Source organism: Sphingobacterium sp. GVS05A (assembly GCF_019969845.1).
In the GTDB taxonomy this organism is placed as follows: Bacteria; Bacteroidota; Bacteroidia; order Sphingobacteriales; family Sphingobacteriaceae; genus Sphingobacterium.
This window is the reverse complement of record NZ_JAHXYR010000008.1, coordinates 288,356-346,026: the sequence shown is the minus strand read 5'-3', so window position 1 is coordinate 346,026 and position 57,671 is coordinate 288,356. Positions and strand designations below refer to the sequence as shown.

52 protein-coding genes (1 of these 52 cut by a window edge) are annotated in these 57,671 nt (G+C 40.6%); 21 read left to right on the top strand and 31 right to left on the bottom strand.

Annotated elements, in window-relative coordinates:
• From LC454_RS20375 to LC454_RS20360, 4 genes are all read right to left on the bottom strand, one after another.
• Window positions 1-987: the start of a SusC/RagA family TonB-linked outer membrane protein gene (locus tag LC454_RS20375; protein WP_223584246.1), read on the bottom strand. The gene continues 2,187 nt to the left of window position 1, outside the view; the window shows 987 of its 3,174 coding nt (coding positions 1-987); the start codon lies at window positions 985-987; the stop codon falls past the left edge of the window.
• Window positions 988-1,402: 415 nt separating this feature from the next.
• Window positions 1,403-2,980 (bottom strand): signal peptidase I, encoded by a 1,578-nt coding sequence (lepB, locus tag LC454_RS20370; protein ID WP_223584245.1) that lies wholly within the window; start codon window positions 2,978-2,980, stop codon window positions 1,403-1,405.
• 35 nt (window positions 2,981-3,015) lie between these two features.
• Window positions 3,016-3,750, bottom strand: coding sequence for a hypothetical protein (locus LC454_RS20365; protein WP_223584244.1), 735 nt, complete (start codon window positions 3,748-3,750; stop codon window positions 3,016-3,018).
• A gap of 243 nt (window positions 3,751-3,993) precedes the next feature.
• A complete protein-coding gene (locus LC454_RS20360; protein ID WP_223584243.1) occupies window positions 3,994-4,467 on the bottom strand; it encodes a hypothetical protein in 474 nt (157 codons plus the stop codon).
• Window positions 4,468-4,731: 264 nt separating this feature from the next.
• Between LC454_RS20360 and LC454_RS20355 the strand changes: the two genes are divergently transcribed.
• The 3 genes from LC454_RS20355 to LC454_RS20345 all read left to right on the top strand — a co-directional run bounded on the left by LC454_RS20355 (window position 4,732) and on the right by LC454_RS20345 (window position 8,524).
• Window positions 4,732-6,921 carry a TonB-dependent receptor gene (locus LC454_RS20355; protein ID WP_223584242.1) on the top strand — a complete coding sequence of 730 codons (2,190 nt, stop codon included), beginning with the start codon at window positions 4,732-4,734 and terminating at the stop codon, window positions 6,919-6,921.
• Window positions 6,922-6,974: 53 nt separating this feature from the next.
• Window positions 6,975-7,451, top strand: coding sequence for a DUF4625 domain-containing protein (locus LC454_RS20350; protein ID WP_223584241.1), 477 nt, complete (start codon window positions 6,975-6,977; stop codon window positions 7,449-7,451).
• A 62-nt stretch (window positions 7,452-7,513) separates the two neighbouring features.
• On the top strand, window positions 7,514-8,524 hold the full coding sequence (locus tag LC454_RS20345) for a DUF4625 domain-containing protein (protein ID WP_223584240.1): 1,011 nt from the start codon (window positions 7,514-7,516) through the stop codon (window positions 8,522-8,524).
• An 82-nt stretch (window positions 8,525-8,606) separates the two neighbouring features.
• On the opposite strand, the gene LC454_RS20340 is transcribed toward LC454_RS20345, so the two are convergent.
• From LC454_RS20340 to LC454_RS20330, 3 genes are all read right to left on the bottom strand, one after another.
• Window positions 8,607-9,056 carry a PepSY-like domain-containing protein gene (locus LC454_RS20340; protein ID WP_223584239.1) on the bottom strand — a complete coding sequence of 150 codons (450 nt, stop codon included), beginning with the start codon at window positions 9,054-9,056 and terminating at the stop codon, window positions 8,607-8,609.
• Window positions 9,057-9,121: 65 nt separating this feature from the next.
• The gene (locus LC454_RS20335) at window positions 9,122-10,408 is read right to left on the bottom strand and encodes a sensor histidine kinase (RefSeq protein ID WP_223584238.1); all 1,287 of its coding nucleotides are present in this window, start codon (window positions 10,406-10,408) and stop codon (window positions 9,122-9,124) included.
• Window positions 10,405-11,082 carry a response regulator transcription factor gene (locus tag LC454_RS20330; protein ID WP_223584237.1) on the bottom strand — a complete coding sequence of 226 codons (678 nt, stop codon included), beginning with the start codon at window positions 11,080-11,082 and terminating at the stop codon, window positions 10,405-10,407. Before LC454_RS20330 ends, LC454_RS20335 begins: the two co-directional genes overlap by 4 nt.
• A 216-nt stretch (window positions 11,083-11,298) precedes the next feature.
• Here LC454_RS20330 and LC454_RS20325 point away from each other — a divergent pair, with 216 nt between their 5' ends.
• The 3 genes from LC454_RS20325 (at window position 11,299) to LC454_RS20315 (ending at window position 14,995) form a co-directional block, all read left to right on the top strand.
• Complete coding sequence (locus tag LC454_RS20325) at window positions 11,299-12,159, top strand: helix-turn-helix domain-containing protein (RefSeq protein WP_223584236.1); 861 nt, start codon at window positions 11,299-11,301, stop codon at window positions 12,157-12,159.
• Window positions 12,160-12,279: 120 nt separating this feature from the next.
• Window positions 12,280-13,629, top strand: a complete 1,350-nt coding sequence (locus tag LC454_RS20320; protein ID WP_223584235.1) for an amidohydrolase — start codon at window positions 12,280-12,282, stop codon at window positions 13,627-13,629.
• A 124-nt stretch (window positions 13,630-13,753) separates the two neighbouring features.
• Entirely contained in the window at window positions 13,754-14,995 is a 1,242-nt protein-coding gene (locus LC454_RS20315) for an amidohydrolase (RefSeq protein WP_223584234.1), read from the top strand.
• Between the two features lie 141 nt (window positions 14,996-15,136).
• On the opposite strand, the gene LC454_RS20310 is transcribed toward LC454_RS20315, so the two are convergent.
• Complete coding sequence (locus LC454_RS20310) at window positions 15,137-16,171, bottom strand: acyltransferase family protein (RefSeq protein WP_223584233.1); 1,035 nt, start codon at window positions 16,169-16,171, stop codon at window positions 15,137-15,139.
• A 201-nt stretch (window positions 16,172-16,372) separates the two neighbouring features.
• On the opposite strand from LC454_RS20310, the gene LC454_RS20305 reads away from it, so the two are divergent.
• Genes LC454_RS20305 through LC454_RS20295 form a run of 3 tightly spaced genes read left to right on the top strand, consistent with a single transcriptional unit; the run spans window position 16,373 to window position 19,111 of the window.
• Complete coding sequence (locus LC454_RS20305; RefSeq protein WP_223584232.1) at window positions 16,373-16,891, top strand: hypothetical protein; 519 nt, start codon at window positions 16,373-16,375, stop codon at window positions 16,889-16,891.
• Window positions 16,892-16,914: 23 nt separating this feature from the next.
• Complete coding sequence (locus tag LC454_RS20300; protein ID WP_223584231.1) at window positions 16,915-17,718, top strand: hypothetical protein; 804 nt, start codon at window positions 16,915-16,917, stop codon at window positions 17,716-17,718.
• Window positions 17,693-19,111 (top strand): hypothetical protein, encoded by a 1,419-nt coding sequence (locus LC454_RS20295; RefSeq protein WP_223584230.1) that lies wholly within the window; start codon window positions 17,693-17,695, stop codon window positions 19,109-19,111. The genes LC454_RS20300 and LC454_RS20295 overlap by 26 nt, the downstream gene beginning before the upstream one ends.
• On the opposite strand, the gene LC454_RS20290 is transcribed toward LC454_RS20295, so the two are convergent.
• The 8 genes from LC454_RS20290 to LC454_RS20255 all read right to left on the bottom strand — a co-directional run bounded on the left by LC454_RS20290 (window position 19,108) and on the right by LC454_RS20255 (window position 29,832).
• The gene (locus LC454_RS20290; protein WP_223584229.1) at window positions 19,108-21,942 is read right to left on the bottom strand and encodes a collagen binding domain-containing protein; all 2,835 of its coding nucleotides are present in this window, start codon (window positions 21,940-21,942) and stop codon (window positions 19,108-19,110) included. The two genes, LC454_RS20295 and LC454_RS20290, sit on opposite strands and share 4 nt — an antisense overlap.
• 85 nt (window positions 21,943-22,027) lie before the next feature.
• Window positions 22,028-22,636, bottom strand: a complete 609-nt coding sequence (locus LC454_RS20285; protein ID WP_223584228.1) for a LuxR C-terminal-related transcriptional regulator — start codon at window positions 22,634-22,636, stop codon at window positions 22,028-22,030.
• Between the two features lie 460 nt (window positions 22,637-23,096).
• On the bottom strand, window positions 23,097-23,909 hold the full coding sequence (locus tag LC454_RS20280; RefSeq protein ID WP_223584227.1) for a glycosyltransferase: 813 nt from the start codon (window positions 23,907-23,909) through the stop codon (window positions 23,097-23,099).
• 257 nt (window positions 23,910-24,166) lie between these two features.
• Window positions 24,167-25,027 (bottom strand): glucose-1-phosphate thymidylyltransferase RfbA, encoded by an 861-nt coding sequence (gene rfbA, locus LC454_RS20275; protein WP_223584226.1) that lies wholly within the window; start codon window positions 25,025-25,027, stop codon window positions 24,167-24,169.
• Window positions 25,028-25,115: 88 nt separating this feature from the next.
• Window positions 25,116-25,973: a dTDP-4-dehydrorhamnose reductase gene (gene rfbD, locus LC454_RS20270; RefSeq protein WP_223584225.1), complete on the bottom strand. Its 858-nt coding sequence runs from the start codon at window positions 25,971-25,973 to the stop codon at window positions 25,116-25,118.
• Between the two features lie 85 nt (window positions 25,974-26,058).
• Window positions 26,059-26,613: a dTDP-4-dehydrorhamnose 3,5-epimerase gene (gene rfbC / locus LC454_RS20265; RefSeq protein WP_223584224.1), complete on the bottom strand. Its 555-nt coding sequence runs from the start codon at window positions 26,611-26,613 to the stop codon at window positions 26,059-26,061.
• 2 nt (window positions 26,614-26,615) lie between these two features.
• Complete coding sequence (gene rfbB / locus LC454_RS20260; protein ID WP_223584223.1) at window positions 26,616-27,671, bottom strand: dTDP-glucose 4,6-dehydratase; 1,056 nt, start codon at window positions 27,669-27,671, stop codon at window positions 26,616-26,618.
• Window positions 27,672-27,864: 193 nt separating this feature from the next.
• The gene (locus LC454_RS20255; protein ID WP_223584222.1) at window positions 27,865-29,832 is read right to left on the bottom strand and encodes a polysaccharide biosynthesis protein; all 1,968 of its coding nucleotides are present in this window, start codon (window positions 29,830-29,832) and stop codon (window positions 27,865-27,867) included.
• A gap of 388 nt (window positions 29,833-30,220) precedes the next feature.
• Between LC454_RS20255 and LC454_RS20250 the strand changes: the two genes are divergently transcribed.
• A complete protein-coding gene (locus LC454_RS20250; RefSeq protein ID WP_223584221.1) occupies window positions 30,221-31,018 on the top strand; it encodes a tyrosine-protein phosphatase in 798 nt (265 codons plus the stop codon).
• A 171-nt stretch (window positions 31,019-31,189) separates the two neighbouring features.
• Here LC454_RS20250 and LC454_RS20245 read toward each other — a convergent pair whose 3' ends face one another.
• Window positions 31,190-32,773 (bottom strand): hypothetical protein, encoded by a 1,584-nt coding sequence (locus LC454_RS20245; RefSeq protein ID WP_223584220.1) that lies wholly within the window; start codon window positions 32,771-32,773, stop codon window positions 31,190-31,192.
• A 45-nt stretch (window positions 32,774-32,818) separates the two neighbouring features.
• Window positions 32,819-33,004, bottom strand: a complete 186-nt coding sequence (locus LC454_RS20240) for a hypothetical protein (RefSeq protein WP_223584219.1) — start codon at window positions 33,002-33,004, stop codon at window positions 32,819-32,821.
• A 1,193-nt stretch (window positions 33,005-34,197) separates the two neighbouring features.
• Here LC454_RS20240 and LC454_RS20235 point away from each other — a divergent pair.
• The 3 genes from LC454_RS20235 (at window position 34,198) to LC454_RS20225 (ending at window position 37,316) form a co-directional block, all read left to right on the top strand.
• Entirely contained in the window at window positions 34,198-34,341 is a 144-nt protein-coding gene (locus LC454_RS20235) for a hypothetical protein (protein ID WP_223584218.1), read from the top strand.
• 32 nt (window positions 34,342-34,373) lie between these two features.
• Window positions 34,374-36,176: a fimbrillin family protein gene (locus tag LC454_RS20230; RefSeq protein ID WP_223584217.1), complete on the top strand. Its 1,803-nt coding sequence runs from the start codon at window positions 34,374-34,376 to the stop codon at window positions 36,174-36,176.
• Between the two features lie 519 nt (window positions 36,177-36,695).
• Window positions 36,696-37,316 (top strand): hypothetical protein, encoded by a 621-nt coding sequence (locus LC454_RS20225; protein WP_223584216.1) that lies wholly within the window; start codon window positions 36,696-36,698, stop codon window positions 37,314-37,316.
• On the opposite strand, the gene LC454_RS20220 is transcribed toward LC454_RS20225, so the two are convergent.
• Genes LC454_RS20220 through LC454_RS20210 form a run of 3 tightly spaced genes read right to left on the bottom strand, consistent with a single transcriptional unit; the run spans window position 37,311 to window position 39,016 of the window.
• Entirely contained in the window at window positions 37,311-37,718 is a 408-nt protein-coding gene (locus LC454_RS20220) for a hypothetical protein (protein WP_223584215.1), read from the bottom strand. The two genes, LC454_RS20225 and LC454_RS20220, sit on opposite strands and share 6 nt — an antisense overlap.
• A gap of 31 nt (window positions 37,719-37,749) precedes the next feature.
• Window positions 37,750-38,586 carry a helix-turn-helix domain-containing protein gene (locus tag LC454_RS20215; protein ID WP_223584214.1) on the bottom strand — a complete coding sequence of 279 codons (837 nt, stop codon included), beginning with the start codon at window positions 38,584-38,586 and terminating at the stop codon, window positions 37,750-37,752.
• A complete protein-coding gene (locus LC454_RS20210; protein WP_223584213.1) occupies window positions 38,573-39,016 on the bottom strand; it encodes a response regulator in 444 nt (147 codons plus the stop codon). Before LC454_RS20210 ends, LC454_RS20215 begins: the two co-directional genes overlap by 14 nt.
• A 534-nt stretch (window positions 39,017-39,550) precedes the next feature.
• On the opposite strand from LC454_RS20210, the gene LC454_RS20205 reads away from it, so the two are divergent.
• Window positions 39,551-40,786 carry a tyrosine-type recombinase/integrase gene (locus LC454_RS20205; protein WP_223584212.1) on the top strand — a complete coding sequence of 412 codons (1,236 nt, stop codon included), beginning with the start codon at window positions 39,551-39,553 and terminating at the stop codon, window positions 40,784-40,786.
• Window positions 40,787-40,898: 112 nt separating this feature from the next.
• Here the strand turns inward: LC454_RS20205 and LC454_RS20200 are convergent, their stop codons facing one another.
• From LC454_RS20200 to LC454_RS20190, 3 genes are all read right to left on the bottom strand, one after another.
• Entirely contained in the window at window positions 40,899-41,690 is a 792-nt protein-coding gene (locus LC454_RS20200; protein ID WP_223584211.1) for an HAEPLYID family protein, read from the bottom strand.
• A gap of 70 nt (window positions 41,691-41,760) precedes the next feature.
• Window positions 41,761-42,948 (bottom strand): aminopeptidase C, encoded by a 1,188-nt coding sequence (locus LC454_RS20195; protein WP_223584210.1) that lies wholly within the window; start codon window positions 42,946-42,948, stop codon window positions 41,761-41,763.
• 10 nt (window positions 42,949-42,958) lie between these two features.
• Complete coding sequence (locus LC454_RS20190; RefSeq protein WP_223584209.1) at window positions 42,959-44,086, bottom strand: acyltransferase family protein; 1,128 nt, start codon at window positions 44,084-44,086, stop codon at window positions 42,959-42,961.
• A 298-nt stretch (window positions 44,087-44,384) separates the two neighbouring features.
• Here LC454_RS20190 and LC454_RS20185 point away from each other — a divergent pair, with 298 nt between their 5' ends.
• Complete coding sequence (locus tag LC454_RS20185) at window positions 44,385-46,709, top strand: carboxypeptidase-like regulatory domain-containing protein (protein ID WP_223584208.1); 2,325 nt, start codon at window positions 44,385-44,387, stop codon at window positions 46,707-46,709.
• Window positions 46,710-46,714: 5 nt separating this feature from the next.
• Entirely contained in the window at window positions 46,715-47,497 is a 783-nt protein-coding gene (locus LC454_RS20180; protein WP_223584207.1) for a DUF4249 domain-containing protein, read from the top strand.
• Between the two features lie 8 nt (window positions 47,498-47,505).
• Here LC454_RS20180 and LC454_RS20175 read toward each other — a convergent pair whose 3' ends face one another.
• On the bottom strand, window positions 47,506-48,576 hold the full coding sequence (locus LC454_RS20175; protein WP_223584206.1) for an endonuclease/exonuclease/phosphatase family protein: 1,071 nt from the start codon (window positions 48,574-48,576) through the stop codon (window positions 47,506-47,508).
• A gap of 354 nt (window positions 48,577-48,930) precedes the next feature.
• Between LC454_RS20175 and gldL the strand changes: the two genes are divergently transcribed.
• The 3 genes from gldL to LC454_RS20160 all read left to right on the top strand — a co-directional run bounded on the left by gldL (window position 48,931) and on the right by LC454_RS20160 (window position 52,212).
• Window positions 48,931-49,743, top strand: coding sequence for a gliding motility protein GldL (gene gldL, locus LC454_RS20170; RefSeq protein WP_223584205.1), 813 nt, complete (start codon window positions 48,931-48,933; stop codon window positions 49,741-49,743).
• Window positions 49,744-49,774: 31 nt separating this feature from the next.
• Window positions 49,775-51,310: a gliding motility protein GldM gene (gldM, locus tag LC454_RS20165; protein ID WP_223584204.1), complete on the top strand. Its 1,536-nt coding sequence runs from the start codon at window positions 49,775-49,777 to the stop codon at window positions 51,308-51,310.
• Between the two features lie 233 nt (window positions 51,311-51,543).
• Window positions 51,544-52,212: a helix-turn-helix domain-containing protein gene (locus LC454_RS20160; RefSeq protein WP_223584203.1), complete on the top strand. Its 669-nt coding sequence runs from the start codon at window positions 51,544-51,546 to the stop codon at window positions 52,210-52,212.
• 221 nt (window positions 52,213-52,433) lie between these two features.
• On the opposite strand, the gene LC454_RS20155 is transcribed toward LC454_RS20160, so the two are convergent.
• Complete coding sequence (locus tag LC454_RS20155; RefSeq protein ID WP_223584202.1) at window positions 52,434-52,829, bottom strand: hypothetical protein; 396 nt, start codon at window positions 52,827-52,829, stop codon at window positions 52,434-52,436.
• 232 nt (window positions 52,830-53,061) lie between these two features.
• Between LC454_RS20155 and LC454_RS20150 the strand changes: the two genes are divergently transcribed.
• Window positions 53,062-53,253, top strand: a complete 192-nt coding sequence (locus LC454_RS20150; protein ID WP_223584201.1) for a hypothetical protein — start codon at window positions 53,062-53,064, stop codon at window positions 53,251-53,253.
• Window positions 53,254-53,422: 169 nt separating this feature from the next.
• Entirely contained in the window at window positions 53,423-54,025 is a 603-nt protein-coding gene (locus tag LC454_RS20145) for a TetR/AcrR family transcriptional regulator (RefSeq protein WP_223584200.1), read from the top strand.
• A 101-nt stretch (window positions 54,026-54,126) separates the two neighbouring features.
• On the opposite strand, the gene LC454_RS20140 is transcribed toward LC454_RS20145, so the two are convergent.
• The 5 genes from LC454_RS20140 to LC454_RS20120 all read right to left on the bottom strand — a co-directional run bounded on the left by LC454_RS20140 (window position 54,127) and on the right by LC454_RS20120 (window position 57,499).
• Window positions 54,127-55,440 (bottom strand): aminotransferase class I/II-fold pyridoxal phosphate-dependent enzyme, encoded by a 1,314-nt coding sequence (locus tag LC454_RS20140; RefSeq protein ID WP_223584199.1) that lies wholly within the window; start codon window positions 55,438-55,440, stop codon window positions 54,127-54,129.
• Between the two features lie 239 nt (window positions 55,441-55,679).
• Complete coding sequence (locus LC454_RS20135) at window positions 55,680-55,865, bottom strand: CsbD family protein (RefSeq protein WP_046675215.1); 186 nt, start codon at window positions 55,863-55,865, stop codon at window positions 55,680-55,682.
• A 113-nt stretch (window positions 55,866-55,978) separates the two neighbouring features.
• The gene (locus tag LC454_RS20130; protein ID WP_223584198.1) at window positions 55,979-56,143 is read right to left on the bottom strand and encodes a hypothetical protein; all 165 of its coding nucleotides are present in this window, start codon (window positions 56,141-56,143) and stop codon (window positions 55,979-55,981) included.
• A 340-nt stretch (window positions 56,144-56,483) separates the two neighbouring features.
• Window positions 56,484-56,951, bottom strand: coding sequence for a DUF1579 family protein (locus LC454_RS20125; RefSeq protein WP_223584197.1), 468 nt, complete (start codon window positions 56,949-56,951; stop codon window positions 56,484-56,486).
• A gap of 47 nt (window positions 56,952-56,998) precedes the next feature.
• Complete coding sequence (locus tag LC454_RS20120; protein WP_223584196.1) at window positions 56,999-57,499, bottom strand: DinB family protein; 501 nt, start codon at window positions 57,497-57,499, stop codon at window positions 56,999-57,001.
• Window positions 57,500-57,671 lie beyond the last annotated feature (172 nt).

Here is a 57,671-nt window from a genome sequence, read left to right as displayed (position 1 = left end):
GTCCTGATAATCGTTGTTATTATTGAAAGCAGGATTTAAACTATCTGTCAATAGTTGAGGAATAGACTGAAGTTGTGCATCATCAGCATATTGATAAATCAACGCCATTTTTTTTCTTCGTTCAGCAGCACCAATCAATGTCGCTACCTTCGAGGGCTTTGTGACATAACCTTGATAGGTATTTAGGCTAAATTTTGGGCGACCTACCTGACCTCGTTTTGTTTTGATCAAGATAACACCATTATTGGCTCTTGCTCCATACAACGCCGCTGCTGACGCATCTTTCAATACATCGACAGACTCGATGTCATTAGGATTAAGACTGGCCAAAAAGTTTGTCCCGGTCACATTGAAACTCTTAATCTCATCCTCAGAGGTGGGAATTCCATCGATAACATATAATGGGTTACTCGTCAAATTGTCTGCATCATAGTCACCATTAGATCGAGGAATATTTGTATTTCCCCGAATGACCAATGAAGTCTTCATCCCCGGTTGTCCTGTGAAATTTTGAACGTTAACTCCGGGCAGCTTTCCTTGAAGGAGCACATCGATACTGGCGGCTGGAAGGTTTTCAATATCTTTACTAGTGACACTCGCAATAGAACCAGTACTTTTCTTACGGCTAATTGTTGTATACCCCGTTACAATAGCTTCTTCAAGATCATTACTTGATTCTACCAAGTTGACTATGACATTTTGCCTCCCACCTACGGGAACTTCCTGTGTATCAAAACCCACGCTCTTGACAATCAAAATATCATCCGATTTGGCTTGAATTTCAAATGCCCCTGTCTGGTTACTCGATGTGACTGATTTTGCGTTGTTTTTAATAAAAACCGTTACGCCGGGCAGTGGCCGGTTATTGTTTAATATCTTTCCTGTTATCTTCGATTGCGCAAAGGAAGATAGCTGGAAAAGCATTAGGCTAAACAGAAGGGGGATTGTTCTAATCCACCTCCTTTTGGTGTAGATGTCCATTTCCATAAATTGGGTCTTGGTTTATAGTGTTCTTTTCGGCACTAAAATCTCCCAATTTATTAATATATCAAAACAACGATTTACTCCAAAATAGCTTCTTTTTTTACGCAATCGATTGAATTTTGTTACGCAATCGATTTCGCTATTTTCAAAATGTTAAATAATCTTAAATTTATTTGTAACGGAGAGCCATATCTGTGTAAATACACCTCTTAAGCAGACGGTGTAAAGAATTTCAGTCCTAATCTTGGCTTTTCCCCGCATTTATAAACCACCTTTTCTAAATAAAAGGTGCTATCCAAAAGACTGAATAGCACTTTTTATATTTATTCCTCAACTCTCAGAATCTCATTTTTAGCTCTTGATGGGCCCGTTCTTAATCTTTGAACATTCACTTTTGTTCCTATTTAAAATCCATCAGCTAGTTTATACCTTTAAAAATTCGGTTCCAACGTATTTTAGAAAGCCCTTTTCCATTTGTATTCCAACTCATCCAGGTAAATAAGGCTTTACCCACAATATGATCCTCGGGAACAAAGCCCCAATCCCTTGCATCCAATGAATTATGCCGGTTGTCCCCCATCATCCAATAGTAATCCATTTTAAAAGTGTATGAATCGGTCTTGCTACCATTCAGGTATAGGCCATCAGCTTTCTTCTCCAAACTATTGTGCTCATAAACCCGAATGGCGCGCTCATAAAGAGGCAAGGTCTGTGCATTTAAAATAACTTTCATACCTTTTTTTGGAATCACAAAAGGTCCAAAATTATCATAATTCCATTTGTACTGCGGATCATTTGGAAACGTGTTGATCTGCGCTTCCCCTGGCTTAGCTATGTTCATCTGCATGGATTTGACATTCGACCATGATTTCACCATTTGAGCCTGCTCTTGGGTTAGAAAAACAATATAAGCTCCCGGTTGAAGCAACCTTATCTCGATGCCCATATCTTTCATTCGTTGTTCATCCAACTCCGTCCCATCGGTCATCACGATATAATCCATCTGACTTTCTGGTGCGACAAAACCTGGTTGGTCATTTACGTATAATACAGCCTCTTTCATACTGATCTTATCTCCGGGCATTCCAACACAGCGTTTGATCAAATGCTCTCTTTTATCCACGGGACGTGTTTTAATGGTAAATTGCTGGTGTACGGCTTCATAACCCATTGAGCGCACCAAATCATAATAAGGTTGGTCTTGATTCTCTATCGCAACAGTATCCCCTGCTGGTGCATTAAATACGATAACATCATTCCGCTTGATCTGCTGGAAACCTGGAAGCCGTTTGTATGGAAGCTCAATCAATTCAGAGAAAGCCTTCCCACCAATAACGGGCATTGTGTGATGTGCAAAAGGAAATGCAATAGGTGTATTGGGGATGCGTGGTCCATAATTCAATTTACTCACAAATAAATAGTCACCGATCAAAAGTGATTGCTGCATGGACCCCGAAGGGATCATAAAGGCTTCAAGGAGGAAACCTCGGATCAGTGTTGCTGCAACGGTTGCAAAGACGATCGCATCCGCCCATTCACGGACCATGGATTTCTTATAGGGATACTTTACTTTGAATTCATTGTAGGATTCGTGCAGCAACCCCAGCTGGATTTCCTTTGTCACTACCTTTCCTTCGCCGGATGCCATTTTAAGCTTTTTGGCATAAATTCCATTGAGAAACTGAACATTTTTATCTCTCCCCCATAGCGGTAACACGATAAAAGGTATCAATACCGCAGCGCAGTTTTCCCAAAATCTTCTTTTGCCAAAACAATGGATAAAATCGAGGTATAAATTATAAAAGACAAAGACATTCACAATGGGAACGATCAACAACACAATATACCAAACAGGTCTATTGGTGATCTGTCCTTGAATCCATTGACTGTAAACCGGAACGATACCTTCCCAACCACGACGTCCCGCCTTTTCAAATAAAAGCCAAAAACCATACGCTGCGATAATGGTCAGTACTATAAAAACAATAAGCCCCATATTTTCTTTTTTATCGAAATGTAACTAGATCAACGTTAATAAATAAACAATCTGGATGAATCCAACGGAGATTCTTTCGCGCGCTGTAACTCATTGTATCTCATAATATATTTGATAAATACATCATAATTATATTTCTGTTCTTTTTCAAATTCGGCAAATAATTCGGGTTCATCATTTATTAAACGTCCCAATGTCAGTATACGTTTCTTTTTGTTCCCACTAAATAAGCCACTCGAATTACTGTTTATTTCAATCACCTCACCTGTTGCTTTCTTGAGTGCATAAGCATATTTTGACTTCGTAAATCCGACACCAATCATTGGTGCAGCTCCACCACTACCGATCATCATTCCACCACTGCCTCCAAAATGTAATTCGGAAACAAAGTAGGCCATAATTTCGCCATCGACAAGCACTTCTGCAAAAGTCGGTTCCAGGTCTTGCGCCTTTCGGACCTGATAGGTCTGCGGAGAAGTCCCCGGCACAGGATCCAGTCCATTTTCTACATAGGATGGTGCATACACCTTCTTTTTGGATTGCCAATAAGCACGAAACACCTGATCGGGGGTAAAAGTCAACTTTTCTTTTTGTAAGTTCTCAAATTTTAGCTTACGGTCCTTGACCGAAGAGATCTTGCCATACAACGTATCCGCATTCATCAATACGAGGTAATCTACATTTTTTTCATCCTTTTGCGCTTGTACTACAGCTGAACTACATAAAAAAAATAAGAAAAAAACAATCCCAAAATTCGATATCAGTCTCATAAACCACTATTTATACCTGTAAAGCTACATAAAAATACATGATTCAGCTATAATTCTTCCAGCTTTAACCTTTCTTAAGTAAATCTGTTTCCCGGAGTGATTGCTATTTTATCCTGTCAGGATTATGCCATGGCAAAAGACAAACTTATAGCGCACATCGACAACCGATCAATATGCTGATTTATAAAAAAAAGCTGCCCAAAATATTTGGAACAGCTCATTTTATCTGCTTAAAATTAGACCTTACCCTTTATGTTTACCCTCAAATTCAGTAGAAGCTTTGTTCACTCCAGTGCTCATGTTTTCAAAGGCTTTATTTATATTATTAAGCAATGCCGATTCTGTAGTCGCGTCAGGGGTTTTGCTTTTACGCAATTCGATCAGCTTTGGATAATCCTCGGTCACAATTTTTTTGTAACCATTCAGCCCCTCGAGCACCGCTTTCTGAAAGCTGGCATCACCTTTAAAATCACCTAAATCTTCTACTTTTCTAATATCCTCGTCCAGGGATTTTCCCCAATCCGTGCGTACCTGTTCCGCCTTTGCATAATCGGCGGCATTCATGGCAGCATTCATCGCCTCAATATGCTTTTCACTTCCATTGATGACAGTGATAATTGAATTGTTATACGTCGCAGGATCCTTCACTCCTGAACCACAACTTGAGATCGTCAGCACCGCTACGGTCAAGACGCCTGTTATAAATTGTTTCATCATTGTTGTTATATTTTATGGTTTACGTGTCTTTTTGTTTATAAACGTCCCTTACCCCTTATTTCGTTTACACATTGTGCCCGCTTCTTTACAATAACCTAATCAACTTTCTCAAAGATAGTTGAGTTAAAATATTCTTTTATCACTGAATTCAGGGATTTATTCTCGCAGCTATATTGCGCAACATAGTTGCTTTTAACATTTCTTTACTTATATTTGTTGCAACTTAATTGCAATATAGAATTTACAACAAACCCAACCCAGTTAATGAACAGACGTACGATTTTCTCGCTTCTATTTACCTGTAGTATCTTACACCCTGCTTGTGCGCAGGAAAAAGCAACAAAGACAATTGGGTTAAAGGAGGTATATATTGAAGGGGGACGTTACAAAAAATCAGCAGAAGGGGCAATGTCCATAGATGTCCTAACCAGTGATTCATTACAGAAATATCAGGCTGGCAGTTTGATGCAAACTTTAAGCCGACTTCCTGGAGTGAATGCTATAGGCATCGGCGCAAGTCAATCCAAACCGCAAATCCGAGGTCTCGGCTTTAATCGGGTGGCCACTGTCGAAAACGGAATTAAGCACGAAGGACAACAATGGGGTTTGGATCACGGGCTGGAAATTGATCAATACAGCATTGGCACTGCTGAAATTATAAAAGGAGCCAGTTCATTTATGTACGGATCAGATGCTATTGGTGGCGTCATCCGCCTGTCCTCGCCAACAGAACTCCAAGAAAACGGATTGAAAGGTCATGTCAACCTATTTAACAGATCCAATAATGCCACCTATGGAGGTTCGCTACAACTACAGGGTAGAAATGGCAACTGGGTTTTCGGTGCTGGGGCTACACATTTGGGCTACGCCGACTATCGTGTACCGACCGACACGGTATATGTTTACAACTATGCTGTTCGGTTAAAAGATCGACAGGTTCGCAACACCGCAGGACAAGAGACCAGTTTTCAACTTCGAGGCGGTTATGTCTCCGATCGATTTTCGTCTATCTTTTATCTGAGCAACTACCATACTAAAATCGGATTTTTCGCCAATGCGCATGGTTTAGAGCCACGGGGTGTGGATACAGCGCTGTATGACCGTTCTGATCGCGATATCCTTTATCCAAGTCAGCATGTTAACCATTTTAAACTCATTAGCCGAAATTACATTGTACAAGACGAACATAAGATCTGGGTGGATCTCGGCTACCAAAGAAATTATCGCCAGGAATTCAACAACTACACTGCTCATGGATATATGCCCCCAGTTTACCCGCAGGACATGACCATTCCGATGAACCTCGAACGACTGTATGATAAAGAGATCTATCATATGACGCTAAAAGATGAATTTGCCTTGGCTACACATCGGCTCACTATAGGTGGTAATGTTGAATATCAACGTAACAACATCGATGGCTGGAGCTTTCTTATCCCTTCCTATAGACAAAAAGCACTAGGTTTATTTATCTACGATCAATATCCGATAAACGAGCAAACCATGCTCTATGGTGCATTACGTTATGACCACAGCAATATCCACAGTTCGCCTTATCAAGACTGGTTTGCATCCAAACTGGAAAACAATCAATCTGCTCATATCGTCCGGGCGGACGAACTTCGTCGTAGTTTCAATAGTCTCGTTTGGTCCCTTGGTGCAACGCGGCAAATGGGTTCATGGGAAGCAAAATTAAACGTCGGTAAAAGTTTCCGGGCACCTATTGCGCAGGAACTGGCTGCCAATGGTGTAAACTATCATTATTTTAGTTATGAAAAAGGGAATCCATCCCTTTCTCCCGAACAATCCTACCAAATGGACTTGTCTGTAGCTCTGCGCACTGGAAACACGTACATCGCATTCACACCCTTTTTCAATTATTTTTCCAATTACATCTACCTCAATCCCACCTCGGGTTATGATCAGTACTATGGTGCCGGCAACCAAATATTTGAATATTCCCAAAGCAAAGTACGGCGTTATGGTGCCGAGCTAAAAGTGGAATATCGTCCTTTAACCCATTGGAAAGTAGAATTACTAGGTGAATATGTTCGATCTGAACAACTTTCGGGCAGCAAGAAAGGTTATACATTACCCTTTTCTCCCGCCCCCTCACTTGTATTGGATCTCAGTTGGACACCCAAAAGTAGCACCTATTTTAAGGCGCCTTACCTCTCTTTGGATTCCAAATGGACAGCTAGCCAACAGCATATTGTCCCACCAGAAGAAAAAACAAAAGGTTATCAAGTCCTCAATTTCAGAGCGGGAACACAGGTGGTCCTGGGCAAATCAGCACTCCAATTGCGCTTACAAGTTCAGAACATTTTTGACACAAGATATATGGATCACACCAGTTTCTACCGACTGATCGCTCTCCCTGAGCAGGGACGCAATATCGTCTTATCTGTCGGGATTCCTTTCGGAAAGCAAAACGGGGACCAACAAACCCATTGATACAATAATAAAAAACAACGTGCTAACTCATCATGATAAAAATAAATATACATATGCAAACACTCAAAAAATATGCGCTCATCGCCTTCATGGCGGCCTCTACCATCGCTTGTAAGAAGGATAAGGAAAATATTGATACCGAAAAACCAACAATAGATATCAGTGCAGCGACCGCCTTTCCTAAACAATGCAGCCAAATCAGACGTGGATCAAGCTTTACGTTTCGCGCAAAATTATCCGACAATGTCGCTTTGGGCAGCTACAGCATTGACGTTCATCATAATTTTGACCATCATTCACACAGTACCGAAGTGGAGGAATGTACCTTAGAGCCGATCAAGATACCCGTCAAGCCTTTTGTTCTGGTCAAATCTGTTAATATACCGGGGCAACCACGACAGTATGATGCCCAATTTCAGATTGATGTCCCTGCAGATGTCGACCCCGGAAACTATCACTTTATGATCCAAGTGACGGATCAATCCGGCTGGAGCATCCAACGTGGAATCAGCGTACGTATCATTGAATAACAGCACCCTAACGCACAAAATACTTCAATTATTTTCTATCATAAAATTTAAACCCAATGAACATGAAAACTAGAAAAATCAACTTTTTATTACTGTTTACAGCGCTTCTCTTTGGCTTCCTGTCTTCTTGTAAGAAAGACAATACCGATATTCCTGTCACAACAAAACCTGAGATCGGGACCTTAGAAATCGGATCTGATAATAATAAAACGGTCAAGGCCGGAACAGACCTCCATCTTGAAGGTGAGATTGTGGCTGAAGCACTTATCGAAAAGATTGAGATCGAAATCCATCAGGAAGGTGGATCCTTCAAATTTGCCAAAATTTATACCGATGAGAAATATGTCGGTAAAAAAAATGTGACTTTCCATGAGCACATCGACATACCATCTGAAGTTCCGGCGGGCCAATATCATTTTCACTTTACAGTGACAGATAAGGCCGGAAATACGACAACCGTAGAATCTCCTTTGACCATTCAAGCATCAGATGTGAAGGCAAGCTATAAGCTTATTTTTACAGAAGTTAAAGGTACAGTGCATGGCAACCATTTTCATGATCTTGCCGATAAAGATAATGTAGAACCTTCTTCTATCATCTTTGATAATACCGGCAAAGCACTAGCTGGACATGCTCATCTTAAACCAGACGGAATTTATAAAATTGACTTCAAACAATTTGATGCCACTGGTCAGGAAATTCAGGGACAATATATTAAAGATAAAGCGACAGCCAATTTATACAAAGCCTTTTTGACCGGCGGTGCCTTTGTTTTAAATTCTGGCAATAGCTTAACAGGCGCTATTTTCCAACCAAAAGAAACGACTTATGGTGATGGTTCGGCAGTAACAGGTGCTATTGAGACCACCGGTATTACGACTTATTTTACCGCAGGGAAAGACAATGCTGGTGAAAAAGAGGTTGCCTTCGTTCTACGTAAATTCAAGGACTCCGCGACCAAAGCCACTGTTACTCGCGCAGATTGGAATCGTACTGATTATGTTGCCAAGTATCCCGGGGATGACATTCTCCGTCTAACTTTCGAATTACATGCCGAAGAGGGTGAAGATTAATTTAGAAGGATAGTTTAAATAAAAAACACCTGGTTAGGAATGCTAACCAGGTGTTTTTACTAAACCAAACTCATTATTCAGATTAATCTCTTATTTTACCCAATATATTCCCCTGTGTATCGACGACAAGTTTCCATTCTTCTGTCCGGCTTTTTACTTCGAAGGCATACGTAATCTTTTGTTCTTCAGTGATCTTTTTTACATCTTCTATACGATAGCCCGGAAAATCCTTTTTCACCTTTGCAATAACGGCTCTTGGTAAATCATTTTTGACAAGCTCTTCTTTGTGATGCACAATCTTACCATTACTTTGAATCCATACCTCATGATCTGTACCGAACAAACCTGTTTCGAACTCAGCTTCATACAGTCCCGCTTTCAGTTCCCAGTCTACCCCTTTGGCTTTTGGAAATTTCTGTTGAAAACTATTCACCACCACAGCAGGTACCTGACTTTGGGGAATATCCTGAGCAAAAGCTCCAATTGTTGAGAGTGCAAGAATACATGCACTTAATATCATTTTACCGTTCATGACTTTACTATTTTTAATGTAATACAAAGTAAAACCAAGATTCTGTAAAGATTTGGGAATGTTATTTATGCTGGGCGAAAATCTAGCTTAAATATATGTTGATTCTCGTCATAATGATAGGAAATAGAAAAACCATATAAATTACATATTGCCTGAACGATCGCCAGGCCCAGGCCGGTACCTTTGGACGAGGCATCCGATTTATAAAACCTTGAAAACACATGCTCCTTATCCAACGCCGTCTGTGCGCTCGTATTCGCCACTACAAGGGTATTTTCAGTAATCGCTATGTTTACCTCTCCTCCCTCCATATTATGAAACAAGGCATTACGGATCAAATTTGATACAACGATATTGGCCAAAGCGCTATCTAATCGCACATTCAGTTCATCTTGTTGTCCAACATTGATCCTAATATTTTTAAAAGCGGCAATATCTTCTAGTTCATCGGCGATATGTGTGACAAGCTGAGTGATTGAGAGGTCCTCGTTGTTCAGGAATTGTTTGTTCTCAATCTTGCTGAGCAGCAATAATGATTTATTCAATCGAACCAATCTTTCAGCAGTATTCAATACTTCGGCGATTGTATTCGACTGTTCAGGCAGTAGCCCACCAGTTTCGGCCATCATTTCCAACTTATTGATCATAATGGCCAGGGGCGTCTGCAATTCATGCGACGCATTACCAATAAACTGTTTCTGCTGTTCATACGTTTCCTCATTATGATGGATTAAAGTCGTGACAGCAAGCTGCAAATCTTTAAACTCCTGGATGTTGGTATCCATAGCTGGTTTATCGCCAGATTTTCCTAGCCGGAATTTTGTCAACTGATCTAAAAAACGATATAGGGGGCTCCATAATCGCTGTATAACGACTTTATTGATAGAGACAATACTGACGACCAAGAGGACAAATAAAATCAGGACAGAATAAAACAGGTTCTTGATTAAATCACTTTCCTCGATCATCGAATTGATAATTGATAATTTATAGTAGAGTCCCTTATGCTCAAACGCTGTTGTCAGCATACGTACGGGTTCCAATTCGGGCTCCGGATCATCATCATCCTGCATATAGAGCATGGTATCTTTATATACATTCTGCATTTTGACCGCCTGTTGCTCGGAAATTTCACGCACCTTATAATTGTTAATTCCAAATTCCAGATCCGGAGATACAATTGCCTCAGAAGCCAGTTCCTGAATAATTAAGCGTTTTTGATTCTCCAATTCCTCATCTATATTATCATGGATTACATCCAGCATAAATAAATAAAAGATGGTCGACCATACTGCAATGACGACCAGCACCGAAATAGAGAGATATTTGAGCGTTTGATTTGCTAATTTCATTTTTCAACAAGTTTATATCCTATCCCGTAGACCGCTTCAAAATCAACTTCCGCTTTTTTCGCCAAAAATTTCTTTCGCAGGTTCTTTATCTGTGAATAGATAAAATCGAGGTTATCTGCCTGATCTGTATTATCTCCCCAAACATGCTCTGCCAATGCATTCTTGCTGACAAGACGGTTTTTATTCAATAAAAAGTAATTGAGGATATCAAATTCCTTTCTATTCAGAGGGACAGACTCGCCGTTTATCGAAAGACTGCGCTCATTCAGATCAAGCACAAGATTACCCATCTCCAATGTGTTTTTGCCATCCCGTTGTTTTCTGCGCAATACTGCTTTAATTCGCGCATTTAATTCGGCAATATGAAAGGGTTTGGTCAGATAGTCATCCGCTCCGAGTTCCAGTCCCTTTAGCTTGTCATCCAACGAATCTTTTGCAGAGATAATAATAACATTATCCGACTTACCCTCCTTCTTTAGCAGATCCAATACCTGCAGTCCACTCCCCCCCGGAAGCATGATATCCAATAAAATACAATCATAGTCATAGACCGAAACCTTATCCAGCGCAGATCTAAAATCGCTAGCAGTCTCTACTATATAATCCTCTTTGACCAGCGAGTCCTTTACTATTTCTCTCAATTCCGCTTCGTCTTCAATTACAAGTACTTTCATTGGGCTATTGTTTTTTATTACCGAATTTCAATGCTACTTAACTCCAGTATATTGCTCTCATTGCTACAAATGTATTCCGAATTTAGGAAAGAATTAGGAAAATGACTACTGTTAGTTCACTACAGTAACACTGTGCAGATCGAATAGCCCGTTTATTTTTACATATTAGCGAAAAAACAAAGCGCATTTTGTATTTTAGGTCTGATACGATCTACTATGGACAAACGAAATGCTAACATCTGGGCACCTGTCATTGGACTGGACGGTTTTCGCAAAGAACAGACCGCCGGACGTGAAGAGCTTCTTTTCAATGAATTACATGGAGAAAGGCTAATAGACAAGCCCCATAAGCACGATTTTTTCATTATCAATTTATTTGACAAAGCTTCTGGTGTACATACCATTGATTCCATAGATTATCCCATTAAAGACCATCAGGTGCATGTACTGTTCCCGGGTCAGATGCACAAATGGCATGTGTATGCTGGAACTATTGGCTACCAATTAATGATTGAACGGTCGTTTTTTGAGCATTTTGCTCCTTTCTTTCGCTTTTCCTTTACCAATTACCAGAATCATCCGGTAATCGACCTGACCAAGGAGGCCTTCATTCAGCTACATTATGAATTTGAATCTGTCAAAAAAGAATTGGAACGGGAGCATTCACTGATTCCCTTGATTACGGCCCGTGCGGGTGTTATTGCCGCCATTGTCAGTAGAGAAGCAGAGCATGTCTTCACCGAATTTAAAGTCTATCAATCCGTCCCTCGGCTTGCCAAATTTAACATGCTGATAGATGAGTTTTTCAGAGCACAAAAAATGGTCGCATTCTATGCAGATAAGCTACATATTTCTCCAAACTATCTTAATATTCTGTGTAAAAAACACTTGAAAATATCTGCTACCCAGCTTATCCACCAACGGATCTGTGTGGAAGCGAAGCGTCTTCTCCAAAGTACGGAATCCTCCATTAAGGAAATTACGTTTGAATTGGGTTTTGCAGATCAAGCTTATTTTTCCAATTTCTTTAAACAGCAGACTGGCGTAAACCCCAGTGATTTTAGAGAAAAAAGATAAATCGCACAAGAAATGGCAGAAATTGCCCAGTAATACTAAAGCTTTCTGTGTATACCTTTGTAAAAGGCTGATCAATTTTATTGATCGGTCATATAGATTGTAACGTAAATAGGAAATAAAATGAAACCAATAGCTCTTACACGCAAGGAATTTATACGGAACTCTGCCCTGGCACTTGCTGGAGCAACATTGATCCCAGGTATGCTATTAGCAGAAGAAGGTGGTCAGCTCGCCCATCAGAAGGTTTTGGACGGACATCAAGGCAAAAAAAGTTATACCCTTAAGAATGTTCTGTTGGAAACAGGTTTTGAGTATGATGGAAATGGCAATGTCATCGCTACAAAAACCGGTCTTTTCTCTGTGCATATCGAAGCAGGAAAAATCAAAAAAATAAGCGCCAACAGTACTGATGCAAATGCCATAGATGCAAAGGGACGATTGATGCTTCCTTCTTTTAGAGACATGCACATTCATCTGGACAAGACATTCTATGGTGATAAATGGCAAGCTGTACGACGTGGTGCCGGTGGTGTAAAAGGAATGATTGCACTCGAACAACAAATCCTTCCTGAGCTACTGAAAAATTCAACCTATAAAGCGGAAAAACTAATTGAATTACTACAATCCAAGGGCACAGCCTTCGCACGGAGCCATGTAAACATAGAGCCTACTTCTAAGTTAGATTCTCTACGTCATCTACAGCTTGCACTGGAAAACAAAAAAAATAGTTTCGGAGCAGAGCTGGTTGCCTTTCCGCAACATGGCGTATACTACACGGATTCTGTACCATACCTCAAGGAAGCTGCAAAGACCAATATTGATTTTATCGGCGGAGTAGATCCTTTAAGTATAGACGGTGCCATTGAGAAAACAATGGATTTCACTGTTCAGCTGGCACTGGATCACAACAAAGGGATTGACATTCATTTACATGAGTCCGGAGAATCAGGGCTAAAAACAGTCGAGTATCTGATCAAAAAAGTAAATGAAAACCCGGCATTGAAAGGCAAGACCTTCCTCAGCCATTGTTTTGTATTGGGGAGATTGGAAAAAGCCAAACAACAGGAAATGGCAGAAAAGCTTGGTGCAGCACAGATCGGTATTGTTTCTACCATTCCTTTTGCTGGCCTAATTATGCCTATCCCTACACTGATGGAAAATAACGTCACCGTGATGACGGGAAATGACAGTATTGTCGATCATTGGAATACCTTTGGAACAGGAAGTGTCCTTCAAAAAGCTAATATGGCAGCACAAGTATATGGTCAGGTCACAGAGTATGGCTTGTCACGTATGCTAAAACTGGCCACAGCAGGTCCGATTCCATTGGATGACAAAGGAAAACAGCAATGGCCGAAACCCGGTGATGATGCAAACATCGTACTCATCGATGCGAGTTGTTCGGCAGAGGCTATTTCACGAATTTCGCCTGTAGGATCCCTTATCTATCAGGGCAATATTGTCTATTAGGCTTCTGACAAACGAAGCACTACACAACAGATCTTTTTAACACGATGGCGGTCAATTGCTTTTTTATAAGCTTTTGATTGCTCCATTGTGACATACTATTGCTATTAAAACAGTATTAAACATCATGACAACCCCATACACAGCCCCGCTAAAGGGCAATTATAAACTAAAAAATGTCCTTTTGGAAACTGGATATGTTTCAGATGAAAGAGGGATAAAAGCAACAAAAACGGAACTGTTCTGCATAGAAGTTAATGCCGGAAAAATTACAAAGATATTTCCGAATGATCCAAAGCTCGCTACAGCAGTTGATGCGAAAGGATACTTGATGCTGCCCGCTTTCAGCGATATGCATGTCCATCTGGACAAAACACTTTATGGACTTCCATGGCAAGCGCAATCCCCAAAGAAGAGAACGGTGCTTGAGATGATTGCTTATGAACAGGAAATTATCCCCGAATTACTTCAGACATCGACCACACGGGCAGAGCAACTTATCGACCTGCTGCAGCGCTATGGGACCACCTTTGCCCGGACACATTTTAACGTCGACACCACTTCTGGATTTCGTTCTTTGGAAAACCTCCAAAAAGCACTGGACAGCCGCAAGGAGAGTTTCAATGCAGAATTGGTAGCCTTTCCACAACACGGATTTTTTTATACCGACTCCGCTCCCTTGATGGAAGATGTGGCACAGATGGATCATGTGGCTTATATCGGTGGTGTAGATCCTTATGGGATAGATAAAAATATCGAAAAAGTACTCGATTATACCGTAAAACTCGCTCTTGACAATAACAAAGGGATTGACATCCACTTACATGACGGTGGAAAAGAAGGTATACATACCATTGAATACCTTGCCGAACAAGCGCTTCAGAATCCGAAGCTACAGGGACGCACCTTTGTGAGTCATGCTTTTGTGCTGGCTCAGTTACCACTAGCTGAGGTAGAACGCATTGCCGAAAAACTAGCGACAGCCAACGTAGGCATTGTCTCTTCCATTCCATTTGGTGACTTGGTCATGCCTATCCCAACATTATTGAAACACGGTGTCGAAGTGTTGGTGGGGAATGACAACGTACAGGACTATTGGAGCACTTTTGGTCCCGGAAACATGTTAGCAAAAGCCAATTTAATGGCCGAAATATACGGTTGGAGATCCGAGTTTGACTTATCCAGGACGCTCCGCTTTGCAACACACAATACCTTGCCACTGGATGAGAAAGGCAATATGCAATGGCCCAAAACGAATGACAGCGCTGAATTTGTCCTGATCGACGCAAGCTGTTCAGCAGAAGCCGTTTCGCGTGTATCCCCAACCATGGCCCTTGCCCATACAGGTGCACTTTATTGGAAAAAATAACCCCTACATTATACCATAAAAAACAGCAAGGCTCGGTGTTAAATAACACCGGGCCTTTTTTCTTCTGTGGCTTTCCTATTCTTCACAATCGAATCTATCGCGCTTATCCGACAACCATAACAGGGTATCAAATTGATGCTGCTATCGCTTAAAGAGCCTCATGATACGAGGCTCTACCCAATCGCTCAGGATATAGGCAACCGCCAAAATCAGGAGCGTAACCACAGAAACAAGTACATATTTATTTACGTAGTCATGAAGCTGATTGAAAATAATAAAACCAATATGCTGATGGATAAGATATAAGGGATAAGTCAGCATCCCTATTTTGACCAATTTGGGTGAATTGAAACGTTGTAGCCTTTTACAGGAAACAAGTAACATCACGATATAAAATACAGCGATGGTCCCAGCAATAATATAAGGAGAAAAATCGCTATGGAAAGTTCTTGCTAACCAATGGATTCGACCAATAGCGCCATCGATGGACAAGTACAGGCACCAGGGCAATACGATAAAATGCTTCAAGGCCGGTCCCTGTAGAAAAATTTGACAAAATACGATTCCTGCAATAAAGTAAGTGCTCCAGTCCAGAATGAAGAGGTGGTGAATGGCATCGTAAATTTCAGATGGTTCAACAAACAGACGCAAGCTTGACAGAAACAGCCAAAAGTAGACAAGATAGTCCAAACTGATCTGCTTAAATCGGTTTACGATAAGAAATACAGCAATTATAAGATAAAATTTCAATTCAACATACAAGGACCAATAAGCACCATCGATATTTCCCTGACCTAACAATTCTTGTACCATCGTGAAATTGGCCAAGAGCTGCTTGAATGTGACCAGGTAACGTGGCGCCCCAAAGAAATAAACGATCACAAATGTTATAATTAAACAGATCCAGTACATTGGATACAAACGTTTAAATCGCGAATAGCAAAATTTTGGTAGCGAACGATGTTTTATAGAAAAGGCGATCACAAAACCGCTGATGATAAAAAAAAGATCTACACCGAGATACCCATACTTGAAATATTCGCCGATCTCGTCGAACCGCAGCAACGACATATTTCCACCTTTATATCCCCGATATAAATAGTGATACAATACCACTGCGGATGCGGCGATAAAGCGAAACAGATCAATTTGATAGATTCTTTTGGACTCAGACATTTGAGCGCAAATATAGGCTGTTTGATTTATAGTTTCGGGTAATGGTTCCAAAAAACCTCATTATTTACAACTGTCAATTCGACTTGCAATCGCGCATGCATTATCGAATTTATAACATCATTATGTGACTATGGCACATTGCATTTCCATTACATCCTGGTTAACTTTACTCACATTAAATATCCGTAAAACGAGGAAATTATGAAAAAGAACCTATTAATAGTCTTTATTGCCGTCGCCGCCATATGCTTCGGTTATCAAGCAAAAGCGCAAACTGGTACGTCGGCCCCCGTCACTGTCAATATTAATCTTACCGATGCTATTTCTATTACTTTGGGCGCAGCCCCTACCGTCAATTTTGATTATACCACAGCGGCCGATTATGCGGCGTCTAAAACGGTAACGAAAGCGAATCATTTTACGGTGGTCAGCAATAAGCCTTACGATCTTACTGTTGCCGCTACAGGAGCATTTACCCCTGCAGGTGGACCTGCACTAAATATTGTTACAGTTACTGTACCGGCTGCAACTGCCAATGGTGGAACTCCAGTTGCCAATGTACCACTTAGCACTACTGCAGCTCCTTTGGTCAATGGTTCTACGGCATCCACAGGTGCAATCTATACAGTGGATTATACCATCTCAAATCCGGCATCGTTATTAAACCTTGCAGGATCGACTTATAGCACGACAGTAACTTATACGGCGACGCAACAATAAAAATCTGACTAAACATTTTATTTGTGAGATATTATTTAGCAGTATTTATTATCCTGATATGCAATACCCTGGTCCACGGACAGGGTATTTCCATTTCTCCTTCGCGCATATTTTTTACCGGTGAAGCCGGACAGACCGTCAGTCAGGCTATTACATTCAACAACACCTCCACGAGCACACTTTCCTTCATTGCGAATCTGAAAGATTGGGACCGTGACTCGTTGGGCGGCAAACGGTATTATGCCACAGGAGATAATGCCGGGTCAAATGCTTCCTGGCTTACCTTATCTGAAAATACGGTACAGCTAGCTCCCGGAGAAACAAAAGTGGTTAATCTTTCTATGACAATCCCTGATCATCTAACAACAAAGCAGCAGCGCCATAGCATGCTTTTCTTTACGCAGGTTAAAGAACAAAAAGCAGCACAGGCAAACGGATTTCATATGAACGTCCTGATCGAGGTCGGAATTCAGGTATACCATACGCCAACCGGATTAAAATCCGGCGATCTGGAATTTCTCGCTTTTGAAGATAAAGGCGCTGTTGCTGCACAGGAAGGTAAAACCGTCCGTCGGATGGATGTAAAGATTAAAAACACAGGTCAGATCAATAAGGATGCCTATGTACGTTTTGAGCTGACCAATATAGAAACCGGGGAAGAGACACCTGTGGACGCTGTGGCCATTGCAATGCTTCCCGATTCGGAACAATGGGTTCGCGTAGATCTACCCCATAAACTTGCCCCCGGCCGATACCTCGCCGTTGCGATACTCGATGCTGGTAGCCAATATGATTTAAAAATTGCGGAAAAGGAAATTACATATTAGTCTCGTCGCATTCCTGATAGGTATAAGCCACTGCATACCTCATGCTACGGCTCAGGTCACTATTAGTCTGCCAGAAGCGAACATTCAGGGACGTACCGATTACATCCAAAGTTTTACGGGCGGACAATATTCTTTTACATTACTTGCCCTGCTCCCGACAATCAGCACCAGAGCAATTAACAGCACGAGTTTTGTCAGTACAACAGGCGGGGGAACAGTGCCTTTAAATGTAGCACACCTTAAACTAGAAAAAATTAACAATCTTTCACTGCTCGGCTCAAGTAATGATGTCACGCTATCAACCGCCGATCAAGTTTTAATCAGTGCGCTGGCAACTGTAAGTCTTTCTGCGGGCCCGGTTATTATCAACTCACGTCTAGTCACATCAAATCAAACATGGGTTGCAGGCATTTATAAAACTACACTATCGCTTACTGCCTCTGGTATTTTAGGCGGCACTATTACACCCTCGAGTCAAGATTTCTCCATCAGTGTCCCCGGATTTATAAGCCCTCCGCCGAGTATCGGCACAACCAGCATTTTGGTCAATGATTTGAGCTATTATCGTACCGCCAATGGCATCAGTAGTAACAGCGTTATACCTCTATCGACCACCGTCCCCTATATACCAAGTATCAAGAGCGGAAATACACAATTTAGCTTTAGCACCACCTCAGCCTATAATACCCTACCTGTCACTTCTGTTTCGACGGTCAGCGCTACTTTAACAGGAATAGCGAATACGACCACCGCAGCTTTATCCACCACAGATCAATCTTTAACCAATACAGCCGGTATTGCTGTTCCCACAAACAATAATCAGACGTTGACCTATACCTATAACATTGGATTAAACCAGCTGAAAACAAATTTTATTCAGGCAGGCACTTATTCCGTCCCGTTGACCTACAGCTGGAACAAATTATCATCAGCCTATCCCAGCGGCAGCCTACAGGCACAAGCAAATGGAAACCTGTCTGTTGTCGTAAGCGACCTAGGCGAAATAGTTGCCAATCAACAAACCGTCAATCTTGCTTTTGCGACAGCCAATGACTATAAGAATGGTGTCAATTTAAATATGCCAGCCCATCTTAAGGTGAGTAAAACCACACCATACAACCTCTACGTGCGCGCCACGTCAACAAGTTTTACTTCAGGGGCTAACAGTATCCCTTTAAATGTATTGCGCATTGGTCCAATGGTTGGTCAAAGCGGCATGAATACTGTTACCCTATCCACCACAGCCCAGCAGCTTATCCAAAATGCCGACCCTGTGATAGACCGTGATCTCAATATTCTTTATAGTATTCCCGCAAGCGCAACCGGCATGCTTCTGAATAAACCCGCTGGCGCCTATACGGCCAATATTATTTTTAGCTTTGTCGCTCCTTAAAAGCGTTTAACACCAACTTTTCTACGCTCATCTCGATAGTTAAAATCGGGTATTACACAATCCTTATCTGCTTTAACTTCGATTTCAAAATTTTGGTTTTCGATCGAGAAGGGCATTCCCTCAGTAATAACAGCTATGCTATAGTTACCCAATGGAAGGTACAGCACATAATCGCCACTTTCTGAACTTAATGTACTGTAGGTTTTCCCTTGGCGATCTACAGCGGTTACTTTTATTCCACCAAGTTGCGGCTTTGTTTTCAGATACCTATTCTCAACGACCTTAATACGACCCTTTAATGGTCTTGTTTTTATCAATGGAATTTCCAGCCGTTGGTTTTTAGTCATCAATACATTGATCGGCCCCTGCGAAACCCAACCCTTACTATTCTCCACCTGGACCATATAAGGACCTGCCCCCATATCAACAAATTTCACACGACCTTTCTCGTCTGTTAGTGCCACTTCCTTTCCAATCCGCACCAACACGGCTCCAGCTTTGGCTTCACCAACATCATTACTACCGTTATTGTTCCCATCTTCAAAAAACGTGAGCTCCAACTTATACCCCTTCTGACCGGCACGTCGACCAAAATTCTTTTCAATTCCCAGGCGAATCTGTCTATTATCAAAAGAATAACGATTCAATGGGTTAGGGTCAGGTGGTAAATTCGGATCTACAAGAAACAACGATTTTCCGCTTACTGCCGTATAGAATATATCGGCGGTCAGATTCCAGTTGTCTTTTATCTTCCAGCGAACATTACCATTCACCGAAAGATTGTTGCTTCGGGAGAAGCCATAATAGCTATACATGGTGGATAACTGTACATGCATCTGATTATTGAAGGCGTAGAATTGCGTATTGGGACCCAAGGAGTAAATGCTGTAATTCGAATTTGCGCTAGTCGCCAAAAGATCACTTAGGTAGTAAGGGTTGATCTGAATAAATGTATTAAATCCAAAAAACGTATTCGTATAATTACCATTGATACGGACCGAATGAAATGGTGCAATAGGTCTATTGGATGTATTTCTGTAGGTATATCCATAATCCGTTTGCAGCGAAAACCGGTGGCTTGAGGTAAAAAAATTAAGATCAGCTACTGCACGAAGGGAATTCGACTTCCAGTTCACCGGATTATTTGCAATTCCCCACCAATTTTGGTAGGTACCATGCTGTGCCATAAAATAAGGCCTGAGATCAAGTTGTAGTTTTCCAAGGCCGGTATGATATCCCAACTCATAAATCTGTATCCTGGAAGCATTGTTAAAAAAATAGTTTCTGTCTCCGGCAAGGTATTTTGGATTATTATCCAAATAGCTGATCCGAGCAGAAAGATTTCGATCGTTGGCCAGCGACATCGTTATACGTGAATCTGTTTGGGTAAGCCCTCTGCGCAGTCCCACATAGTATGGCGAACTATAATAATTGACACTTGTAAGCTGGTAGTTACCAAAAGAATTATTGTAATTTATGCCTCCCGCTACCGCTAGCCTATTATTTCCACTTTCAACCTGTTCGATACTTGCTCCTCCTTCCAGGAAAAGGCTATTATTATTGCCCAAATCAATAAAACTTTTACCACTGAACAGACCACTGCGGACGCCTCGATAATCATTATTGCTATGTAAGTAGGCGATGCTGTTCTCCTGATTTTTTTCGGTTTGAATGGCATATTTAACTCCAACTATTTCCCCACCAGGAATTGGATTATCCATCTCCGTAAACAACATGTAATTGTTCTGGATTGCATACAAACTGAGGGAACGACATTTATCGAATTTGTAGGTACCTTTTATACCACGTCCATTGATGAACTGATCGAGATTCTCATAAATATTTCCCAGTTTCACGCCCCACTTTTCGGTATCATAATCCAGATAGGTATCGTATAGATTAAAGGTACGTTGATCATGATAATAATCGAGATTCATGCGATAGCTCAATTTATCTTTATTGTTCAGATCAATTTTACCATCTCCCTGTAACTGGTAAACCGAAATATCTTTACCCATATTGATATAACGTAAAGCAGCACGATTGTCAAAGGGTTGGTTTTGCAAATTCAGACTGGAAAAGAAACGCTTTATACTACCCACTGTCAGCATACGAATACGGTTGGAGGCCAACACGCTACCACCGCCCTCGACGGCCTGAATATCAACATCAAAATCCATATTTATATTTTTCTTACGCAAACGGGCTGTAAAAGTCAGCAAAGACTGTCCTCCCGCGATCAGTGTGAATGGCAGGGTCTCACCAATGATCTCTAGGTCAGGAGAAAGGTTAGGAAAACGCAACTGAACAGTCAGGGGTACCAGTCCCCGATTGACAGCCCGCACTAAAAATTGTGTCTGGCCAGTGGCCTGATCCAGGTAATATTCCGATTGTTCAGTCTGTATAAGGAAAGACTGTTCTATATCCAACTGCGTATAAAAGGACTGATGACCCTGTATTTTTACTAAGGGATCATCCGATTCCAATCCGATTGTAAAGGCCTGTGCTCCCTCAGCAATTGTCCTGCGATCAGCCATATATTTTAGCGGAAACCACTTCGTTTCTTTTGGCTTTAAAATAATCGACCCCGGCAATTTTATTAAGCCCCGGAGAGCCGCAGTGTTAGCTGCTGTAGGCTTTAATTCAATTGGTCTATCTGTGTGGTTAATGATATTTAATTTATTGGAGAATGTTTGTGAAGATGTAATCTGTATTGTATCCCGTTCAAAATAATATGCAATATCGTATTGTTGCTGACCTTTCACTTGTGACAAGAAAAGAGCAGCATAGCAGAAAAGAAACAGGAAAATCCAGCGGCTTCTTATTGGCATAGTATACGATTCAAATATCCATAAAAGTCAGGCTAAATTCCATGAGATTAAAATATACGGCGTCACATATTCATGTAACGAAATGCTAAGCCGTCAGTTGCGCGATCAGTTCTCCCTTACTATTGATCTGAAGCTTCCGATAGATACGTTTGATGTAAATGCGCACTGTATCCAACGAAATGGTATACTTTTGAGCGATCATCTTATAGCTCAACCCCTCGATAATCCCATTGGCAATCTGGAGCTCCCGTGCAGTGAGCAGGTCCTCATACTTCTTTGATTTAAAACTTTGCTCGATCAGGGCCCTACTTACACCCGGGCTCACAAAAGATCCTTCGTTTAAGGTAATCTTAATTGCCAAAAGAAGCGAATCCATACAGGTTTGTTTCAATAGATATCCGACGGCACCGTGTCTAAAGCAACTACGTACAGTCTTGACATCACATGTATTGGTTAATATCACAATTTCGGTTTTGGGAAAAAGACTTTTAACATGTTCGACGATCAGCGGTTCTTGATGTTCAATATCTAGGATCAGCACATCCGGTGCGGTCATGGCTCGGTCCACCCGACCCTTGCCGATATCAAAAATAACTTCGATCTGATTTTCCGCTGCTTTATTCTTTGTGTTAAGTATACGCTGCGTTTCTTGTCTTGCTTGTTCGTCACTATCTATGATGCCTACAGTAATCATGTGTTTGTTATTATTCCGTATTATAATCAGTCATATGCGCTCCTTTATCATGTTGTGAGCACAACTCGCGTCAATTCGAATCATGCCAACACAATCCAGATCGGGTTTTATCGTATTTGTATCTCTGTAAAAACAACTATTAGAAAAGAATTGTTTTATAAAAGAAAAATACATAAATATAGTAGAAATTTTTTTCAACATAGGTCATCCCTTATCTGAGCTTCCAGAATTGGGTTAGGAGCGATTATTCTTTGTCGTAGAGATCGGTAGAAAACTTCTCGCACGTAACGAGAATAAAAGCTTTTCATAGCGGATATTGTGTATAATAAGATGGTTTATATGCAAGATAGGCTTTTTTAGAAAGAACCAATAAAAAAGTCTGCAAAACTCAAAAATAATTTGCGTTTTGCAGACTTCTAAACCATCCTATAAAATTAGAATTCTATAGCAGATCCAATAGCTATTTAAATTGCTGTAGTGTCCTCCGATTGGCCGCGACCCTTTCCTTATCAAAAAACCAACCCCATTTTCCGAAATATGCACGAATCGACCGGATATGAACTTTGAATAAGTTAAAATTTTTACTTGAACCGGCGGCATATCCATGTATGACGGAGGTCTTCGAAAAATAAACTGTTCTATACTTCATATTCATTCTTCGGGATAAGTCCCAGTCTTCAAGGTACATAAAAAAGCGGTCGTCATATAATCCCACTTCATCTAATGTTGATATTCGTAATAATGTAAAACATCCCGAAAGAACAGGCGTATCATACACGAGCTGAGGCGAAACATTTCTTAGCTCATATTTTTCTACCGAAGACAGAAAAATATGAAACTTTCGATACAATATCCTTTTTAAAAACGACAGCGGGTTAGGCAGCAATTTGGGCAAGAACTGAATTGTTCCATCTGGATTCAAAATTTGTGGCATGGCCATCCCCACATCGGGATTATTTTCCATAAAGTCTACCATCAAGTTTATGGTATTATCCAGTAAAAGAACATCGGGATTAACAACAAAATGATATTTACTCCCCATGGCCATTGCTTTCCTTATACCGATGTTGTGTGCAGCTCCAAAACCAGGATTATTTGGTTGATGAATATATTTAAAACGAGCATGATGATCTCGAATTTCTTTTTCAATTAAGTTTAATGGAGAATTATCTATAATAAATAGGACATCAATTTCCGGCCCGTCCAACCCTTTCAATAAATCCTCAATTTCGGAATATGTCTGTTTATATAATACTATTGAAGCTGTAGTCATTGTTATTCATTTACACCATTAAGAAAGCGACTCATTTAAGCTGTCTATCATCTTTCTAATACTCCCTTGTCTTTGGCTCGTCAGTTTGTTTTCTCTTTAAAAAAATCATTTATGATCCATTCAACAGTACATTTCTTTTAGTCTGAACAAATATAATAGCTATCTATAATACGCCATTTTGAAGATAGGCTTTTAGGATCCGTCTCAGGTTGTTAAAAATTTAAATCGAAACCTTAATCTTTACAAAAATACTAAAATTACTTAATTATACGACATAAGTATTCTCCATAACCAGATTTACGCAGTGGCGTAGCAATGTCCAACAATTGTTGATCATTAATATAACCCATTCGAAAAGCGACTTCCTCAATAGCACCTATTTTCATTCCCTGACGCTCTTCAATCACCTGCACAAATTGCGCGGCCTGCATCAATGATTGTATAGTACCCGTATCCAGCCAGGCTGTTCCTCGGTCAAATATACCGACCTTTAATTTTCCCCGCTTTAAATATTCCTTATTGATATCTGTAATCTCCAATTCCCCGCGCGCTGAAGGTTTGATACTTTTTGCGATCGCAACAACATCGTTATCGTAAAAGTAAATCCCGGGGACAGCATAGTTCGATTTCGGCTGTGCTGGTTTTTCCTCAATAGAAATGACCTTTTTAGTCGCACCAAATTCTACTACCCCATAACGTTCTGGATCATTCACAGGATACGCGAATACAACACCACCATCAGGATCGGCGCAAGACTGCAATAGCTTTGACAAGCCCGAGCCATAGAAAATATTATCTCCTAGAATTAGCGCGACCTTATCATCACCAATAAATTCCTCGCCCAACAAAAATGCCTGCGCCAGGCCATCAGGACTTGGCTGCTCCTTATATTCAAACTTACAGCCCAGTTGCGAACCATCGCCCAATAGCTTTTGAAAGTTTGGCAAATCCTGTGGAGTTGAGATAATCAATATTTCGCGAATGCCGGACAACATTAGCGTAGACAAGGGATAGTATATCATTGGCTTATCGTATACCGGCATTAATTGCTTACTTACTGCAAGTGTCAATGGGTGCAAACGGGTTCCAGATCCACCGGCTAAAATAATTCCTTTCATTTTGTAGTATTGAGTAATGAGTATTGGGTATTGAGATCTTAGTATTTAGACTCTAGTTGTATAAGCCTTCAGCGTAACAATCTCTTTATTATTTTTTAATTTCCTCGGCCAGCATTCTCGCTAAGCTCTCCTTCCATTCCGGCACGACCACATCATAGGCCGCTTTAATCTTCGATTTATCAAGCAATGAGTACTTTGGTCGTTGCGCTGGTGTCGGATAGGCACTCGTCGGAATTGGTTTTACTTTACAATCAAACGAATGAAAATCACGTATTGCTACAGCAAAATCATACCAGGAGATTTCGCCTTCATTACTGTAATTATAGATACCCCCTTCCCAATTTACTGCATCAGCGATTTTCAAAATTGCTCTAGCCAAATCTTTCGCATAGGTTGGGCTACCAATTTGATCATTAATTACATGTACTTCATCCCGTTCAGCCATTAGTCGGCACATTGTCTTCACAAAATTCTTTCCATAGGAAGAATATACCCAGGAGGTCCGGATAATGATTGCTTCAGGGCACCATTTTCGAATAGCGTTCTCGCCAGCAAGTTTGGTCTTCCCATAGACATTGATCGGTGCCGTTGGTGCCTCTTCGGTTAGCGGAACAGCAGAACCACCATCAAATACATAATCCGTCGAAATCGCAATCAATTTAGTACCATGTAGATGACAGTATTGCGCAATTTCCTCACAAGCCCGATGATTGATCAAATCTGCCAGCTCAGGTTCTTCCTCGGCCTTATCAACTGCGGTATAAGCGCCCGCATGAATAATTAAATCTGGCTGATACATCGCCAAAATATCCTGAATTAAGGACACTTGATCCAGTGGCAACTGCTTTCTATCCAAAAAGTAGCATTCTTTTTCGGTATCATTTGCCAATAAATCATTTAATTCGGAACCTAACTGTCCAGAAGCGCCTGTAATGACAATTCTCATCAAAATCTTTTTTTATGGTATAAACATTCTAAACCGGCTATTTCTCCCAAACAGAAGCTTGAAAATACATAGACCCTCTATTTTGTTATTTCAATTTATTGTATAATGCTGTAAAATTTTGTGCCTCTTTGTCCTTTTGCGACAAGATCATCTGATCGACCGGAATCCACCAATCAATGGCCAATTGCGGATCTAACGGATGTACGCCATCCTCAGCTTCTTTGTGATAGGTATTGTCACATTTATAGAAGAATACCGCTTGCTCAGATAACACGGAAAATCCGTGTAGAAAGCCCTTCGGAATAAACATTTGCTTTTTATTTTCGGCTGAGAGTTCTACAGCAACATACTGTCCATAGGTGGGCGAATTGGGCCTAACATCAACTGCCACATCCAATACGCTGCCTTCTAACACACGGACCAGTTTTGCCTGTGCATGCTCCCCTGCTTGCATGTGTAACCCCCTGACCACACCAAATTGAGATTTCGATTGGTTATCCTGTACAAAATGGGGATTATGTCCCAATATTTCGGCCAATTTATTTTCATTATACGATTCAAAGAAATAACCTCTCTCATCTTCGAAAACGGCCGGCTCCAAAATAAAGCAACCCGATAGTTTAGTTTCTGTATATTTCATGTCTAAGCGCCGTGATATTGGTTGTTGTAATACTTCTGATAGTCCCCCGAAGTCACATGATCCAGCCATTCCTGATTGGACAAAAACCAATCTATTGTCAGTGATAAGCCTTGTTCAAATGTCACCGATGGACTCCAACCCAATTCCGTATTTATTTTATTTGCATCAATCGCGTAGCGCAGATCATGACCAGGTCGATCTTTCACAAAAGTAATTAGCGAAGCGGCTGTCTCCTCTTCACGGCCTAATTTGGCATCCATTTGCCGGCATAGTTCTTTGATTAGGTCTATATTCTGCCACTCATTAAAACCACCTACATTGTAAGAATCGCCATTTTTACCTTGATGAAAAACCAAGTCTATCGCTTTCGCATGGTCAATTACAAAGAGCCAGTCCCGAGTATATTTTCCATCCCCATATACGGGCAGTGGTTTGTTATTTAAGATATTATGAATACACAGTGGGATTAGCTTTTCAGGAAAATGATTGGGACCATAATTATTTGAACAATTGGTTAAGACAATCGGTAATCCATAGGTATCATGATAGGCTCGCACAAAATGGTCCGAACTTGCTTTGGAGGCAGAGTAAGGGGAATGTGGATCATATTTGGTGTCCTCCGTAAAAAAACCTGTTTCGCCCAAAGCACCAAACACCTCATCTGTCGAGACATGATGAAAACGTTTCCCCTCAAAATTATCCTTCCAGATTGCTCGAGCGGCGTTCAACAAGTTTACCGTGCCGATCACGTTGGTCATTACAAATGCTGTAGGATCTGCAATTGAACGGTCTACATGTGATTCTGCGGCCAAATGAATGACACCATCCGGCTGATATTGTTCGAAGATTGAGGTGATCGTAGTCTGATCAGTAATATCCGCTTTCACAAAAGTGTAATTCGGACGATCCTCTATATCTTTCAGATTTTCCAGGTTACCGGCATAAGTTAGCGCATCCAGGTTAATAATTTGATAATCAGGATACTTTGTAACAAACTCACGGACGACATGGGATCCAATAAATCCTGCACCTCCGGTGATTAAAATTTTTTTATTCATATACGTTGCTTATCGACGGAATACCTCTCAAGCTAATCTGTCCAAAATTATTACTCTAATTAAATTTTCACTAAAATTAGGTTGATTTTTGCGAATTGGCAAGTTTTAATCGATTGAGAACGCATAATATATACAAAAGTCCCAGTAATGGGACATTTGTATATAGATAGGTCTATATTCTTTTGTGTTACTTTTAAATCTTTTTTATAAGCGAATATACTGGAACCTCGTCTACCAGCTCATTGTTATCCAACGCCTCGTATTCGGAATTCTGAGATTTAAACTCAGGAACGATTCGTTTCATCGCTGCGACCAAGCCCATAAAGTCCGGCAAATGCTGATCCGCATCCACAATCTGCTGGCAAACAGCATTAATCCGTTCCGCTTTCAAGATCAATTCATCATGTTTTACTTTTGCAATCATAATCTTCGGATGATGGGTTTTTACCGTATTTTCATTATTAGCCAACAATTCCTCAAAGATCTTCTCTCCTGGACGCAGACCGACTATCTTAATATCAATATCTTCTGGATATCGGTACCCCTTCAGCTTGATCATCCGTTTGGCCAGATCCATTATCTTAACAGATTTACCCATATCGAAGACAAATATCTCCCCTCCTTTTCCCATTACACCGGCTTCTTGTACCAACTGGCAGGCTTCAGGAATCGTCATAAAGAAACGCGTAATTTCAGGATGTGTCAGCGTCAATGGTCCCCCGCTTGCCATTTGTTTCTCAAACAGTGGGATTACCGAACCGTTAGAACCGAGCACATTTCCAAACCGGGTGATGATAAAACTAGTTTCGGATCTACCACTACAGCTGCTCACATAGATTTCAGCCATCCGTTTGGTCGCCCCCATGACATTCGTCGGATTGACCGCCTTGTCTGTGGACACCATCACCATTTTCTTTGTCCCATACTGCATACAGAGGTCAGCAACATTCTTGCTTCCGATTACATTTGTCTGAATGGATTCATAAGGGTTGGCCTCCATCAGCGGTACATGTTTATATGCTGCTGCATGAAATACAAGATCCGGTTTGTACTGCGCAAATATATTTTGCATAAAGGCGAAGTTGCGCACATCGCCAACAATACAGTGCAGATGTTCGGGCTGTGTTGCTTTTATCGACTGCTGAATATCATACAAGGCGGACTCAGCCTGATCCAATAGAATCAATTTACTATAGTACCGTCTTGCAATCTGACGAGCCAGTTCTGAACCTATCGAACCTGCAGCGCCAGTGACCAAAATCACCTTTCCCCTCATCTCTTCTTCAATCTCCGGATGATCCAGTTTAATAGGCTTACGACCGAGCAAATCTTCGATTTTTAAAGGACGGATCTCTCGTTTTGCTCCAGAATTGAGCAGGATGCGAGCTGGAGGCATTATTTTGAGCTCAAGCCCGATATTTTGGAACCAATCTGATACATATTCCAATCGCTCCGGGTCATTGTTCTCCACCGCGATAATCACCTGCGTGATTTCATGTTTGCTGATATACTCCTTGGTAATTTCAGTAATATCTTTAATTTTCAAACCTGCAAGGCGTTTTCCGATGCGCGAGACTTTATCTTCAACAAAAGCGATTACTTGGTACTTGATTCGCGGATCCTCTTTCAAGAGAGAGAAAGATACCAGTCCTGGACGTGAAGCGCCAAAAATCAACACATTTTCACCTTTACGGGCTGGTAAGAACAAGTACTCAAAAATCGTTCTATACACCACGCGGGCACCAACCATTGTTACAATCAAAATACAAGCCTGCATAGTCAATACACCATACGATAAGCGGAAAAAATCACCAATTATTGTTCCTTTTTCAACAGTCATTTTGATACCAAAGGTTAATATCATAAGCACGAGGTAGGCTGATGCAACCGTTTTAAAAATCTTAATGGTATCCCTTATTCCTGTCTGCCGGACAATCCCTTTAAACGTGTTGTAAAATAGAAACATTAACAAGTATACTGGCAAGACCAATACTAGCTTTTTTAGCATCAAAGCGACATCAAAGACGCCCCTGAAATTGTTGACTACGTAATTTGAAAACACATAACTTGCAAATACAAACCACATATCGATAAGCAAAATGACCCATCGAGGATTATCCTTCCGCAACCGTTTTCTTAAATCCCATAGAGATCCCATCATAGCTTTCTTCCCGTTTTAGTTTATTTCTTTACCGTCGTATTCTTTAATGAAGTTGTTACAACGCATATGGCCTATTTCAATTTTGTAAAGGATGACCAAGATACTTAAAATTTAACAATCATTGGATCTTTTTACTAAAAAATCGATAATGGTAGGCGCCATAACCCCATCTTCATATCATCGTGGACTTAGCAACTATTATACCGAAAATATTACAAACAATGATAAAAGTTAAAAAATCACTAACAAAAGGTCGTTAAAATTTATTATTATTCAGCAAAACCTTTCCCTTCTTATATTTTACATCTCTTTGATAACGTTAAAACTGGCATATTGTTTGTAAAACATCCTTTAAGACAGACAAAACCATATAACTGAATTATATATTATGAATTTTTTTACCAATTTGTTTAAAAATAAAAAGCCATCATCCGTCAGACCCTTGGCGCAACTGGAGTTTTTGGAAGTGGATATGCACAACCATCTGCTACCCGGAATAGATGACGGCAGTACCTCGGTAAAAAATTCTATCGCTTATATTCAAGAGCTGCAGCGTTTGGGCTTAAAGAAATTTATCTGTACACCCCATATTATGGCTGGCGTACATCCAAATAACAAGTCAACCATCGAGGGAGCGCAGACTGCTCTCGTTCAAGGATTGAAAGAGAATGGCAATGGAGCCGATATTTTTGCTGCGGCTGAACACATGATCGATGATGGTTTGACGTCACTTATTCAACAAGATGAACTCTGTGTGATGCCCGGTGGTTATGTCCTGATCGAGATGTCCTACCTATCCGAGTCCAAAGCACTTTTTCACACTATTTTAGACATCCAGAAACTCGGTTATAAACCTATTCTGGCGCATCCTGAGCGATACAACTATTATCATGGAAATTTTAATATTTACAAACAGATCAAGGATGCAGGCTGTCTATTGCAATTGAACTTATTATCGCTCAGTCGTTATTATGGGGTAGATAGTAAAGCGATTGCCATGACATTGCTCAAGTCGGGCATGTATGATTTTGTCGGCACAGATTTGCACCATGAGCGGCATCTTGAAGCGCTCAAGAATATAGCTGAAAAATATCCCGTTCGCGACATGCTAAAAACCTCCCCAATTTTAAATCAGACCTTATTGGATCATCTGGACAGTAATAAATCCCAGGGAATAGCAGGCTAAATAATCGGACTGTCCTATTTACTATTCAAAACAGGTCAAATGATATTGCAAACAAAAAATAATACGAAATAAAGAAAATGGCATAAAAAAACGCATTCCCCGATTCGGGGAATGCGCCTCCATTAAACTTATTATCCAAATAAATTATCTTTACAATATATAGGTGAAAAACTATTTTCTTACACAACGCACTTGGTATGCATAATTTGCCTCAGCAGGTCCTACATTAATAGACCAGCCACTGTCTCCCTTTGCTCCAGTCATTTGCAGACGCTGATTACCGGCCAATAAATATAAACCTTGTGTCCCCATTCCATCGCCAGAGTTATTATCATTATAAGATCCGCCGTAAGGTAAGTAAAGGAATTTATAGCGATCAGCACCAGGATTACCCTGTTTACCAAAGAACATCCCCAAATTGGTAGCAGCAGTGCCATCGTACGTATCCACATAACGAGCCGGCGCCCAAGCGTTGACATCCTGTGGATTATCCTTACCGCCACTATTTGTGTTGTTGATCAATTGGTTAATTTCCGCTGCTGTTGGAAGTCTCCAAGTATTCGCTGGCAACACCAATGCACAAGGATCACCATCAATCCCATTGATATCTCTGCTCGGACGTTGATTATTGACATTGAAAACCTTCGGTTTTACATAACTATTGAACCAATAGTTGCCATAAGTATCATTTGTTTTGGCAAAACCGTACACTGGATTTCCATTACCATCCGTCGTATAGGTCAAGTTTCCTAAAGCCCAGACTTCCTCCCCGATATTCACTTCAATCGGTTTCTTCAAGGTAATATCCAGTTGATATTTTACCCCCGGTTTAAGATTCCAGCCCGCTTTTGTCAAGTTCTTTGCTGCACTTCCGGCGATCGAAACACCAGACAGTACAATTGTACCGTTTGCTGTAGCAGCCGTTGTGATAAAAGTAGAATCTGAATTGATTACTTTTCCGGTTGTATTTTTAAGATTGAAGGCTACCGGATTTGCAGCCCCCGTAAAGGTCAATGCACCGCTTGTCAGCGCAACATCAACAGCCGCATTGGAAGGAGCAATGGTTGCGCCCGCAATACTGCTTACTGAACCCAACTGGGAAGCATCAAATTTCAGTGTTACCTGTGTAAACAAATGCGCCAGATCAGCATTCAATAGATTCTGCCCATCTTTTACCTCAAAAGCGACCTGATCCAACATAAAGTCCTTATCAGCAGTTAGACCTGCGAAATTCACGGAATTCAACTTTGCTCCAGTGGCAATTGAAGGCAACGTCTTATTGGTACCAGACGCATAGATTACGAAAGTATATTTTCCTTTGTCAATTGCAAAATCCTGCGCGCTGTTTCCCTGCGTAAAAGTTTTTGTTTCCTTATAGTCACCTGCTGCATCAAAAATTGCAACATAATAGACAGTTCCTTGTTTCAATGCTTTCTGATCAGTACCTGTCGAAACGGTAGCCGCCCGGTTAGATGCTTTTAAGCCAGGTGCGGTTGCGGTTTCAGCTGTCAAGGTCGCCACCAATGTATATTGATTGTCAAACGGAATTTCTACTGTTTGTGTTGCCGAAGCATAGGTACGGCCAACTGAAGCCGCTTTTACCGGATCTGCTGCTGCAAAAGCTTGACCTATATTTAAACGTACGGTTGTGCCTTCAGGTACCACAACATTATTATTATCTTTACTACATGAAGAGATGAATAATGCGCATGCAAAGATAGAAGCAAAACCAAATTTTATTGTAAACTTATTCATGAAAATGATTGTTTATATCACTAATTAATTAAACTACCTTATCTATTACCAGTCGATTTCTTGAGTCTGAGTCTCAGTCTGCCAAGATTCGGTCATTGAACCATTTACAGAACCTTGTGTGGAACCAGCGGCAACACTATATTCCAATTCTACATTTTGCGCATTAACACGAGGAGCTACATAAGGAAGACGGCCATTTAGGTTAGCCAAGTTTTCTTTGTTCGTTTTCATTTCTTATATTTTTAAATGTTCTAAAGCAATTTACGTTTGTGTAATTTATACACACTAAAAAAAGCCGCTATCTAATTAATAACAAGACCTTTAATATAGAATAATATGACACTTCCAAATCAGAAAGTGCACGAAAGTAGATAATATTCGAAAGGAGCCAAAGGAATTCGGACGATGTTTGTTTTCCTGTAGCTAAAGCACTACAAGCCAACTAAAAACGAGTCATTTGCATGACATTTCCATGAGAATTAAGATTAGATTCATGAAAACTTGGCCATCAAAAAGAGTTGGGCGCTAATTTTTAGAAAGAGTTAAAGCGTGAGGTCTACTATTGAGCTAAAATTGGGAGTCAAAACCCATTGATTGCATAAACACTTTAATTATTATGAAAACAAAAGCACAGAACAGCACTAATAAACAAAAAACCTAAATAGATATATATTTTTCCAAAACAATAAATATAAAGTACAGTTACTGTTTTTCAATAATTTCTAAAAAGGATAAAATAGTAGATATTTTATTTAAAAAACATGTGAATATTATTAGGAAATTGATTATCGATATTAAAAAACATACAATATAACCCAGAAATAAAGCAAGCACCGACATATACATATAAATACAGACTATTAGGAAAGTAACTGTTCAAACACATTAATTATAAAACAAAAATTTACCGAAAAAAAATTATTCAAATTTAAAACAAAAGGCAAACAACTTTGTTCAAGCAAAGTATCACGGTCATATAATACACGAATAGAGACGTTGAAAACGCTTCAATATTACATTAAATGACAGTTGTATAAAAAAATATAAACAATAAGGCGATGAAAAGGAAACATGTTTAAATATCAAGCGAATTTTATGTTAGAAAATAATTTACAATTTTTTTTTGCACAAGTTGATATTTAGTCGTAATATTACAATCCAAAAGCATATAGTCTTTTAGCCAAACAAGGAAAAAGTAGTAGACATATATAAATTTATAATAGCATTAACAGGAATATTATAACAAAATTGACACAGCGATAACAACAATACTTGTCTGTACGCAGAGACAAGCAGCTTATCAAAATGTTAATTTTTAAATTTTTAACGATGAAGAATTAAATTGTCCATTAAATTTTAAACCCCATGCTAGCAATAGTATGGATTATCCAAATAATATTATCATGAATAAGAACGCAAAAAAAATGTACGTTGCTCCGTCCATCAAGGAGCACGTTATTGAACTTGAGCAAGGCATTGCTGCAGGTTCTCAACCTGCACAACCAGGGCAGCCAAGTGTTAACGATCCAGGAACTGGTGAAGGAGGCAGTGGATTTGGAGATTTCTAATCCAACCCTCATATCACTAAACAATTAAAATTATGAAACAGATCAATAACAATATTGCGAGCAAACTTGCTCTCGCAGCCTTCTTGGCATTGGGTACCTTAACAGCTACAACAAGCTGTAACAACAACAAAAACGAAGTGGGACAAGAGATTCCTGACGGTAAAGCACAAGTCATTGTACGCGTCGCAGGTATCAATGACAGTAACCCATCTGTAAAAGGAAAAGCTAGTACTTCTTCCTCAAAAGCTGGTAGCGCTACTGAATTGATACAGGGAAATGGTTTTGACCTCGTTACTGCTGTAAGTGACAAAATTGAAACAAATGCCGCTCTTAAAGCTTCTTCGTCAGGCACAAAAGCAGCAGTTTTACCTGCAGGATTTAAATACCGCCTATTTTTGTACAAAAAAGATGGTGCAACCTATACATTTGAAAAATCAGCATTATTTGTAGCTGGCCAAGAAACACCTGTATCAGTAACAGATGGCGCGACATACAAATGGGTGGCAATCTCCTACAACAGCGCAGAAGATGTTCCTGACCGCGTAGGTAGCGACAACTATGCTTTACCTGAAAACAAAGATGTGCTTTATGCTGCTTCCGCTTCAGACTTTACTGTAGCCGGTGCATCAGTGCCGATCAGTGTAACCTTTAATCATCATCTTTCTCGTATTGCGCTTGAGGTTAATACAAAGGGGATGTTCGCTAAGCCAAATTCTGCAACAGTGGCTGTAAATGGTCTTACAGCACAAACTGGCACAATTGACCTGACTACTGGTAGCTTTGTCGGATCACTCACGCCAGTTACTTTGACATTAAATTACGATAGTTTTACAGATGTTAACAGTTTCGGTGACCGCCGTGTCGCTTATGTTTATACAGCCGGAGAGACTACGCAAAACATTACTATCGCACTATCAAATCTTAAAATCCAATTGGATAATGGAACAGAGCGCGATTTTGGCACAACTACTCTTTCAAAGACGTTTGCCATCACTCCTGTTAGAGGAAGTAGCCACAGTCTCTTATTAGCACCTACAGAATCGCCATTGACTTACGGCGGGGTACAGTGGTCAAGATCAAACTTGTATTACAGAAATAGCGTTAATCCAGAAAACCCATATCGCTTTAATCATAGTAACACCTATAATGCAACCACTGATCCAAATGCATTTTTCTCATTTCGTGGACACCTGCCACGTAAGCTAGGTTCTGCTGTTGAAGCTAATCAAATCGATCCTTGTTCACGTGTATATCCAGCAGGTTTATGGAAAACTCCAAGCCAAACAGAGATGGCTGTAGTTACAAACAGTAGTGGCACATTGGGGAATCTTCTAGGATCTATAGGTCAATTATTGGGTCTTGGCGCTACGCCAGGTGCAGTAACAGGTCCAAATTATATTGAATATACTCCTACAGCTGGGGTGAATCCAGTTTACGGTGCAGCAACTTCTGCTGAAAATAAGCTTCGCTTCAATTACAATGGTCTTCAAACCAGTGTAGGACTTATAGAAGGACTAATTACTCTGAACTTGGGTAGTAGCAAAGGAACTTCATCGGCATTCTGGACCAATACACAAGGTTTGAATTTACTTGGTTTAGTTGGTGCAGGCTCTTGGAATTACCTTGGTTTTACAGGACGCAATCTTATCGGAGGTGCCGTCCCAAGAGGTACTGCAGCGGCAAGTCTTTTGGATATTGATTTAGTCGGATTAAATATATTGAGTTCAGCTTTGATGAATGTACGTTGTGTGCGTAATCCAAACTGGACAAATGTAAGCGCTTCACCGACTTACAATCCAAATCCTGTTTTACCTACGACTTCAGACGTTTATTAGTCAAACTATCTAAAACACATAGCAACCAATAAAAAAGGCCTTCGATACGAAGGCCTTTTTTATGAAACCTTTTTTGATATTATTTTCAGCTTATCATCAATTACTCCTTTCCACCAAATTACAGACCGCCATTATTGAATGCATCCATGTTCTGCATGACCGTTTTCCCTAATCACCTGCGATGTTTTTTCACATTTTTTAACACGATTAACGTCAATTTTCACACGAAAAGTTCCAATTATATTTTCTACTTTTGAACCATCAAGTCATTTTTTTTGCGTTCGACTTGATAATATTAATGGATAAAATGGAACGAAGGCGTTCGTTCCATTATTTTTTACACCTGACAGCCAGCTTATTAGCTCAAAACCCACATCGCCTATTGCCAGTCTCTGCAACATAAGAAGCTGACGATTTACCCCTGAAACTTCTTAACATATCGGCAGCCTGGCATTTGATCGAGGTGCCACCATGAACAATTGATCCGCTGCGCTACAGGATATTATTTCAGAAAATAAAATGGGAAAAGTTACAAACAATGCATTGGCCACATTGATTTCATCACGGATTACGGAGATTATGAATCAGACTGGACTCTCTCTCAACGGTCTCGCCTGCTTCACCGATTTAACGCCAGGACCGCTACGCAGTCATTACAATAAAACGCTCACCATCACCGTCGAACATGTCGCAAAAATATGCCGCCCGTTTTCCATTCCACTTGCAGATTTTTTCAATCCGAAAATAGCGCTGGTCATAGATACCAACAATCTTCCCGGCTTAAGCGCCTTTAAAGAAGCAGCATCCGCTCAGGAACAAAACTTCCTTCTGAAGCAGAAAATCGGACCCACAAATGAAGCGGTCAATGAGGAACTGAGACGGCAACGCGAACTGATCGCCTATGTCGTTTATGCTTCGGATTATTTTACCGAACCCCGGACACTCGAACAGATGGTCGACGATTTCCAGGAAAATTATAAAATCATTTTTAGTACCGAAAGGATCTATAGCTTGTTGCGAAAATATGTGGGTCGCGAAGTATTGCAACGAAAACCCTTGCCCAAACCCAAATGTAAAGGTAGCATCAGCAAAAGACCTTTTTTGTATCTTAAGTCCGCAGCCGAAACTCAAGGGCTATAAAGCAGTTATTGAAACACAAGTATTTGTCTGAGGTTGAAGTGGAAAAGTTATCTGCCCCTGCCCGTTTATTCCCCTAGCACCCTTATCGTGTGCTATAGGCGGTCTCATCCCGGATATAAAATTTTTATTTCCAGTTGCTTCGCGACCAATCTCCTTCCCTATATTGATGCGTTCGCTAATTACTCGCATCTCAAATGGTCCCGGAACTGTAATAACCAAAGAATCCAAAGAAATTGTTCCCCCGCCACCCGATGACAAATAAACATGATCCGGAATGCAGCTGACCGAGATAAAAGCACCCAATCGAATTGTCAATGAAGCTTGCTGCGCCAGAACGTTACTGCTATTGAACAGCTCAAAAAGTAACATAACCACAATCAAGAATAAGCGGTAAACTTTCATAAGATATCATTTGCCTTGGCTTTCATTTGAACTAACTTTCCCGCAGCGCACGCGGAATATGACCTGTCTGCTTTTTCACAAAATTCCGGAAGTTGGATTCATCATTAAACCCCATTTCATAGGATATCTGTGAAATAGACAGATTGGTATGCTTGATATACCTTACAGCCTGCTGCACCAAAACAGACAAAATCATCGATTTGGCGGTTTTTCCTGTCATCGCCAAACATATATCGGTCAGTTTGCGCGCAGTAACATGAAGCTGGTCGGCATAGAATTGTACATAGGTATATTCACGGCAATGTTTATGAATCAACATCGAAAAATGATTTACCAGCCTGATGTCGCTTGTGTTCTTTGGTTGCGGCATCTGATCGCCGGCCGACACCTCATGATACACATCCAACAAAAGCGATTCCACACAGTGATGTGCAACAAGATCAAATATATAGTCCCCCTGCATACGCGCCCTACCAAGACGGATCGTAATCTGCTGATTAAAAACATGTTCAGCAAAGCAAGAATCATGATAGAGAACCGGACGTTCCCCAAAGAACACAGGTGAATGAATAGTGGCGGTATCCTCGACCGAACGTTCATAAAATTCAGCGGTGAAACGGAGCACATAACCTCTGCCCACACGCAAATTTGACATCTCAATGAGCCTGCCCGGACCGACAAATATCATCTGGTTTGCCCTAAGATGATATTTTTCTTTCTCAACGACGATAGCAATCGGCTCGAAGGTCTTGATTATCGTAAAAAAATCCGCCCTATTTTGTTCGATGTCCCGATCGGGAATGCTCCGAAAACCAAAGAACCGGAAGCCGGCAGTCGTGATATTGTCCAATTTATCAGGAATTTTCATGCGAAATGATTGAACTATTTTTTCTAACAACTACGGGACTCTCATATCGTGCTCCCATCTTTCCATAACCGCAAATCACCTCCAACATCTGTTTGGGATTGCGTTTTGAAAAAACCTGCAGCGCTCCATTTCGTCTGAAATCACTTATTTCGATCAGACTATCTGTAGCCGTATACCCGAATACTTTAATGGAAGGGAATCGGCGGCGCATTTCTCGCACGGTGTCTATCCCATTCATAACAGGCATATGCAGATCCAAAATACATATCTGGGGCAGTGCTTTGCAAGAACCAAGATACCGTAGCAATTCACTCCCGTTATCTGCCATAAATTGCAGGTCGAACAGATCAAGCTGCGTTGTAAGCAGCTCAATAATTTTTTGTTGGAGCCTGCAATCATCTGCGAAGATCAACTTAATCTTGTTTTCCATGTGTGCTTATTTTTTGCATTAAACTATAGGACATCACCTCCAAACCATCAAAAGATTAATACGGAAGTATTTTCATTTCCACCAGTTTAACATTTGACATTTTGTTACAATTCTTCTGTCTTTTTTTTTCCGCGGTGTTTAGTAGAATTTTTATCAAAACAATTCTCCGATTCGACAAGTAATATTGAGACTTTGGGTTGGATATAATTCAGTTTGGCTTTCATTTTTTTGGTGTTTATTGATTTCTAAACGTTTTTTTAATAAGGGCTTGAGTTTACATTATTAGTCTAATTCAGACTAGAAAAAAAATATTTTCCATTGATTATGAGGTAGATAATTTTTAATAATTTTTTATTGAGCTGGATTAGGTGGGTAACTACAAACTTTTTTTAATCTCACAGTTATTTTAACGCAATCTATTGCACGTCTTTAAAATAAAATTGGTATATTTGAGTAAGTGAAATTGTAGTCTGAATTAGACTAATTCGTATATACTATTATCTTTATGCTCAGATAATAATAAAAGTGTACGCGATGATTTTCAATTTTACTCTGTTGAGTGCAGGCTCAACTTCTATAATTGCCTTAAAATTTATTGATGAACAACAAAATGAGTTCATTATAAAAACGACTTTAAAGATCAATCCTACCCGATGGAATGCGGACAAACAACGTCCGGAAAACATTTATCTAAAAATTTACAAAAAGCTTAATACAAAATTAGACACGATCAAAATCGCCGTATCCAATTACCTTAAGGAGGTCGTATCTAAACAACGCAAATTCTCGCTCAATGTTGTCACCCGCCTTATAAAAAAGTGCTGCGTTCTAAGCGAAAGTTCGTTTGCAAAAGGGAGTCTGCTGGAGGCGACCGAGAATTTTATCCAAAGCCGTTTGCACCTCATATCCGGCAATACTCATCGACGATATAAGGTCTTTTTCAGCATGCTAAAACGCTTCGAAGGGTTTCAGCAAAAACACCTGATGCTCAACGAAGTAAACAGTAATTTTGTGAAAGACTTTATTAAGTTCGGTGAACTGGAAACCTATAGTTCAAGCACCATTTATCGCACCATATATTTTGTTCGTACTGTCCTCAATTTTTTAGAAAAAAGAGGAATACGTACCTTCGTTTACGAATTGGAACTCCCAAAAATCAAAAAATACAACCGGGTCATCAGTCTCACCGAAGACGAGCTCATTCGTATCAAAGAGACTGTTGTCCCCCCAGAATTGAAGGCAGCTAAAGACTGGTTGGTCATTAGCTGTTACACGGGTCAACGCGTTTCGGATTTTATGAATTTTAACCTGGATATGATGGAAATCCTCGACGGGAAACCCTGTCTTTCCTTTACGCAGCAGAAAACACAAAAGACAATACTGTTACCGCTCCATCCGACGGCCATTCATATTATGTCCGATAATGGAAATAACTTCCCTTCAAAGCTTTCCGCTCAGAAATACAATGAACAGATTAAGGAAATCGCCCGTCTAGCTGGTATAAATGGCCTAATCAAAGTACGTACCCGCAGTGGTTTCCGGTCTACAGAAAAGCTAATACAAAAGTGGGAAGCCATTACCAGTCACATCGGCCGACGCAGCTTTGCCTCCAATTTTTACGGAAAGATACCGACACCATTGCTTATGCAAGCAACAGGGCATAGTACCGAACTGATGTTTCAGCGTTATATCAGCAATACGGACACCGAAAGAACCCGCTCATTGGGTGCTTATCTGGATGAAGTTTATAGGAGCAAATTTTTAGTCTAGGGATTGCATGTAGACCATGGGAATTTCTGGTAAAAGCAGTTCAACTACTTTCATTACACCACGATTCGACGATAATTATCGACGGCGATTGTCGCAAAGAGTTTCGGAGATCCTAAAGCTGATAGATCAACCTAAAAAATGAGCTAATTGCGTTTTCCTTTCCTCCTATCGGAAAGCCGACAGCCATACCGATGGCTATTTTGTCATTCAATCCCAATTTCACTTGCGGCCGAAGCGTCGTTTCCAAGCTACCTGCGGCAATTTCCTGATTGACTTCGATTCCAATAAAATGGTCGGTTTGTGGCAATGTATAATGAAAGGAAGTATTGATCTGCCAGTTCATTTCCGTTGTGCGTGATTTATAATGATAGGCAATTTCTGGCCCTGTATAGATCAATGTATGCCAATTGCTATACCAGCTCTTAGCGGCTACGAAAAATGGATTAAATGCAGCCCCTCCATCCACAAAATTAAAAATCTGGGTATAGCCTACGGCCAATGTTGTTGCCCGCTTCTTAGAAACATAGAAGGAATATTGTGACGACAATCTCAATCTTTCGAGTTTATTGCCTGAGGAAACATTGGTCATTTTGCTTTTAGTATAGGCAAAGTCTGTCTCTACTTCCAGCCCCAATCGATCTATCGGTGCAAATTCATATTCGGCCAAATAACCATACTCATATGCCTTACCTATTTTTTTGATATCTGCCCCAATATTAAACTCTTTCTCTCCCTTCCTTGCGCCCAAATCACGAACAAGATCATTATATAAGGGTTCGGCATGATGTACTTTATCGGGTATAGATCGGCCTTGTTGCGCTTGCGCATTCGTTGCCCCCAATAGCATCCAGGCCATTAGGAAAGCTCCAGAAAATTGTATGATCGTGTTGTTGTTGTTTTTCATACAACAAACCTCCCAATGAATTATGGAAACAATTGGGAATACAACAGCATCTACAGCTTTTTTGCAATACTTATAGTCCTGTCAAACTAATTTTAGATAACAATACAGGATTGAGCGCATTTTTATGCAACATCAGTGTAATCGTTTTATATTTCACAAATTCTTTGGTGACATACATATACCCCTTAAAATCGTTGGCCTTACCCCATGAATTCTTAACAAGATAGTATTCTTTGCCATCTTGATCTTTGGCAAGCCCGACAATATGCATGGCATGATCGTCTGTGGTACCCCAATTATCGAAAGCTTGTTGTCTCTCATCAGCCGTAATTTTTTTCTCCGCCATTGGTTTTACAAACATGTTCTTTTTTTCTTCATTAGACATGCTGTCAAATGGCTTCTCAGGAACATAGGCTATACCATACTGCCATGAGAAGCTCTTCTCCGACACATCTGTTGTCCAGGCAACCGTATAGCCTTGTTGCAGCGCCCTGTCAATAATGCCTGTCAGATCTTGCATCGGTACATTATAAAACCGATCAAAGGACCAGTTATCAGGCACCAACAGCACAAAAGGCTTGTAGTATGGATGATCTGTTACAGAAGCAAAGCCTATATAATCGTCAGGATTAATACCGATCACCTGATCTGCAAATGTACGTGCAGTATACACCTTTCCTTTATAGTCAAATTTTTCAGGTACCTCCCCAAGATGCGCGTCTAGTGTGGCGCTATAGGCTCTCTCCCAATTCGGTGTCAAGGGCCTATTCTTGATCAATACTTTGAGCATTGAATTTAATAATGGAGTCATCTCCCTGAAATCATTGTAGGTATGATTCCCACGCAGTCCAGCATAAGCCGATCTGGGAATCGCGCCATATTTGCGGAATACATTCAATACGTCATGTAATTGTCCACCTTCACCCATTGTCAAGCCACCATGGAGGCGGACAAAATTATGTGCCTTATCCAAATAGGCCTGCCGTGCGGTAAAGACCTGAGAAATTTCAACAGGCTCTTTCCCCATCCGGATCATCTCCGACTCCAAAAACGAATTGCCTGTATAGGACCAGCAGGTATTCGATGCCCCTTGCTGCTTGACCGAGGTGCACCCTAGATTGATGACATCTGTAAATACATACTCGGTTTTGATTCTTTTGTATTTATTTTTGTTGAGTATCTGACGGCCATACTTGACGGACAATGCAGCTACAAATATCACCAGTACAACAACAATTATCCTTTTATACCTCTTCATATCGATCGTATTAACGCCCACCACTTATTACCGCTGTGAATCGGGGCAACCATTGCCTAAGTAGGCTGTAGATAAGCAGCCCCAGCAGGATGACGATAGCCGGACAGGCTAAGTACAACAATAACAATACTCCATCTGACCGCGGATGGAGCCACTTAAATAAAATTTTGATCACAAATACCAATGGCAAACGATGGTAGGCATAAATAAAAAAGCTACCATTGGTTAAAAAAGGGTTCAAATGCCATTTTCCTCTTTCGATAAAATAGGTGGATACCGTTATTGCAAAAAGAAGCCCCACAATAACCCCTGCACAATAGAGGTAGGACCACCAGCCCGTACCAATGAAATAGAGCGCCATAGCGACTATCAAAATATACAAGGGGGCGAGCGCGAACAACATTGGTTTTAAGACTTCAACAAAATTCATTTTATGAATGCTAAAATATGCTCCGGCGGTGAAGAAAAAGAAAGAAACTATGCTCAGTCCCGGCAAATAAAAAAAAGGGTTAAAAATCCAGAGCAATCCCAACATAATCACCGCATAGGCCCTCAGTTTTTTGATCAGTATATAAATCAGCGGCGAAAAAAGCACCACAACCATCAAGTCACGGATAAACCAAAAGGGTGAGTTGATCGGCAAGGTTTTCTTCGTAAGAGGATTCACGTGCGAAGTATCCCAGAAGGACCAGAGCCAATCCAATAAACTATAATCTGTTATTAATTTGTTCCTACCAGAAACTAAGCTTCCCGATAAAAACGTTTGTGCGAGCATAAGGAATAGGATGATCAGCAGGTTCCAGAATATATAGGGAACCAAAAGCGAACGAATACGATTTTTTAATTTTTGAAGGTAAATCTCCCTGGAAAAACCCGCTGTTTTATAGAAGAATAAAAAACCTGAAATAAAAAAGAAAAGCGGGACACAAGCCTCGAAAATAACCTTGGAGAATAAGAAAAAGATCCGCGAAAAAATAGGATAGTTTACAAAACTGATCTGCTTTACACCCGCCATCACAATATCTGAAAAATCGGTATGGATAAATACCACCCCCACGATCAGAGGGAATCGCAAAAAATCTATGACCTTTGACTGCAGTTCTTCGGCAGACATTTTAAAATGATAATCTTTACCCATTAGTTAGATTTACGACATTGTTTAGCAGTCGTTAAATTACACATTTCTAAATAAATATCCATCATGTTGTTTTTAACCCGGTAAATCAATATGCTGCCCTCAAGTAAATCTGTCGCTTAAATAACAAGTTTAGAACAATATTCAATGTACCAAAAGCGTTACATAATAACTAAACCGAACAAAAATAGGAGACATTATGCCGTGAGATCAACTTAAACTATCAAAACAAATATTAATAAAGGGTTAATACTTCATTCGATTTTCTATTGTATACAAATCAATTCAGATAAGAGCAAAAATGCGTCCAATAATTCAGTATTTTCTTCCAATTCCTCTTGTACTATCCCCTTTTATTGTCTCAGCACAAGAAGCTGTACTAAGTGGTATTATTCGTGATGCAGACACCGGAAAGCCCCTTAACGGAGTAATTATTACCAGCGTCAATGACAGCATAGTTGCCACCTCAGACCTACTGGGACATTACAGCATAAAGCTACCTCAGCGAACCCATCGGTTTACGATCAGTTACATCGGCTACCAGCAGCTGGTAGCCACGATTGAACTATCCCAATCTCATGAAAGAAATTTTGATCTAAAGCCCACTGCTAATCGAATAGCTGAAGTTGTTGTCTCTGCAAAAGAGAAGGGTGAAGCTGTCGATGACCCGCAGATGAGTACCATTCATCTCGACATGAAAGACATTCAGCGTCTACCCGTATTATTTGGTGAAAAGGATCTATTAAAGACAATACAACTTTTACCCGGTGTACAAGGTGGTGGTGAAGGTTCAACCAGTTTCAATGTACGTGGCGGGGATGGTGGACAAAATCTCATCCTGCTCGATCAAGCTACAGTCTATAATGCTTCGCATCTGCTGGGGTTCTTTTCTACCTTCAATTCGGACGCGATCAAGGATGTTCAGCTCTACAAGGGGGGCATACCGGCCCAATTTGGAGGACGGATTTCCTCAGTCTTAGACATTTCCATGTTGGATGGCAACAAACAGCAATTCTCCGGCGAAGGTGGTCTAGGGATTATCGCTTCCCGGCTAAAATTGGAGGGGCCCATTGCACGAGACAAAAGTTCTTTTCTATTCAGTGCCCGTCGTTCCTATGCGGACTCCTTTTTAAAACTGGCCAAAAATAAAGATATGGATAATAATAATCTTTATTTTTACGATCTAAATGCCAAGCTCAGTTTTAATCTAGGGAAGAAGACCAACCTATACTTATCGGGCTATCACGGCAAAGACAAATTAAAGTACAGCGACCTCTTTAATATTGCTTGGGGGAACAGCACTGCAACAGCACGATTGAACCAGCGATTCAATGATAAAATATCCAGCAGCACTTCCCTTATTTACAGTGGCTTTAACTACCAAGCAGGTGTTTCCAGCGAGCAGATCGATTTTCAGGTAGCCTCCAAAATTCGGAATATTAATGCAAAGCAGGATTTTTCCTATTATGCGAATATCAATAATACCATCCGGCTTGGGGTAGCTGCATTGGCCCAATCCATTCGGCCTGCCAATCTCTCTACCGACAAGAGTCTATCTGTCAATCCGACCACTATCGAAAGCCAGCGCGGGATCGATCTGGGAGGCTATATCTCCCATGAATGGAAGCCTACAACAGATCTTTCTATACACTATGGCATCCATCTCCATGATTTTATGGTCTTAGGTAAACGGACTTTCTATCAATTTGACGAAAACGGAAAGCCTATTTCCGAAAAACGAGATAACAGCCGGATTGCCAAACATTATATCAATCTGGAACCTCGCCTGTCTGCCAGCCTGCTGCTCGATGAACACAGCAGCTTAAAAGCCTCCTATAACCGAATCGTGCAGAACCTCCATCAATTGACCAATACCACGGCAAGCCTTCCCACTGATCAATATGTCCTTAGCAGTCTAAATATCAAACCGCAACGTGTGGACCAGGCCGTCTTAGGATACTTTCGTACTTTTGCGAACAAGCAGTATGATTTTTCGGTCGAGGCCTATTATAAACGTCTGGGCAATCAGATTGATATCCGCAACGGGGCAACACTACAGGCCAATGCTTATTTTGAAGCGGAGCTACTCTTTGGTGTAGGTCGGGCCTATGGATTGGAAGGCTACCTTCGTAAGAACAGTGGCCGGCTAAAGGGCTGGATTAGTTATACACTTTCCAAGAGCCGTCGTAAATTTAACGGGATCAATGGCGGAAATTGGTTCAATGCACGTCAGGATCGTACACATGATCTCTCGGTGGTGGCGAATTATGCGCTTTCAAACAACTGGACACTTAGCGGAACATTTGTCTTCAATACCGGAAATGCCGTTACCTTTCCAAGTGGAAAGTACCTTGTCAACGGCAAATCCTTGTTCTACTATACAGAGCGAAATGGCTACCGTATGCCGGACTACCATCGCCTTGACCTATCCGCGACTTACGATCCACATAAAACCAATAAACGTTTTCATTCAAGCTGGACAATTGGTATATATAACGCCTATAACCGCAAGAACGCTTATACCATCGACTTTCGGGAGAACAAAACCAACCCCAATCTGACAGAAGCTTATAAAATAATTTTATTTGGTATCGTCCCTTCAGTTACCTGGAATTTTAAATTTTAAACGCCATGAATGCTAGACAATCTTTTATCCTATCCTTTCTATTACCACTCATTTCGTCCTGTGAGGAAAAAATGGATCTTGATCTCAATAAAGCTGCGGCCCGGGTGGTTATCGACGCCCAGCTGTCTGACGTCAGTTTAGTACAGCGGATACGAGTCTCGCGATCCGTTGGATTTAATGATCTCGCCAATACTTCGGGAGTCATAGATGCCACGGTATCGGTAAAAGACAATGAAAATAGGATCTATTCTTTTCAATATGAAAAAGATGGTTATTATATCCATCGCAACTTTAAGCCCGTTGCCGGCCACAGCTATACACTGAGCGTTACCGTACAAAAACAACAATACAGCTCGAGCTGCCAGATGCCAAGCTATGTTGCCGTGGACTCCACTGGCATTTCAGAAAAAAGTCTCACTGGAAAAACCTATTTTTTTGCAACATTGACTTTTAAAGATCCCGCCAAGGTTTCCAATTATTATATCTATACATTATCTATCAATAGTGGCCCCTTTCGCTTTGCCAATGCGCAATCTGACCAGTTCAACGATGGGTTAAAAGTAACACATTACATCTCCGACCTAGAAACAGATCTATCCTCTGGCGACGAGGTCATCGTTCGCCGCTATTGTGTGGATGAAAAAGCGTATCGATACTGGAATGAATACCAAAATAATAATGTGAGTAATGCAGCTCCGAGTAATCCTAGATCCAATATATCCAACAATGCGCTTGGTTATTTCTCAGTTGCTTCTTTAAAGGAATATAAGCTAAAGATAGGGCAATAGTTTATGCCCTACTTTCGATTATCACTTTCCTCCGCGCGCCCTTCGATGATAAGCTCGTTTACTTCGGACATTTCTCCCTGTTCAAGGTGTTCGATATCTTCAGCCTGTTCGTCCGAATAGCGGTCGATAAAAAAGGTACAGCCCATGGGGAAATGATCTGATCCGACCGAAGGATAAATAAACAACTTGTCTATAAATACATTTGGACTGTGGAACAGCAAATCCAAGGGTACCCGGAAAAACCAATAATTGGCGTGGAAAGTAGATAAGATCCCACGTCCTATACGCGCATCGATCAGCTTGCTGGTTTTTTTAAACAAGACGGAGGATCTGGCCCAAGCCACATTGTTAAAATCCCCCGTAACCACTACGGGCATTTTATAATCGCGTACCTTTTTTGCCACGCTGAGCAGATCGCCATCCCGCTCTTTAGAATTCTCTTCCTCCGTAGGGCTAGGTGGCGGTGGATGTACCGCAAAAAAGACAAAACGATGGCCATCTTCCGTTTCCAGTTCAACTTCGATACTTGGAATATCATCTGCAACAAAATAGTGAATCTGGCTTTTATTGACTTTCAGCTTGGTATAAAAATGCATCCCATAGGTATTGTCCAAAGTAACCTTGACAACATTCGGATAGTCCGATTCCAGTACCCTTAAAGCCTTTTCCCATACCGCATCACTTTCCATGGTCAGGAAGATCTTGGGTTGTTCTTTGCGGATCAAATCGATAAAACGCACATGTTCTTTATTAAACTGCAGCACATTGCAAGATATAATTTTAATGCTATCCGAGGCATCTTTTCCTTTTTCGTATTTATCCTTACGCCAGAATTTAGTGTAACGCACCAGGATAAATACATGATAAGCAATCAGCAGGGCCTGAACAATCTGTATAGCCCAAATCCATGGTGATCCAGCGAGCAGATAAAATCCCCAGGCCAACACCGGCACCTGAAAGACCAGCAGCTGCAATTTCACAAACTCGGCCACACGAAAGATCCAGTGCTGGCAGCGGATAAAAGGCAGCAAACTAAGGAGGATCAAAAGTCCCGATAAAACAAGAAATAAAATCTGCATATTAATTTCAAAATTACTTTACAAAGATATTGCTTGAGCGAGACATTTTCATATCAGCCACGGGCTTACTATCTTTCTACGATCAATATAACTATTGAGACCAACGAACGTTTATTTTATTTAAAAAAAGTCTATTTCAAATCTCAAATGGAATGAATTAGAACTTAATATTTAGACTTATATGGATCTTTGGTATATTTTTTGAACCAACTTGCTCGATTGAACAATCAACACTAAATTGAGGCCCTATCGCCTTTAATAAATACTATTAAATAAACAATTCCGTTTTATACAGATGAATTCAACAAAAAGCTAGAACTATTCAAAAATAAACCAAAAAAGCAAATAATTACAATGAACAAGAAAAAAGACAATTCAAGATGGCTAAATGTAGCCATATCCTGGGGCGCAAGTATCGTCATCATCGGGGTACTCTTCAAGATTCTCCATATCGGCGGTAGCACAGCCAACTATATGATCGGTATCGGACTCGGGGTTGAGGCGCTACTTTTCTTTCTGATGGGATTCAATCCCCCAGCGCCAGAACCAGACTGGAGCCGTGTTTATCCTGAATTGGACGATAATTTCAATGGCGAGCTTCCTGTTCGTGGCAAGGCAGTCTTAGCACAACCCGCAGGTCCATCGGCGACAGCCGCATTGGACAAAATGTTTGCAGAAGCCAATATTGAGCCCGCGAGTATTGAAAATCTGGGCCGTGGATTGCGCGATTTTAGTGAAAAAGTATCCGCCATCAATAAACTATCTGATGTTTCATTGGCGACCGAAGAGTTTACACAAAAGCTTCGCACGGCAACTTCGAAATTTGACAATCTGAGTGTTGCTTTTGAAAAAGCTTCAGAAAATCTCGTGGCGATGTCCAATACATCTGGCGATACAGCAAACTACCATGATCAGGTGAAAAACCTGACCAGCAATCTAGGTCAGCTGAATGCCATGTACGAACGTGAACTACGTGACTCTGCATCTCACCTACAATCCATGAATAAGTTTTACGAGAACCTGAGCTATACCATGCAAAACTTCAATGAGTCCCTGGACGACTCCAAAGCGTTCAAGGAAGAAGTCGGCAAGCTGGCCAAAAACCTCAATGCATTGAATGCTATCTACGGCAATATGCTCAGTGCCATGAACCAGCCACGTATATAATTTCCACCTTGTATTACTTAAATTAGAAAAAATGGCATTAGGAAGAGAAACGCCAAGACAGCGGATGATCGGCATCCTCTATCTGGTACTATTGGCCTTATTAGCGCTCAATGTACCGGATTCCATCTTGGATGCATTCAAAAATATCAATAATAGTCTCGAAACATCCAAGTCAAATGTCAATACGGCCGTACAACAGCTGTTTGCTGCATTTGAAAACACCAAGTTAAAAGAAGAACCAGCACGTGCCAAACCTATTTACGATAAAGCTAAAAAGGCACAGGCCATTATTGGCGAACTGGATAAATATATTCTGTCCCTGAAAGAAGAATTTGTCAAACAGGGTGGTGGTTACGACGACGAAAAAGGAGATCTTGTCAAACGAGAAAATGAGGATATCTCGCCCAATTTGATGATCAACGAGAAAAAAGGAACCGTCCTCAAGGATAAGATCAATGATACCCGTGCCAAGTTATTGGCCTTGCTTACCCCTGAGGAGCAGAAAATGGTTTCCTTCTCTCTGGAGGCTAAAAATCCCGAAAAGTCTGTTAATGGCAAAAAATCCTGGGAAGAAATTAACTTTGGCAGTGGCACACCATTGACTGCAGCGATGACCATCCTCACAAAGATCCAGACCGATGCACAAAATGCAGAGTCAGATGTTGTTAAGATTATCTTAGGTAAAATGGACCAGGCAGTAGTCAATCTGGATAAGTTTGCCGCAGTAGCCGTGGCGCCTACCTCGTACCTCGTACAGGGACAACCGTACAAAGCCGAGGTCTTCTTGACTGCCTCAGATTCCAAATCCGAACCAGCAATTTCGGTCAACGGCTCATCTCTACAGATTGTAGATGGTAAAGGTGTCTACTCGGTACCGACTAATCGGGAAGGTATTTTTAGCTGGACCGGCGTGATCAAGGTCAAACAGACGGATGGATCCTTTAAAGAATACCGGACTCCACAGCAGAGCTATCAGGTCGCACGGCCTTCGGCTGTAGTTTCTCCAGATAAAATGAATGTACTTTATATCGGTGTTAATAATCCGATATCAGTTTCTGCTCCAGGAACACCTACTGACAAAGTTCGTGTGAGCATGAGCGGAGGCAGTATATCCAGCGCAGGAGCTGGTAAGTATAATGTGCGGGTAAGTTCGCCTGGAACAGCTCGTATCTCGGTATCGGCCGAAGTCGCTCCCGGTAAGACACAGACGCTGAGTTCGACAGAGTTCCGTGTCAAGAGAATCCCTGACCCGATTGCTAAATTTGCCGGAAAAACGGGTGGATCAATGGCGACAGTAGCGCTGAAAGCACAGAATGCCTTATTTGCCAAACTGGATAACTTTGACTTCGATGCTTCTTTCAAGGTCACCAAGTTCACGATGATTCTGGCCAAGCCACGCGCAGATGCGATTGTCTTGTCCACTTCGGGCGGTCAATTAAGCTCCAGCATGTCCTCGGCCTTAAATGGTATTGTTCCGGGCACACGCGTGATCTTTGATAACATCGTTGCGGTAGGTCCGGATGGAACTTCCAGACAGCTTAATGCAGTAGCATTGACAGCAAATTAGAAAAATCACCCCTACATTTATATATTGGACCTTCTCCTTTAATGGAGGAGGTCTTTTTTTTACCAAAAATGGACCCGTGTCGATAGCACCGTATCCATCGCCATTAGACCAAAACACATAGCGTAAGGGCAACAAAGATGTTATAAACATCTCAAGTTCAAGAAAATATATTATATTTATATGAATAGCTATTTTATCTTGCTTATATATAAACCTGATTCAAGTATATTATTATGGTAAAGACGCCGCAAAACGAGCTTTCCAAAGCAATATCTCGCCGTATTGATGAGATTTTACATATCACAAAATTTTCTTTGCAGAAACTTTCCCGTGCTACGGGTATCGATATACAGTCTTTAAATGGTTATCACAGTGGCAAAATTCCCATTACATTGGAATCTATCCTGAAAATCTGCTCAACGCTATCCTGCGATTTCCATGCATTCTGCGATCTTAACAAAAAATTAAGTCTAAAGGGACAACGAGCTGCCATCTCCACTCCGCTAAAACGGAATAAAGTCGAAAAACTTTCCGATAAGGCAACAGAAGCCATCCGTCTCTCAGCGCAAGAAAAACGTGAAAAGAATAAAAAATATCGTGATCAAATTATGGCTATTGCCTGCACGACCGATTATTTTTTACGCCCACATACCTTATTTCAAATGGTGGTAGATTTTTCCGCTGATTACGATATATGTACAACAACAGAAAGGCTCAAAGCGATACTACAACGATGTATAGCAAAAGGGTTTATCAAGAAACATGAATCACCCTGGGACTATGGTATCGGTTATCATAGACAAAAACGTATATGGATCTATTTTAAGAATGAAAAAGATCTTTTAAAAGACCCGGAGAAAATATTTGGTTACAATTGGATCAGCGATAGCATTGTGGTTTAGGAGCATAAAAGAGCTTATTGGTTATTCGATAGACATATAGAATATCAAGTTGTTTTGAAGAATGGACTAAGACTTTCCTGTGGATTTAAAATGCATTGAGGGTATAAACATATTGAAGTAACCACTTTATATCAAATGCCAATATTGATTCAGTTGATGAGCAAAGCAAAGAGCCATTCCCAAAAAGGCAATGGCTCAAAAAAGAATTCAATCTACTACTGTTATTTACGTTGGCAATCGGCTGTCCAGACCTTGTCATCTTTGGTATATCCGATCGTTAATTTGCCGGCATCAATACGAATTACTCCAGCACCCGCCGAGCCAATATTAATCAACACATTGTCTTTCTCTTCGAAGTCAACACCATTTAGATTGGGAATACTATTGCCAAAAGCAAAGTTATAGGTATTACCGGTTTTTGTTACTGTAATGGTACCATCTGCAGAAGCGACATCCTTACTATTATCCTTCAGGTCGTCAAATGCAATTTTACCTTCATATTTACCAATAAAAAGATTGTTGTCTGCAGGATCATCATCTTTGCTGCATGATGTGAAGCTGATTACCGCTGTCAAAATAAGCATACCTAATCCCAAAGTTTGAATAAATTTTCTCATAGTTCGCGTGTATATGTAAGTCAAAATTTTATTAAAATCGATAGGCTAAATCCAAACTTTATGCCATTACCTCAGGTGCAAAATAAGATCCGTATCAATTGAAACAAAAGAAGTATAAATACACATGCCCCGTACAAATACAGTAAATAATGTTTTGTTTATAACAAATCAACCCGCTACTTTTCCCTTTAGGCACGAGATTTGTCTCTACAAAAAAAGAAAAAAACAGGTAATGAAGAGAACAGCTCTATTATTTGCACTCGCGGCCGCGGCACCTTCCGTCCCACAAGCTACATCAGCGACAGAGGACGAAGGACATCTTTATAAAGCAAATATTACCATTGAGCCGAGTACGCAGTTTTCACAACGCTATTTTGAAAAGGGTGGGTTACAGTATCTCAACATTATCTGGCATTTTTTATAACCAATCGTTTAAATAACTTACAACTCTTTAACTAATTAAAGGTATGCTAAGTTAATTTTTTTATATTTGGTGTTAATCTTTAAATCTTTCGATTTCAAGCAGTATTATGGCCAATAAACAACAGTCGAGAAAAAAATATCAAGGAGAAAAAAATAATAAAGAACGAACCATGGGGAAGTTAATTGCTTCCGTTGGCAAAGTACTTGAAGAAAAAGGTTATCCCGGTCTTACCATTGCCAATATTTCAAAAGAGGCAGGCGTAGACCGCAAGCTCATTGGTCTATACTTCGGCACACTGGACAAGCTAGTTGAAACTTACATCAGGGGCAAAGACTATTGGCTTACTGCGACAATGAGCGCAGTGGGATATTTTGGGAATGCGCCCGAGGTAGGGTCAAGAGGTTTTTTGGAATCTTTATTATTGAATCAATTTGAAGATTTTCTTACCAATACAGAAATGCAAAAGATTTTGGCCTGGCAGATCTGCGAGGAATCTACACTAATGTCTGAAATTTCGCAGGAAAGAGAAAAGATGAGTGCACTATTCTTTGCCTTTGCAGATAAAGAACTTGAAGGTAAGGACCTCGATCTCAGGGCTGTTGTCACTATTCTGGTTGCAGGAATCTATTATATTGTTCTTCATGCAGCGCATACAAAAAGTACTGTCTGTGAAATAGACATCTCCACCCCGGAGGGATTGAACAGGATCAAAGCTTCGATCAAGAACATTTTAGGGTGGGCCTATGACTCGGTCGAAGAGCCTGCCGGATAGCAAAGCGTATATTCTCAGAATAATTCCAAAAATTCATAACAGGACATATAATAGCAATGTCCTCCTTACTTTTCGTTTAGCATAAAATGGTATGGTATGCTCTATTCTTTTTCAGGGCTATATTCGCTAATGAATTCGTCTGCTGGACGATCCTCCAAACGGGCGACGACCTTGAATGCGCTATAGATCTGATCAACAGAATATTGATGCTCACCTAAAATTTCAAAAAATACTTCATTCAGCGTCTTTACCATTCTTTCTATCTGATCGAAGGATTGCAGTGTTGTAATTGTAAATCTTATACCTGAATGGTTTTTGGACACAGCAGGAAATACCCCGATATTCAACAAAAATCCGCGCTTGATCATTTTTTCCATAATAATGTATGCCAGCTCGGCCCTCGATGTACCAACGAAGAATATCCCCGAATCAAAATTCGAAATTAATGGCAATGAGGTTGCTTTAAATAATGAGTTTGCGTATTTTATCCTCTTTGCCAGTTCAGTTTGTAGCACATATATTTCATCCGTTAAATGGATTTTTGCAGAGGCAACTGCAGCACCTAAGGTCGCTGGCTGCAAGGGACCGGAGGAATTGAATGGAGCCCCACAGGCACGCACCCTTCTGGCGATTTCCTTATTCGGGAAAACTAAAATACCGCCGCCTGTAGCAAAGGCTTTGGCCATCGATGAGGCGACAATCATCCGCTCGTGTATGGTATGGTTACTAAGTATATATCCCTTCCCGTTTTTGCCCATTATACTCATACTGTGCGCATCGTCGATATAGGTATGGAATGCGGGAAAGGAATCCAACAAATTAAAGATTTCATCAGCAGGACAGCGATCACCAAACATAGAATACACCCCATCAGCAAAATACCAAACCCTTTTATACGTTTTTTGGAGTGTTTCGATACGTTCCTTCAGTACATCTAAGCGGTTATGCCGGAGGACTTCAAAGTGAATTGGCCAATTTGCCCTAAATACATTTATACCGCTTAATACCGAATTATGAAGTTGCTGATCGGCGATGATAGCATCTCCAGCGTCCAGAATCACAGGTATGGCAGACAAATGTGCGAGTGTTGTCGTCGGGGCAATAATGGTAGGAGCTTCAAAAATCTCGCTCATTAAATCTTCCAGTTCTCTATATAAATCAATGGAAACGTATGCTCTCGATTCGGAAAATTGCACACCATATTTTTCTATAGCAGCTATTGCAGCTCGTTTTAAACGTTCATCATGCTCCAGTCCAAGATAGCTGCAAGAGGTAAAATTCACTAACTCGGAGTCCTTGATGCGGATCAGGTTGTCGGTTGTCAGATTACCTTCCTGAGTTAAATGAAGTATACCTCTTTTAACGCCTTCAGAAATGCTCTGATCAATAGCGCTCATAAAATTATGATGGTTCATGCTTTACTAGATATTATATTTAAGTTCTCTATTAAAGTTATCGAATTTGGCCTAAATAGCAGAGACATTTCTCGTTATTTGATAAAGATATTGCGTGAACATCTACATGCTATTACCCGCAATACAGAATTACTGAAATAGCAACATCAAAACATTTTACCTATCCAGGCTTATTTCAAAAAAAAACGGATAACATTACTGCTATCCGCTTTTCCTATTATCACAAAAAACACTTATTTCTACAATCCGTTCAGCCAACTATTCACCTCATCCTGTGTTTTTCCAGTCTTCTTCTGAAGTTTACCGACCAATTCATCCTCTTTGCCTTCTGCATACAATAAATCATCATCCGTAAGATCTGCATACTGCTGCTTTACTTTGCCTTTAATCTCATTCCAACGGCCTTTCCAAGTTAATTCGCTCATAATATTTTCCTTTCGTTGTTTATAAATAGAACAGCCCGCAGCAGGAATCGTTTAAAAGAAATTGTTATAAAATGTTAAATTACGTAAGCAGCGCATTTGCATTCATTTTATTATTAACGCTTAAATATCCGATTTAAGAGACAGCTTAATAAGAAGCTCACAAGCGTTCCGACCAATGCTGTCAATGCGCCGTTAAGCAGGTCGCCTACTGAAAAAGACGCCCAGATACCGCAGAGTGTGCCACCAATTGCCGACAACCGCATATCACTAAGTTTCATCAATCGCTCCTTTCTCTGCGGGGCTTACCCTTTGCATATCTTTGGCCTGTTCCCCTAGCCGGTCCTATTTCATCCTTCTCCCCTTCACTTATCATCTGATCGTCTTCGTTTATGACCGATTCGATGATCCCAAGTCCCAGCACAAAATACCGGACGATATTTAATGCCTTTGCAGTATGAAAAGATGTATACTCATACTAGTAAGCTTGCTGAGTACCTATGGAGTCGCCCTGGCTCAAAAAATCGTTACCGGTAAAGTCATTACGACAGATGGATCCGCCTTGGAACGTGTTTCCATTTTATTTCCTATTTTTTTAGCCAGATAAGGCAAATTCATTGTCTAGCTAACAGACGTGTTATTTGCATCAATCGCTAAAGTTTCTTCACCATCTGGCGAAACATTGTACATTTTTATCTGAAGGGTATGATCAGTGGGTAACGGAATATCAATTCGCCAACCCCAATCGGGATTATCGGTCACTTCATAAGAACCTCTTAAGGAGATATCTCCCGCCTCATTCATTGTACCATAACAATTCATGATCTTTCCATCCATACCCCATGAGTCAACCCATGATGCCGTAACTTCGGATTGTTTATTGTTGTTACCCATTAATAGCATCCCTTCTTGCGCTACACCTTCATGATACCAATCATAAGTAAACATTAGAAATTTGTTGTTAGCAACGGCTTTTATAGCTAAGTTTGATATCGAATCAAAGTTAGGATCGGGCAACCAGCTTAGGATCAACCTATGGTTGCCCTTCCAAAGTCCAATGTATTTATTATTTATGTCTATTAGCTTCATAGTTATTTCCGTTATACCTCCAAACACGTTCCGAAGGATATTACACCCTATTGCTGCTGCCGCATCACATTCCAGAAATTATAGTCCAGCATAGGCGCTTTGAGAACACCTACATGATGCCCTATGGTAACTATCTGACCGCGGTGATAGGTCGTATGGATAATCAAATGCTGGAGGTATTCATACTTGGGAAAATTAGAAGAAAACCATTGTGATTCGATGAGATGGGGCTCGTTCATTGCTTCACTATTTTCCTTTACGTAGGCAGCTAGAAGTTTGGCTTCGTTAACGATGTTGTTCATTTCAGTTTCAATGTCCACCGATGTAGCGATATAATCAAAGCTTGGCGTCGCCGTCTCACGGATCATCGATGACCAATACAACTGTGTATCGCTAATGTGCTTGAGCGTTTTTGCAATACTACTGAAACTCGACCGACATTCTGTTTGTAGCAACTCCTCAGGATAGCTCCTCAGCCAAGCAACCAACTGTTCGCTGACCCAAATGTTGTAATCAACACTGTTTGTAATGGATGTTTTTAGACTCATGGTGTTCTTATTTTCTATTTAATAAAAATTAAAATTGGGAAATATTCAAAGATCCGTACCACACAGCCGAACGCTACTAAACGCTGGCTATTAACCAATTAAATATAGTGAATTTTATGATTTGAAGTTATACCAATAAAATGATACGTCAGAAAATTAATACTTTTCATGT

Coding starts and splice junctions, on each gene's coding strand:
- LC454_RS20340 (WP_223584239.1), bottom strand. CDS start 9,056: ATGAACGGTAAAATGATATTAAGTGCATGTATTCTTGCACTCTCAACA.
- gldM (WP_223584204.1), top strand. CDS start 49,775: ATGGCATTAGGAAGAGAAACGCCAAGACAGCGGATGATCGGCATCCTC.
- LC454_RS20215 (WP_223584214.1), bottom strand. CDS start 38,586: ATGAAAATTCCTGATAAATTGGACAATATCACGACTGCCGGCTTCCGG.
- LC454_RS20210 (WP_223584213.1), bottom strand. CDS start 39,016: ATGGAAAACAAGATTAAGTTGATCTTCGCAGATGATTGCAGGCTCCAA.
- LC454_RS20310 (WP_223584233.1), bottom strand. CDS start 16,171: ATGTCTGAGTCCAAAAGAATCTATCAAATTGATCTGTTTCGCTTTATC.
- LC454_RS20135 (WP_046675215.1), bottom strand. CDS start 55,865: ATGAGCGAATTAACTTGGAAAGGCCGTTGGAATGAGATTAAAGGCAAA.
- LC454_RS20240 (WP_223584219.1), bottom strand. CDS start 33,004: ATGAAAACGAACAAAGAAAACTTGGCTAACCTAAATGGCCGTCTTCCT.
- LC454_RS20315 (WP_223584234.1), top strand. CDS start 13,754: ATGACAACCCCATACACAGCCCCGCTAAAGGGCAATTATAAACTAAAA.
- LC454_RS20335 (WP_223584238.1), bottom strand. CDS start 10,408: ATGAAATTAGCAAATCAAACGCTCAAATATCTCTCTATTTCGGTGCTG.
- LC454_RS20350 (WP_223584241.1), top strand. CDS start 6,975: ATGCAAACACTCAAAAAATATGCGCTCATCGCCTTCATGGCGGCCTCT.
- LC454_RS20185 (WP_223584208.1), top strand. CDS start 44,385: ATGCGTCCAATAATTCAGTATTTTCTTCCAATTCCTCTTGTACTATCC.
- rfbD (WP_223584225.1), bottom strand. CDS start 25,973: ATGAGAATTGTCATTACAGGCGCTTCTGGACAGTTAGGTTCCGAATTA.
- LC454_RS20280 (WP_223584227.1), bottom strand. CDS start 23,909: ATGACTACAGCTTCAATAGTATTATATAAACAGACATATTCCGAAATT.
- LC454_RS20245 (WP_223584220.1), bottom strand. CDS start 32,773: ATGAATAAGTTTACAATAAAATTTGGTTTTGCTTCTATCTTTGCATGC.
- LC454_RS20145 (WP_223584200.1), top strand. CDS start 53,423: ATGGGGAAGTTAATTGCTTCCGTTGGCAAAGTACTTGAAGAAAAAGGT.
- LC454_RS20120 (WP_223584196.1), bottom strand. CDS start 57,499: ATGAGTCTAAAAACATCCATTACAAACAGTGTTGATTACAACATTTGG.
- LC454_RS20290 (WP_223584229.1), bottom strand. CDS start 21,942: ATGCCAATAAGAAGCCGCTGGATTTTCCTGTTTCTTTTCTGCTATGCT.
- LC454_RS20355 (WP_223584242.1), top strand. CDS start 4,732: ATGAACAGACGTACGATTTTCTCGCTTCTATTTACCTGTAGTATCTTA.
- LC454_RS20220 (WP_223584215.1), bottom strand. CDS start 37,718: ATGAAAGTTTACCGCTTATTCTTGATTGTGGTTATGTTACTTTTTGAG.
- LC454_RS20200 (WP_223584211.1), bottom strand. CDS start 41,690: ATGAAAAACAACAACAACACGATCATACAATTTTCTGGAGCTTTCCTA.
- LC454_RS20235 (WP_223584218.1), top strand. CDS start 34,198: ATGTACGTTGCTCCGTCCATCAAGGAGCACGTTATTGAACTTGAGCAA.
- LC454_RS20365 (WP_223584244.1), bottom strand. CDS start 3,750: ATGAGACTGATATCGAATTTTGGGATTGTTTTTTTCTTATTTTTTTTA.
- gldL (WP_223584205.1), top strand. CDS start 48,931: ATGAACAAGAAAAAAGACAATTCAAGATGGCTAAATGTAGCCATATCC.
- LC454_RS20285 (WP_223584228.1), bottom strand. CDS start 22,636: ATGATTACTGTAGGCATCATAGATAGTGACGAACAAGCAAGACAAGAA.
- LC454_RS20160 (WP_223584203.1), top strand. CDS start 51,544: ATGGTAAAGACGCCGCAAAACGAGCTTTCCAAAGCAATATCTCGCCGT.
- LC454_RS20345 (WP_223584240.1), top strand. CDS start 7,514: ATGAAAACTAGAAAAATCAACTTTTTATTACTGTTTACAGCGCTTCTC.
- rfbB (WP_223584223.1), bottom strand. CDS start 27,671: ATGAATAAAAAAATTTTAATCACCGGAGGTGCAGGATTTATTGGATCC.
- LC454_RS20180 (WP_223584207.1), top strand. CDS start 46,715: ATGAATGCTAGACAATCTTTTATCCTATCCTTTCTATTACCACTCATT.
- LC454_RS20125 (WP_223584197.1), bottom strand. CDS start 56,951: ATGAAGCTAATAGACATAAATAATAAATACATTGGACTTTGGAAGGGC.
- LC454_RS20155 (WP_223584202.1), bottom strand. CDS start 52,829: ATGAGAAAATTTATTCAAACTTTGGGATTAGGTATGCTTATTTTGACA.
- LC454_RS20330 (WP_223584237.1), bottom strand. CDS start 11,082: ATGAAAGTACTTGTAATTGAAGACGAAGCGGAATTGAGAGAAATAGTA.
- LC454_RS20255 (WP_223584222.1), bottom strand. CDS start 29,832: ATGATGGGATCTCTATGGGATTTAAGAAAACGGTTGCGGAAGGATAAT.
- LC454_RS20150 (WP_223584201.1), top strand. CDS start 53,062: ATGAAGAGAACAGCTCTATTATTTGCACTCGCGGCCGCGGCACCTTCC.
- LC454_RS20325 (WP_223584236.1), top strand. CDS start 11,299: ATGGACAAACGAAATGCTAACATCTGGGCACCTGTCATTGGACTGGAC.
- rfbA (WP_223584226.1), bottom strand. CDS start 25,027: ATGAAAGGAATTATTTTAGCCGGTGGATCTGGAACCCGTTTGCACCCA.
- LC454_RS20130 (WP_223584198.1), bottom strand. CDS start 56,143: ATGAAACTTAGTGATATGCGGTTGTCGGCAATTGGTGGCACACTCTGC.
- LC454_RS20205 (WP_223584212.1), top strand. CDS start 39,551: ATGATTTTCAATTTTACTCTGTTGAGTGCAGGCTCAACTTCTATAATT.
- LC454_RS20195 (WP_223584210.1), bottom strand. CDS start 42,948: ATGAAGAGGTATAAAAGGATAATTGTTGTTGTACTGGTGATATTTGTA.
- lepB (WP_223584245.1), bottom strand. CDS start 2,980: ATGGGGCTTATTGTTTTTATAGTACTGACCATTATCGCAGCGTATGGT.
- LC454_RS20230 (WP_223584217.1), top strand. CDS start 34,374: ATGAAACAGATCAATAACAATATTGCGAGCAAACTTGCTCTCGCAGCC.
- LC454_RS20140 (WP_223584199.1), bottom strand. CDS start 55,440: ATGAACCATCATAATTTTATGAGCGCTATTGATCAGAGCATTTCTGAA.
- LC454_RS20225 (WP_223584216.1), top strand. CDS start 36,696: ATGGGAAAAGTTACAAACAATGCATTGGCCACATTGATTTCATCACGG.
- LC454_RS20190 (WP_223584209.1), bottom strand. CDS start 44,086: ATGGGTAAAGATTATCATTTTAAAATGTCTGCCGAAGAACTGCAGTCA.
- rfbC (WP_223584224.1), bottom strand. CDS start 26,613: ATGAAATATACAGAAACTAAACTATCGGGTTGCTTTATTTTGGAGCCG.
- LC454_RS20250 (WP_223584221.1), top strand. CDS start 30,221: ATGAATTTTTTTACCAATTTGTTTAAAAATAAAAAGCCATCATCCGTC.
- LC454_RS20175 (WP_223584206.1), bottom strand. CDS start 48,576: ATGCAGATTTTATTTCTTGTTTTATCGGGACTTTTGATCCTCCTTAGT.
- LC454_RS20360 (WP_223584243.1), bottom strand. CDS start 4,467: ATGATGAAACAATTTATAACAGGCGTCTTGACCGTAGCGGTGCTGACG.
- LC454_RS20305 (WP_223584232.1), top strand. CDS start 16,373: ATGAAAAAGAACCTATTAATAGTCTTTATTGCCGTCGCCGCCATATGC.
- LC454_RS20320 (WP_223584235.1), top strand. CDS start 12,280: ATGAAACCAATAGCTCTTACACGCAAGGAATTTATACGGAACTCTGCC.